We start from the raw sequence: 57,671 nt of genomic DNA, 5'->3' as shown, positions 1-57,671 counted from the left end.
AAATGATGAAATCTACAACCTAGCCTTTCATTTTTTAAAGAAAACCTATCTAAGTGCGCAAACAAAGCTAGAAGGCTCACCATCTCCCGCTGAATTTTTTCGCCTTATTACGGTTTATTTTGAAGCGTTCATAAAGGCAGTCGAGCAGATAGAGCGGCAGCCACATCACAAGCTAGTTAAAACCCATGAGATCGTGAGAGGTGATCGGATCAAATCTCTTGATGGAAAAGGCCGGAGCTATTTACGGAAGAACAGTCACCTTTTCCAAGAAGTAGATCAGGGCATACCAATTAGGGATAAGCAATATATGCCGAGCAAGGGGATAACCGCCAACAAGCAAATCACCTTTCACACCCATGAAAATCGTTTTGCTAAATGGATGATTACCCGTCTTGTTAGCAAGCTAGAAGATTTGCTTTCTAGGATTCAAAATAATCGCTGGTCAAAAGGCGATCGGGATGCAGAGCTGTTGCGCTCTATTGAAGGAATGAAACGCACGCTAACAAGAAAGCTTAATACTCCTTTCTGGAAAGAGCTTGCACTCCCTGATCGAACGGCCCAAAGTCTTGTCATGCAACTAGCACCGGGCTATCGCGATGCCTACCAAATCTACCTAACCGTCTCAAAAGGACTAGCCCTACAAAACAGCATGTACAAAATGTCGGTCAAGGACGTGGCAACCTTATACGAATACTGGACCTATTTGAAGCTCGGACAAATCCTAAACAAAAAGTACGATATGATTAGCCAGGACATTATTAAGGTTGATCGCAAGGGCTTGCACGTTAATATGGAAGCAAATCGCCGCGCAACCCGCGTATACAGGCATTCGGTTACAAAAGAGAAGATCACCCTAACGTATCAAAAATACGAAGGCAACCTCCCTACGATCGCACAAGTACCAGACACGATGCTAAGCATTGAGAAAAAAGGAGAAACCTACACCTTCAATTATGTCTTTGATGCCAAATACAGAATAGATTTCGCGCTCGAGGGTAGCTATTACGGCAACAAATATCACACTCCAGGCCCAATGGAAGAAGATATTAATACGATGCATCGTTATCGGGACTCCATTGTATCCGAACAAAATGGTCCCTACGAACGCACAGCATTTGGTGCCTATGTTCTTTTTCCATGGAACGAAGAACAGCTCTATCAGGACCACCACTTTTACAAAAGCATCGGTAAAGTAAATATCGGAGCACTTCCATTCCTACCAAATGCCACGGACCTTGTGGAGCGCTTTATCGAAAACCTCATCGACAAGAGCCCAGAGGAAATTCAAAGCGAAGGCCTCCTTCCTAGAGGCACTCTGCAAAAGTGGCAGGAGAGCGTGGAGGAGAAGGTACTGGTGGGAGTGGTCTCATCGGAGAGTCAATATCGAGAAAATATGAGATCAGCTCAATACCAGATTCCTGCTGCGGTACTAAAAAGAGGATGGCAGGAAGCGCAGTATGTGGCACTCTACCTTACAAAGGAAACTGGAATGGACAACGGGGTTGTTTGTTATGGAAGAGTGAATCATGTTGATGTTAGCGGAGACAGAGTAACATTCACAGTGGATCACTGGAAAAGGTTAAATAACTTAATTGTGCCTGTTGGCTATGGAATTGCTCAATACATGATAACCACCCTGAGAAACTTGGAAAACTCGACTGAGCTACCGGAGCTGTTTATGAAATCCGGGGAAGAGAAGGTTGTATGGCAGATGTTAAGGCGCTTGTCGGATCGGATAAAGGTAGATTTGGACAATGAGAGAATGGATGGGGCAGAGCGAGTTGTGAAGTATAACATTAAGGCTGCGACGGTTATTTTTGATCGGGAGTTAGAGGCTTTGGAGATTGTGAAGGAAAATGAGTTTCAGAGAGTAAGTTTTGCGGAGTTAAAAAACGATCGAGTGAAAGTGTTTAGGAATCTGCTTAACTGATTGCTAGGAGGAACAGATATGACAGTATACAACAAGGTAGTCCGAGACAATATCCCACAAATCATTGAAGCCACAGGGAAAAAATTCACCACAAGAATATTAAAAGACCAGGACTTCATTAAGCACCTTAAACAAAAATGCTACGAGGAATTAAATGAGTATTGTGCAGCAGATACAAATGAGGAAGCTATAGAAGAGCTTGCCGACCTTATGGAAATTATCCGTTCTCTAGCACAATACCACGGAACCTCAATGGAGGAAGTAGAAAAGCTTCGCCAGGGAAAAGCAGTGAAGCGAGGTGGGTTTGAGGAGAAGGTATTTTTGGTTGAGGTGGAGGATTAGTAGGTGGATCGTATATAGAACAGGTCTACATAATATTAGCCGCAATAAAAAATTGTAATTAATTTTTATTATTGATTTGCAAATTGAAAGTTAAACTAGAATGAATTTCTAAATTGTAGAAATTTAATGTTTGAATTTTTTATATTTGAAGGACAAAAATTCAGAGAGAGAGAATAAATTAATAGAAGGATGGTATGTAGTTTTGGTATCATCTTTATCTTCTTGTGGAGGATTATATTAGTTGACCTTTAATATAATAAATAGGGTGATAAAATTGGAATTATTGAATGAAATTGAAGTGAGAACGCTGTTATTAAATGAGTTAAATAAAATTTATGGAGATTGTAGTAATACAAGAATTATAAATGAATTAGGTCTTGAAAACGGTGCTTCGAGAGTTGATGTGGCTGTAGTAAATGGAATTATGCATGGATACGAAATTAAAAGTGATTTGGATAATTTATTTAGACTTCCGAGGCAAATGGAATATTACAATAGAGCTTTCGAAAGGATGACCGTTGTTGTTGGAAGAAAATACGTTAACGAAGTTAGGGATATCATTCCTGGATGGTGGGGAATAAAAGCAGTAAGTAAAGATCAAAGTAGGTTGATTGAAATTCGAAAGGGAAGAAAGGTGTCCAATCAAGACCCGATGTTACTAATAAAGCTGTTATGGAAAAAAGAGTTGGAGGGTTTTATTGATTATATAGGTTTACCGAAATCATATAAGAAGATGAGAAAAAACCAGCTCCTATCTTTATTAATGAAAGAAGCTGAAATTGATGTGTTAAAAACTTATGTCTACTCTGTTCTTAAAGAGCGTGAGAATTGGAGACCAAATTTAAACCCGAAAGCTGATTTATAGTTGTTTCAATATGGTGATTTACTCCAATTGCAATAGGTGCTTGATGTTCACTTATTGTCCATTCTTTTGCTGCGCATTTCATTATTTCAGAATCTCCAAAAGAGAAGTCTGGTCCTGGATAAAATTCTTGCTCAATTAGAATTTGACATATTTCGTGGAATGAATGCTCTCCACCATCTCTAATAAGTTTAGATTTAGCAATCCAATAGTCTGTCTCGGTTGTGTAAAATACTTTAAGATATGAGAGGTTCATATTAAATCCTGTCAGAACTTCACCCTTTAACCGGGTAGTATAGTCTCCGAATTGTACATCTTGGTTAGTTGCTCTTAACTCGAGAAAGTTATTTAGTTCCTTCCTTGAACCTATTAAAGATAAAGAATGGGCTTCGGCATCATTTGCATTTTCAGGGCAGGAAGTAGCAAGGTATACAATGTTAGAGTTTTTAATTTTCGAAAAAATTTCAATCGTATTCTGAATTCTTCTAAGTGTAGTTGGGGTATTGAAAAAGTCCAAAATGATTATGGGGTTGAAATCATCAGAGGAAATACTGCTTAAGTCATTTTGTAGTTTTTGAAAGACAAAGTGATTGAACGACTCTTGAAAATCATGACATCTAATTCTAATCGCAAATTCACTATATCCTGTACTGAGCACTGAGTCAATTAACCATGACGGAGAGTCATGTTGAAAGCAAGGTATTACGTTCAAACTTTCCTGTTCCATTTTATTTAAACAAAATTTTACTAGGTTTTCACCTGAAGATGATATTAGTTGATCTTCCTCTCCTAGTTCTTCTAGTGCACAATTGAAATCATATATAAATTTTGAATCTTTTACACGGGCCTTTAGGTAACGACCTAGAGTATTAAAAGAAGACTCCCAGTTTGGTAGATTTTCTCTTTTTACCCTTTTTGATTCAATAATTGGTGTAAGTTTTGAACGTGATTCATCTTTTAGTTCTCTTAAAGCTTTCATTTCATTGTTGGCGTTTTTTAACAATGGATAGTACATTTGAATCCTCCTGTCAATTTATTGTCACAATAACTCTATTCAACACTAAAATACAAATTCCTTCTTTTTAGTATTTTATTGGAAAATACAGTTAGAGAAATCCGCAAATATAATACCACTTCTTTCTTTTTAGAGAAAATCAAATATTAAATTTGCTGGCATGTGAAGGAAGTAAGGAAGTATTTAATGGGTCGTTTCCTTCAAAGTTCGAAGGAAGCAGAGCACCGTCCCCTGCTACCAATGGAAATTATCCGTTCTCTAGCAAAATACCACGGATCCTCAATTGAAGAAGTAGACAAGCTTCGCAAGGAAAAAGTGGTGAAGCGCAGTGGGTTTGAGGAGAAGGTTTTTGAAGATTAGTAAAAAGAGTTCTCTGAAAACTAAGGAAAGTAAAGAAGACATGTTAAAGCATGTCTTTTTATTGTGGAAAATAAAGGATAATGTAAGTTTTTGTAGAATCTTATTTAGGATCAATATTTTTAAAGTATTTTGGATGTGTCAAAGGTATACATAGAATTGTGTGATACTCAAGTGGGAAAAAATTAAAACCAAACTATTGACTAGGAGAAAATAGAAATGGCCTTAATTAAAGGAAATACCATGAAAAAAATCATAAAAGAAAGAAATACAATTCATAATGAAGTGGATAATACTTATACAAGCTTTTTAGATAAAGAAGGAAATCGAATCCTCCAAATAGACACCTATGGATCCAACCAAAGAGAATTTCGGGGCAAGGTAAGTCAATCTATTCAATTTGATAAAGATTCTGCTCAGGAATTTTTAAAAGTTATAAAGGAAGAGTTTAATATTTAGAATAATATTCAAGTGAAATGGCAAGCGGATTGAAGTAGAAAACATAAAGGAGAATAAGATGATAAAAGAAATTCTTTCACATTATCACACTCTGTCGCTGAATGATCCCCATCATCGATTCAAATCCTGGGAACACTGTCATACATTCTTTCAAGATAATTATAAAGAATTAAAAAATCCAAATGTCTTTGATCATGGTTGTTTGCATCTAGCTTTTTATCTCGCAAGTTGGGGAATGTTGCGGGGAAGTACCTTTCTTTTTCAGAAGGATTATAGGGTTCATCAATATTTACTTCAGAAGGTTTTGTTGAATCCACAAAATCATAGGTTCTTTGATCATACAGAACGGGATCTGATAGATATGGAAGCGGTAGATGGAATAAATCAACTTATCAAAGACACTAAAAGAGCTTACATTGATAATATTGCAGAAGTTAATGGAGAGAATGTTTCTGTGAATGTTACAGATACACTTGCTTCAAAGATTCTGTTGGGTATATTCGGCATTGCGCCAGCCTATGATAGGTATTTTATTGATGGGGCGAGGCTTTTTGGAATCAATACACAGTTCAATGAGGGATCAGTTATTGAACTGGCTCAATTCTATAACCATTATGTAGCCGGTTTTTCAAGCAGTAAAACTGAATTTAACCATGATGGGGTAAAGTATACCCCTATGAAATTGATTGATATGTTCTTTTGGCAGATTGGATTTATGATGGATAACGTGGCTATATATAGTGAAGAGTTAGGGAAGATTACTAGATTCGCTGGTGAGTATAAATCAACAAAATTTAGTAAACCTGCTGAAACCATAAAGCATTTTCGAAAGAAAACTATTAGCCGTGCTGGTCTGGGTGATCAAATTCGCAAATACATCATCATTAAGCTGAATGCTGCAAAAGAAGAAGGCAAGGAATATATGGATATCAGATCTGGGGACATTCAAAAAGAAATGGGCTTGCAAAATCGAATTCCGTCTGTATGTAATGCAATGGAATCACTAGGTGTATACTCTAACAACATGCTTGTTCTTTACGATACTCCAAGCGGCAAAAGTTCTACAAAAGTAATTAGGTATATGCTTCGCTAATTATAAATTCGCGGTGACGACTCAGGCACAGTTTAGTAGATACGGCTTTAATATCGGAGAATGTTTATGGATAGCTATATTTTATATATCCTTAAGGAGGCTTCCAATGGAGCTACTCAATAGCAAAGAGCTTTTAAAAGAGTTCGAAGTAAAAGCTAGTTTTTATAAATTACAAGTCGGAAAAGCATGCGTTAATTGCAGGAACCAAGCAAGATTGCTTAGAAAAGGGATGGCTTTAGATAGCGTTATTGACGCAGTTTTTATACTTGTAAATCCAGGCGCTTGTAGTGCAAAGGATCAAACTTATGATATTCCGGTTCTTGATCCAACGAAGGAAACGATTCCTTTTGTAAAGGCAAAATCAGACCAAACTCAATGGCAGTTGATGAGATTGATGAAATTAAGACAATGGAATCATACTGTGATAATTAATTTATCTGATATATGTTCGGGAAACATTAATGTATTCTTGGATTCTCTAAAGTTGTTCCAATCCAACAATAATGAGGACCATTCTATTCTTTCCGAAAGACGAAAAAATGAACTAACTAATCTGTTAATACAGAATAAAGGTCCAATTATTGCTGGATGGGGTTCTAATTCGGGTGTAAGAAAAATTGCTGAGAAAGCTTTGAAACATCACTTACTACAAAACATTACTGGATAAAAAATAAGCGAAGTCCTTACTTTTTACATCCCAAACCCGCATTAATGGAGAAACGGAGGGAATGGCTTCAAAGGATGACGAGTTTGATAGGAGGATGACATGAAAACCCAAGCTGAAGCTGTCTTAGAAGCATTTAAAGCACTTGGAAACGAAAGAAGCATTGCTGAAATAAGTGAATGGGTTACGAAGCAATACGGAGAGAAGTGGAAGGATTTTGGGACGATAATGGCAGATATGGTTCCACGGGAATTTGGAGGGAATAACAGCTCTACTGTCCCCACTAGATACAGACAATTAGGAAGAGTAAAGCCAGGTGTATATAGATTAATAGGGAAATAGGAGAATTAAAGATAATCAAAGTTTATGGTAAAAACTATGAAATAACATTCGATAATTGATTGTATCAACAGGGAATGGTTATTAGAATCATGTTGTGCTTTATCAGTATGGTCAGTGTGTGTAAAATCCTTTCAGCTGATGAACTAAAAAGTATCGCGAAGAAAGCTACCGATTCGTTAAATAGAAAAAAGGTGGTGTGGAACCGTGGAATTTCAGGCATATTTGCAGCAGAAGCACTTATTGAATAAAGGGGAGAGAAAATTGAAAGAGATATCGATAGACCAGTATGTCAACAGACTTGAAAACATGCGAAGGAATGGCATCTATAATGAAGAAAGCCAAATCGATGCCAGATTGGAACAGAAAGTACAAGAACACTATAAGGATTGGAAAACATATATAAAGACCATTGATCATTATTTGTCGTCTAGGAACTATTGAGACTGAAATTTCAAAAGAGTTGAGACTGAGAGTCCTGCTCTTATTGTTTCTACTATGCATTAGGGGCCTATCCTACCATAGAACTTTACAAACAAATGCTTGATTAAAAATACTCCAAATGCTGGTAAAATCCAGGATGCAACCGACTCAGTATCAACGAACTTTTAATATTGTTAATTTAACAGAACGAGGTGCAACCAATGCCAACAAAAGACCAATTACTCCAAATCAAACAACTCCAACACATATGTGAACAACAAGGAGGATTCGAACTCAAGCTAAATATTGATATGCTCGAAAACCGGGATGAAAACAGCAAGGAAGACTTCTTTCATTATGAAGATGGGCAGCTTGTCGGGTTTCTTGGAAGTTACGGATTCGGCAATAAAATAGAGCTGACCGGCATGGTCCACCCGGGCTACCGGAGAAAAGGGATTTTTTCTAAATTGTTTGCTATGGCTGTAGAAGAGGCAAGGCAACGAAATGCCAAGGTCATCTTGTTGAATGCGCCAAGCTCATCCGAAACAGCCAAGAAGTTTATAGCCAACATTCCTTGCACGTTTTCGATGACGGAATATCAAATGAAATGGCATCAGACTGACCTATATGAGGATCCTGCTGTGACCATAAGACCATCGGCTTCACAGGAGGATTGGGATGCGGAAATTCAGCTTGAAGTGGCCTGCTTTGGATTTAGTGAACAAGAAGCAAGTGAGTTTAACCAGCGGATGAGGGAACTAAACGGGGAAGATATGTTCATTATTGAAGCAGAAGGGGAAATTGCTGGGAAAATCCGTGTATCCGAAACGGAAGGTGAAGCGTGGATATATGGATTCGCAGTCTTTCCAAATCTCCAAGGAAAAGGAATCGGCAGAAAAGCATTATCCAAAGTCGTCAAAATGAAGAGTGATAAAGGCCTGCCTATCTTCCTGGAAGTAGAAGCTAAAAATGGAAATGCCCTCAAACTATATGAATCTTGTGGATTTCGGAATTACCATTCGCAGGATTATTATCTATATCAGGGTTAGGACGTGAGTCAATGAAGAAGCATCGGAAACCAACCCGATGCTTCAAAACTAGATCAAGCTCGGATATATGGAATCGTTTAAGTGGCCGGAGAGATACATAATTAACTGAATCAAAACCGCCTTGGCTATCCATCTATAATTCCACATAATGTTCTGGAGGAACTCATATGTGCAAATTTAAGGCTGCCCCTATTGTCTTTGCAGGCACTCTCCTGCTCCTATTATCATTCTGTTTTTTGCTACTTTATGACTTTCCCAAGAAAATTGATTTGGATTATCCTGCTTATGAGTATGTTTCAGGTCAATCCGGAGATGGGGAAGAGACAAGGATAAAGATCCAGGGGGTTTTGAAAAGGCCGATATTTAGGGATGAGGTATTAAGCGGAAAAATTATCATAGATAAGCACAAGGAAACTGCTGATTATGAGCTGATTGATGTGGGATTCCATAGCAAGAACGGAATGGGTTTATTGTCATATACCCGAACATGGGGAAGTGGATTTGAATTTATTAGGCGTGATCTGGATGGCTGAGGATTTCGGCAAGATCAATATAATGCTAAATACATCATCCTCTGAATCAGGTGGTGAGAAGCAAGTCCGAATCTCCGCTCCTGCCAGTGATTACATGGAAGCAGAGAGTATGGAAGAAGAATTGAAGGACTTGGAATGACTATCCATACCGGCCTAGGTTAGAGCTGCTGTTTCTGGCATTTAACTAATGTATGTTAGTTATGGCAGTATGATTATTAATATATTTGAATCATCTTACATAATCAAACTATATAAACCCTATATTAATACACATTTTTAAAGTTGTGCTTATTCAACATAAGGGCCAGATAATGGAATAACTTAACTGGACAATTAGACAGATTTATTAACCAAACCAATAACTAAAATACACTTTATCTTTAGAATTTCATAATATTACTATATGATTGTAATATTGATATTTGCTTTTTACAGGAGGTAAATTGTGCAAAAAACTACAACAGTTGATATTAATATTCAAGAAAAAGATTTCATTGAACTTATTAGCAATGTACCAGCGTTAAGATTAAAACAGTATAAATCGGCATTAATTATTATTATAATAAATACTATTCTGTGCTTTTTTCTTATACAGTATGGAAAATCCTTAAATTTCACATTAGAAGAGTATAATGCTGCTACTTTTTCTGCTATAGCACTTCATGTAATACTTACTATAATTTTTTTAACTCTTCTTAGAAAAAAAACAAAAAAAATGATTCGTGAAATTGCTAAAGAAAGATTCAAAGAACCAGGTCGAAGTAACGTAACGTTTAATATTGACAAAGACCTTAATGTTATTAAAATTAACAAGAGAAATATCAAATTAGGAAATGATGCTATTGTCATAATTTCTACACCTGAAAATTATTTGATTTATTTAGGAAAAAAAGTAGATGATGATAAAGTCTTAATCCCTAAAATTGGAGAAAGCAATTATATAAAGGATGTAAATGCTATTATTGATTATCTTTCTAAATTAGAGAATACAAAAATAATAGAAAAGAACAAATAAATATGGCCAACTGAGCATTTCAGACCGTAGACAAACCTCCACTTCAGCATCAGCAGAAATGGAGGTTTCGTTGATTTATGGTATTTTGCTTTAAAGGGAGGGTGATCACCAGGATCAACTAACCAGTTTTTTAAGATTCATGGCAGCGAAAGTTAGTATCTCCTGCATGGAAATCCACGCCCTTTTTATATTTTCAAGAGAGATTTTGTAGAAAAAAGGGAAATAGATGGTTCATCTTGAATTGGTAAGTTATGCCCCAGAAAAGGGCAGGATTTTTTTATAGTCATAATGATATTTTCTGTATTAACATATGCTGGATTATAAGGAGTGGGGTGAGCTAATGTATTCTTTTCTAATCTTTATTATTCTTATTCTTACAGTTGTTATCGACTACTATTGGCTGGATACAGACCGAAAAAGATGGGGTTGGATGGAAAATTGGTCTGCCAGAAATAAAGTATTATTTTTCAGTGGATTTATTGCAGTTTCAAGTTTGATTTATTTGGGATTAAGCTATAAATACTTTTGATGAAAGTTTTGCTTATGTAGCAATTTGGGAGCTATAGTTGAAGAAATGTATAGTATCTTGAAATCGAGTTTCCCGCAATCGGGCGCAATCCTTGAACAAGGATATGCGCTAATTTTCATTATTGGGCCAGATTGTTGGTGCGAAATGTTCCTGACTCAAATGAAATGTGGACACACAATTTCGGTAAAGGTCAGGCAGTTTTGGAGTTCTAAAACTGAAGGGTTATGTCGAGGAGTCGAATGAGGAGGTAACGCTCCAAAAGGCTCCCCCTGCGTCGAATAGCACGCTGTTTAGTAAGAAGAAGTGTGTTATAAGCTCGGCTAATAGGCGTGAGAATTTACCGTAACAGTAAGGCTGACGAAAGCCTACCCGATGGGGTGGTGTAAATCATGGTGCTTGGGTTGAACAGATATGGTGAGAATGCGACGAAATAAAATATGAAAGTATATTGCTGACGAACTTCTGAATGTACGGGTCTAGACTGGCATTATATAGAAATGTATTTACTACTAAATGTAGGGTTAGCTTTGGATGAGTAAGAATCAACAATATAAAAATCCATCTTGTGTTACAGGCACATGCGATGCTAACAGGCTCATAGGAAGCACCTAAGTTTGTTCCATAATAGACATAATTCAACGTTGTAAGCTGATAACGTGGAGAGCTTACTCTCTATGAAGCGTTGAAAAGGAAACTAGTCGTGAGATTAGCGACTATATAACTTTTCTTTATATCAGTGAAAGTAGTGGCACAGTACCATTGAAGCGTGTAATGAACGTGGAGGGATAGCCACCAGACTAATAAAAGATTCATTCAGCCATGCAAGGCAGTTCTTCAACGATTAATAAGGTTCTTGTAAGACTAATAGAGGTTCAGCTCCTAAAGGAGCCACCAACTTGTTAAAACGAAAGAAACTGAGACACAATGAGTATTATGATATGCAACATTATTTTGATTCTTTATATGCTCAAAGTGCTAATGGTCAGAATTTTTATGGATTACTAGACTTAATGCAATCCGATGAAAATATACGGTTAGCTTATCGGAATATTAAACGAAACACTGGCAGTAAAACTGCTGGAGATGACGGATTAACGATTGAAGATATAAACCGATTATCTGTATCAGAAGTTGTATCGAAGATACAACGAATGTTTGAACACTACACACCCCAAGCCGTCCGGAGAGTATTCATTCCTAAGGCAAATGGAAAAACTCGACCTTTAGGGATTCCGACTATCTGGGATAGATTGTTCCAACAGTGTATCTTGCAAGTACTTGAGCCGATTTGTGAAGCGAAATTCTATAAACATAGTTATGGTTTTAGGCCAAACCGCAATACACATCATGCGAAAGCTAGGTTTGAAACGCTCATTAATCGCGCATGCCTATATCACTGTGTTGACGTTGATATAAAAGGATTTTTTGACAATGTAAATCATGCCAAATTAATAAAACAAATGTGGTCTTTAGGCATTCGTGACAAGGCATTGCTTTCCATTATTTCACGTCTTTTAAAGGCTGAAATTATTGGGGAAGGTTTCCCAAAGAAAGGTACACCCCAAGGGGGGATCTTATCACCACTTTTATCTAATATCGTATTAAATGAACTAGACTGGTGGGTTAGTAATCAATGGGAAAGCTTTGAAACACATAAGGTATATAAATCAAATCTTGGCAGATATAATGCGTTGAAACAATCTAATTTAAAACATTGCTACATCGTGAGATATGCAGATGACTTTAAAATTCTTTGTCGCACTCGTTCACAAGCAATTAAAATGTACTATGCAGTGAATGATTTTCTTCATACAAGGCTTGGCCTTGAAATTAGCGAACAAAAATCAAAGGTGGTCAACCTAAAGAAAAACTCATCAGAGTTTTTAGGTTTTCGTTTTAAAGCCCATCTGAAAAAGACAAAGAAAAGGACTCTTTATGTAGCTCGCTCACACATGACAAAGAATGCGCTCAAAAATGCACAAATAAAAGTAAAACAAACAATCAAAGAGATTCAGAAACACCAATCGGTAGAGAATGTTTGGCGCTTTAATACAGTTATAATGGGAATCCAAAATTATTATTCAGCAGCTTCACACATCACAGATGATTTAACTGAGCTGAACTATCGTCTTCATAAAACATTGTTTAATCGTTTAAAAGAATTGAGAAAAGAAGCTACGTTTCAGGACTTTTCAAAATCCTTACAGAAACGGTACAAGGGATATGAGTGTAAGCTCTTCAAAATAAAAGAAATGGTACTTATCCCAATTCATGCCCAACGTTGTAAGATAAATCTGAACTTCTCTCAAACTATTTGTAACTACACTACCGTAGGTAGGGACAAAATTCATCAAAACTTGCAAGCAATCAATAAACAAACGCTTACTCGTGTGATGAAACAGTTCATACCGAGCCGTTCCATCGAATACAACGATAACCGGATTAGTAGATTTATTGCACAATATGGAAAATGTGCTGTTACAGGGGTTGAATTAGGACTGGATGAATGGCATTGTCACCATAAGACACCGTACCATCTCACCAAAGATGATTCATACGGAAACTTAATGATATTGCATAAATCTGTTCATCTCCTAATACATTTGAGAGATTTAGAGAAAATACAAGTGCTTTTAAACTCACTCAAGTTAAATGAAAAGCAACTTACAGAAGTCAATAAATTGCGTAAGCAATGTCTGAACGAAGCTATCTGATTCTCCTTTGCATAATCATAATAATCTTGAATGAATTGGATTAGTTGGAACGCCGTATGCTGGGAAACTCGCCTGTACGGTGTGAAGTGGGGGAAAAGCTGGAGATAACGTCAAAAGCTTACCTATCACTATAATAAGGAAGGGATTAAAAGAGTCCATCTCGAATTGTAAGTTATGCATAGTGATGCAACGTTGTGGAAGATGCGCTAGGTAATTACGGGGAGGTTTGACAATGAGAGTAGGAATAATTGGAGGGGGCTTTGGTTTAAAAGTTCAGGCTCCTATAATAAATACTCATCCTAAGTTGAAAGTTACTGCTGTTAGCACGGTGAAGCGTCATCAATTGCCAAAAGATTTATCGAATGAGGACAATACTCCAGTTCATTATACAAACTGGGCCAAAATGTTAGATTCAGAGGAGTTGGATCTTGTATTTGTTAGTTCTCTTCCAGTGCATCATTTCGAAATGGTTAAATATGCATTAAACAAAGGTCTAAATGTAGTTTGTGAGAAACCGTTTACAATGAATAGTAGAGAATCGGAAGAATTGTTAACACTTTTAAAAAAGAGTAACGACGCAAAGGTATTTATTGATTTTGAATGGAGATATCATCCTGCTCGTCAAAAAGTCAAAGAACTTTTAAGTGAAATTGGTGACATCCTTCATTTTGAATATCATATTTCCTCTCCTCAGTATCAACATCTTCAAAATAACAAAAGAGGTTGGATGGGACAAAAAGAACAGTTTGGTGGTATGTTAGGCGCTCTAGGAACACATATGATTGATTGCCTCAGATGGCTTACTAAGGACGAGGTTATAACTATTAATGGTTTAACACACACTCACGTCCCAGAAGGTCCAGGAGAACTTAGAGACTCTGATGATGCCTTTTTTATGCAGGGTAGGATGACGAGGAACTCTACCTTTTCCATTCAGCTTATTTCAGGGGTTCATCACGGGTTTGGTTCCAACTTAAAAATTTTTGGAAGACTTGGCACCATAAGTTTAACTAATGATAAAACCCTGGTACTTGGTAAAGAGAGTGAAAGCCTAGAAGAAATATTAATTAAAACGGATGACCAGACTATTCCATTTTTATCTTTAGAGGCAAAAGCTTATTATCAAGCATTTTATCCTTTTATAGATAAAGTTTACGAAAATATTACTTTTAACAAATTAGATGAAGATCTACCAACCATTGTGGATGGACACGAAAATCAAATGATAATTGATAGAGTACTGTTAAATTGAATGCACTCATTATTAAGCAAAAGGGCGCCATTCTGGAACAAGAATTGGGGCTCATTTTTTATTTTAGTGCCAGATAATGGAATAAGACTATGCAGTAAAATTGGATATTTATGTTAAGATAATTAGAGATTGTGAAGGATTGTACTTAAAGTAAAGGAGCAGAATAGTGAAAGAAGGGTTATACAATTGGAATGGAGAATATTCATTTATAAGTAGGTATTGGAGCAATTAACGCAGGGCAAAAAGAAAATAGCTAATTGAGATATACAATAGTGCAATTAAATTAGTATTCAATGAAAGTATGGTGTACTAATGGATATAAAATCATTATGGGGTTTAAGGGTTCAGGAATTTTATAGAAAAATGTTCAGATACTATTCAATAATTGGTGCGAATGTTGTTTATTTTTTGTTGATCATTAGTAGTATCTTTATATATTATTTTAATTTATTTCTTCAATGGATACCTCCTCAAATACCAGTAGAAGGAATCTTATCACTATTTGTAGCCTTCATTTTAATACAGACAAAAGTTCGTACATTTATTAAAAGAGCAGATATTGTCTTTTTGTTGCCATTAGAATCGAAATTAAAGCCGTATTTTATTAAATCACTTGTATATAGTTTTGTTATTGATGCAATTAAATTACTTAGTTTCATTGCTGTTTTCTTATCTCTATTTTTAAAAACAATTTATATAGATCTTCCCATCCTTTTTTTTATAGTTGGGATTATTGCTTATAACATTTTAATGAAGTGGGATGAACAATGGTTAGAGAACCATGTACAATTAGTGTTACATAGGATAAATAGGTTTTTTTCAATATATTTAATGAATTATTTTTTGTTTAAAAACGACTGGATTTTTGCGTTTCTTTTAATCAGTGTAAATTTCGTCTATTTAATTTATTTTATAGAAAGAAAAAGAATTTTGAATTGGCAGAGGCTAATAGAAGAAGAAGAAAGTGCCTTATTAAAGAATTTTAAATTCATTAATTACTTCATAGATGTACCTAATCTTAAACGCTCTTTTCGAAATAGACGTTTGCTCACTTTTATTCTGAAAAGGTGTATCCCATATGGTCAGAGTAGTACATTCGTATATTTATACTCACACTTGTTTGTAAGATATAATGATTATTTTTACCTTTATTTAAGGCTAACTGTAATTGGCATGTTTGTTAATTATGCTATGCCAACAAATGGTTGGATCTTTAATCTCCTCATTTTATTTATGACTGGATTTCAAGTAATTCCTTTACAACATGAAATGAAACAAAGTTTATTACTTTATCCTATTTCAAAATCTCAGATAAAAGATTCTTTCTTAAAGTTTGTCTTGGTCATACTATATGCCCAATTTATTATTCTATATTTCACAATGTTCATTAATGCTTCTACTGCTAAAATATACTTTCTTGTAATTGGTAGTTTATTTGTTTATGTATTCGTATATTACTTTGTATCAAAGAGAGTCAATATCTCAGGGAGTGCCTTAAAAGAATAGCATGTTATTTAACTAACGGTTGCATTACTTCATAACGTTCTTACGCAATCGGGCGCGATCTAGGAATGATATGCTCCCCTTACGGTAGACAGATTAAAAAATATAAAATCTGACTACGTTAAGGGGAGTATTTTTATGTCTACAAGTTCTTACTCTGCGGAGGATAAATACAAGATAGTTAAGATGTATGAGGAGGGGATATATTCATTAAAGGAAATTAAGTCTAAGTATAAGGTTGCCATTACTACTATTATGAAATGGAAGTATGATTTTGAAAAATATGGTGTAGAAGGTCTCAGGAAATCCTCGACTTGGAAAAGATACTCGAAGGAATTAAAACTGTCTGCCATAAGGGATTATCTGTCTGGTAGGTACTCCCTTAGAGAAGTTGCTAGAAAGTATGAAATACCGTCTGATACTACACTCAGAAGGTGGATTAAAAAGTATAATAGTCATAGAGAAATCAAGGATACTGCCAAGGGGATGAGCCAATCTATGACTAAAGGAAGATCTACGACCTGGGAAGAACGAATTCAAGTGGTTTTGTATTGTATAGAAAACGGTAAAGATTTTCAGAAAGCAGCTGAAAGTTATAAAGTCTCTTATCAACAAGTATATCTATGGGTTAAGAAGTATGAAAATGGTGGAGATGAAGCACTTAAAGATAAGCGCGGAAAAAGTAAAACAGAAATAGAACTTTCTCCGGAGGAGAAAGTTAAGCTTGAGATGAAGAGACTTGAAAGAGAAAATGAACGTTTACGTGCTGAGAACGCGTTCTTAAAAAAGTTAGAGGAGATCGAAAGGAGGCGAAGATAAGTCAAATACGATTTGAGGATAAGTATATGGCTATACAAGAAATGCACCAGAAAGATGGTTTCTCCATTACGATGCTTTGTTCAATTGCGGGGATTGTTCGTTCTGCTTATTATAAGTGGCTGAAGCGAACCCCATCATTGCGTGAACGTCAAAATGAGGCGATCATGAAAGAGATGATTGTTCTTCATGAAAAAGTTAACGGTATTTTTGGGTATCGTCGAATGACTTTAAATATAAATCGCAAATTGGAAAACGACTACAACCATAAGCGAATCTATAGGCTAATGAAGATAGCTGGAATCGAAAGTGTTATTCGAAAAAAGAAAAATCGTTATAAACAGTCGACTCCTCAGCACATCGCAGAAAATATATTGAACCGTGAATTCAATGCTGCCAAACCGAATGAGAAATGGGTTACAGATGTCACGGAACTTAAGTATTGCGGATCTAAAAAGGCTTATTTAAGTGCAATTCGTGATTTATATGATGGTTCCATAGTTAGCTATGTTTTAGGGCACTCAAACAATAATGAATTAGTATTTAAGACAATGGATCTGGCTATATCTTTTTTAGATACAGATCGTCCTTTAATTCATAGTGATCGTGGATTTCAATATACCCATCGAGGGTTTAAACGAAGAGTAGAGAAGGCAAAGATGACTCAAAGTATGTCCAGGGTTGGAAGATGCATAGACAATGGCCCAATGGAATCTTTTTGGGGAACGCTCAAAAGTGAAAAGTATAACTTAGAAAAATACAAAACATATGAAGAATTATCAAACGCGATAGATGAGTACATACGTTTCTATAATTATGACCGATATCAAGAAAGACTAAACGGCTTTAGCCCTATGGAATATAGAGCTAAAGCCGCTTAAGTCATTTTATTATTTCCACTGTCTACTTGACAGGGTGCAGTTCAGAAACAAGGATCAGCGCTCTTTTTATTTTGGCAAGGATGAAGAATAACATATTGTAGGAATATTTAAATTATGAAATAATTGGTATTAAGTTATCAGGTAGAATTGGTTAATTGAAGTTTAGATAAAAATTGGGTTCATTTGGATAAACACTACTATGTTACTTAAATATAAGGAGGTACAAAGGGATGGGGAATCTGCAATCATATTTCCTTGATTTTCATGATGCAATCAAATTGGAAATCGATGATAATCAAGTCCTTCGAGACAAGCGAGAGGAACTGCTTGATGTCCTAAAGGAAAACATCGACCTTGAAGAGGGCAAGTATGATATTTTTCATCAAGGCAGCTATACGATGCACACAGGCATTAAGCCTTTAGAAGGCGGTGACTATGATATTGATGTCGGCCTTTTGTTTAACATCTCCACCGAGGATTATCCTAATCCAGTTACAGCAAAGAAGTTAGTGTATAACGCATTGAAGGATGATTACGAGGACACAGAGATGAAGAACCCGTGTGTGTCGGTAAGGTTCGAAGGAGAAGTAGATAATGACGACCGTAATTACCATGTGGACTTCACGATATATTCGAATGAAAATGATGATGGCAAAACGTACCTTGCGAAAGGGAAGCTCGGCAGCGGGAGTGACAGCAGAACATGGGAGCATTCTGACCCCAAAGAGTTGGTGAGAACCATCAAAGAAAATCTGATGGATAAAGAAGACCGCAAGCAATTCAGAAGGGTCATCCGTTATTTGAAGCGCTGGAAAGATTTGAAGTTTAAGGGTGTCGTGAACCGTCCATCTGGGATTGGGTTAACAGTAGCTGGATTGACTCATTTTCATCCGAGTTATTCTTATAACGCCTTCACAAAGACATACGATGACTTGGGTGCATTGGAATCGTTTGTTCAAAATATGATTAACTCATTCAGCTATAAGTTCAATGATGACGGTGAATGGGAAGACCGGCTAGAGGTGAATCTGCCTACCCCTCCCTATAATGATATTTACGAGAAACTGACAGGCAGCCAAATGAAGAATTTCAAGTCTAAGCTAGAATCCATGCGTGACAGGTTGAAAGAAGCAAGAGTTGAAACGGACCCAGTAAAAGCATGTGAAATGCTGCAAAAAGAGTTCGGGGAAGACTTCCCTGTTCCGACCCAAAAGGAGTCCGCTCAGCAGAGGGGGCCTGCCATCATGGTAGACCATTCTTCAGCATGAGGTGTGTGTATGGCTGATGATTTTACGATAGATAGCCTGAACTTGGACGAGCTGTTTGCCGAAGTACAGGCAATCGATGTTCACCAAGTAAAAAGTGAGCGTAGTCAATTTCTTCATGCATTTGAGGGGAAGATGAGTGTGGCGTAAGAGCAATTCACGATCCAACTTGCTCTTCCTTCACTTTTTCCTTTGAAAAAACCGATGTACTTCCTGAAAAACCGTCAAGAAGCTGGGTTCATTCCTCACATAGAGCCTGACGGATTTATCTGCTACTCGCATGATGAAGGGGTACTGCTCGACAGGAACAACCCGAAGGGCATTATCCATGAATCGTTTCAACGCGCGAAAAGAACGCTTGAAGAGGGTGTGCTTAAGCTGAACTCAGAGGACTTCCTAGTGGAGTTTGAAGCTCTGTGGTCAAGGCAAGAAGGGATTACCCGAGTGGATGCTATCCTCACACCAGAAGACCGCTTCAAAGAGATAGTTGTTTTTCATGATGAGAATCGAAATAAATCCATATTGTTGGACAGTATTAATGAAAGCAAGGTTTATTATTTGAACCGTTTATATAGCAGCCGCAATGTGCTGGATGAGTTTGATAGGAGCAATGGAATTTATATCCCTTTGAGGAAGTCTTCTACTATTAAACCACCTGCATTTTGGGAGACATGGGATATCAGGAATTATCGACAGCTTATCAAGCACAACATTACGGCTTCAACCAAGAATAAACTGAATCAATATTTGAAGAGGAAGTTCATCCAAAAGGGGGATGAGGAGTATATCGTGCTTGGCATCCCTATCCCCATGGGGCAAAGAGCTCTTATAGGCTTAAAGCTTTCTGATTTCCGTGCAGAACAGGGAAAAGGAAAGCATTTTCCTTTTCTTCATCCTATAAGGAAAAACCAGGCTGCATTTGAAATGATGCCATTGGATATCAAACGGCATGATAAGGAGTATTTGCTGAATAGAACGCAGGGACATAACCGAATTGCAGATAAGAAAGTGACGGTCGTTGGACTGGGGTCACTGGGAAGCAGGATATGCTTTGAACTGGCACGTGCGGGAATTGAAAGGTTTACTTTGATTGATAACGATGCCTTGAATATCGATAACGTCTATCGGCATGAATTGGGAATCAGTGATGTTTATTTTAAAGATAGTGCTTGCTATTACCATTTTCCTAAGACAGAGGCGATGAAAAGAGCCATGGAGATAAAGTTTCCGTTCGTTGAGGTGGAATATGAAACCTCCGATATTTTGGACATCATCCAAGGAGAACCAGGGCTACTGCTTGAATCGGATTTAGTCATCATCGCTCTCGGATCCCCGACCGAAGAGCTGTACGTGAATGAAATGCTGCGCCAAATGGACGGGGCGCCGCCGATTCTTTTTACTTGGCTAGACCCCATTGGGTTAGGCGGGCATGCTTTATCAACGAAGAAAGGGACACCAGGCTGCTTTCAGTGCCTGTTCACTCAACCTGATGAACCGAAGCGCTTAATAGCCAACCAGGCCTCATTTGCAGCTCCTGGTCAAAATTTCCGAAAAACGTTGGCAGGCTGTCAATCTGTTTACACTCCGTACGGTTCAATCGATGCTCTTGAGACAGCGGTCATGGCCACTAGATTGTCTGTAAGGATTCTGTCAGGTGAGGAAAGGGATAGCCCGCTTATGTCCTGGAAGGGTGATTCCACGGCACTTCTCAGTCAAGGATATCAGTTAAGTCCGAGGTATGGATTTCCTTCCGACTTATTGTTTGATACCCGTTATTTATATAAGAACGAAAATTGTGTAATATGTCAGGCGGGTGAAACACCATGATTTTCTCGTTCGGTCCAACCTCGAAGTTGAAGATAAACGATGATGTCCTGGAAAAGTTCCGTACCTATCGTCAGTTAGAAAGCCGTGATACGGAAGCGGGCGGAGTTTTAATGGGAAGGTTCATAGAGGGCTCGGATGACATCATCCTTGATTTAATCACCGAACCAACGGAAAAAGACAGACGTGAAAGGTGCTTCTTTAAAAAGCACCTGGAAACTCATCAGGAACTCGTTGATAAGATTTGGGAAGAAAGTGAAGGTACCTGTAATTATGTGGGGGAGTGGCACACTCATCCAGAGAAACATCCTTCCCCTTCTTTTCACGATAGAAGAGAGTGGAAGAAAGTGTTGAAAAAGACGCAGTGTGAGTCATCCTTTCTTTTTTTCTTTATTATCGGCACCGAATCCATCGGAGCGTGGGTAGGAAATCGGAAGACTGTAAAAATAAATAAGTTAGAGGTGTGGAATCCATGAGCAGGGACCCTTTTAAATTATCTACGACTGAAGACCGTTCGTTATGGATTAGTTCAGGTGGATTGTGTGCTAGGTGTAAGACGCCATTAATCTTGGATGATGTTAATGCAAAAGTAAATATTGGAGAGAGAGCTCATATCATTGGGAAGGCAAAGGGAAAGAAGGGTGGACCGAGGCGAGAATTTGCTGACGATTTCGACATAACCGATGAGAATATCGATTCCCTTGAGAACTTGATGCTGATGTGCAGTCCGTGTCACCATACCATTGACACGAATCATAAGGAGCACCCTCCTCAAGATTTGTTTGACATGAAAGAAAAACATGAAAGCTGGGTCAGTGAACAGCTTTCTAAGAAAAATAAGGCAATCGTGGTGGTTCATAAGCGAAAAAACCTCATGCCTGTCGATTCCATCCTTTTATCTAAGGAAACCAACTGTTTATTGTTGGATGCTGTTTCTTTACAGGAGGAATTTACTGATTTCACAGAAGAAGGCTGGACTGCTGCCAAGAAAGAAAATGAGGATTTCTTCCGTAAAGTGGTGAATTCAAAGAAGGAACATGAGGGGACGTATCTTTTTGTTTTCCCGCTTTCTCCGATTCCGTTATTAATTCATTTGGGAAGTCTGATATCGGATACAACAGCCGCTGTTGTTCATCAATTTGATAGGGATACACAAATGTGGTGTCACGAAAATGTGAACCCTGATAAGAATGTGGGGCTGCCAGAAGTAAAGGTTTCAGAAGAAGTTCATAAAAAGCTTGTGGTCAGCTTACAAGTCAGCGGAACCATTCATGAACGGGATATAACAGATGCGGTAGAAGGTCCGTTCCAAAGGTTGAACATCAAAATTGACGAGCCAAAACTAAATGCCGTTTTATATGAGGATGATGTTGAAGTTCTGAAGAGTGTGTTCCGAAAAGAAATATACCGCTTACAAAGTGAAAATCAGTTTTCCGAAATTCACTTGTTCTATTTCGGTCCAGCAGGATTGGCTGTGGAACTTGGTCGCTGCATTAATCAAAACATGCTGCCGCCCGTTCATTTGTATGAATATAATATTCGTGCTACTAATGCAAAATATCAAAGAGCAATAACGATTTGAGAAGAATATAGAGTTCTTGGGAGCCATATCAAAAAACGAATATGGTTAAGAAAGGAGCTTAATCTGAATCAGCTCCTTTCTTTTGTACAATGTACAATCTCAGTTACTGGGTCAGATGGTTTTGTAGCACGTTATCAAAAGAGATTTCATACTTGATTTTTGTACTAGTGAAAAATTATCGGAAAAATAAGGAGATTTCTGTATAAATAAGGATATTCAATTAAAGGGCAGGATTGTTCAATAGTCATATACTAGAGATTGTAAGGAGTGGAGTGAGCTAATGAATTCTTTTCTAGTCTTTATTATTCTTATTTTTACAGTTGTCATCGACTACTATTGGCTGGACACAGACCGAAAAAGATGGGGCTGGATGAAAAATTGGTCTACCAGAAATAAAATATTATTTTTCAGTGGATTTATTGCAGTTTCAAGTTTGATTTATTTGGGATTAAGCTATAAATACTTTTGATGAAAGTTTGGGTTATGCAACAATCTAGGGCGATTGCAGCACAATGGATCGATCCTTATAATAACCTTAATGATTAAAGGCACTGCAAAATTTGCAATGCCTTTGAAATATGTGGATTAATCAGTACATTGTCTATTGCAACTTTGGGTGCATAGTTTAGTAACTTAATTATTTGTTAATTATATGAATCCTTAAAGAACTGCCTGTAATGAAATTGGAGTCGAACAATTTCTCCATCATCATTACGGATAAATCTGACTACTTTACTCTGATCTCTAATTAACGAATGATAGTTTGTGCTCAAATAGTAATGGACGCTGGAAATACAGGTCCCTCAAAACTTGTTAGTTCTATCACGTATATGAACAGTTCAAGAATAAATAATAAATAAAGTGAGTCTAGATAAAATTTTAGGTATCACATACCTAAACTTAATAAATTACTCTTCTATTTTATATCCATTGGAAATATATATAAAATAGAAGGAGGGGATTAAGATTAACTCTATTAAACATTCTTCCAAAAAGGTGATGGTTTATTATTTGGAGTGATTTCAAGACTATTTGTTTTGGGATTAATCTAAGAGTGTTTTTTTTCGAAATTCTTTTTTTACACACTATAGGCTGTGAGAAAATTGAGTGAAATATTGTTTAATAAAGAGTTGATGTTTTTTACACACTAAATAAGTAGGGAGAATGAATTAAGTTATTCTCGTTGGGCGATTGACAAAGGATCCGGAGCTGAGGTATACGAGTGACGGATGTGAGATATATCTAATATTGTCATAAATTATTATTAATATTGACATGTATTATAATATACGACATTATTTTTAGCTTTTTTAATAAAATAATGTTTAATCATAGGTATTCAAAGACAAGGGTTTGTTAATTTTTCTAGTGTGTTCCCTTAATACAACTTTATTTAATGCTCATTAGTCCTAAACTGGGCCTGGGACAAAACTGTTTTAGTCTAAGGAAAACCCGAACTAATTTTAATTCTGGAGTTCGGGTTTTTTGTTTTGTTTAAATAAATTATTATTTTAAAAAGTATTTTTAAAATTCCTTTAAAAAAATTTTGCATATTACTATTGAGTCAAAAAATCAAGATTAGTAAACAGTCTTCGAAAATCCCGAATTATTGGCTAATCCAGTCAATTCCAGCTTGTACTAACTATTTAGCCGAGATAAATTTCAAGATAATACCAATATTCCTATAAGAATATTGGTAATTTCGCGAAAATATATTTACATTTTCAGTAAATTAATTTACAGTTTATGGTGAATGAAAGGAGGGAAATTTAAAAAAATTTCTAATAAATATTAAAGGAGGTATTCGAATTATGAAGAAATTCTTATTGATCATTGTATCTGTCTTGTTATTGTTGCCAACAACTGGATTTAGTACTGGTGAGAAAAAGGATATGGAGAATATTTCATCATTGTATAGTAATAATTTTGGTATATACTATCATGAAGATAGTCATCAAAAGAATAATGCAATTGTAAAACTACACCATATTAATGGTTATATGGATGATAATAAAATTATTGATTTCAATACACATTTGATATTTGAAAGTGGTATTGATTTACAGGTAAAGACCAGTATTATAAAATATAACATTGAATCTGGCTTTTATGAAGCTTGGGTTGATATTGTTAGAAATTCAGAAAGTTTAAATTCTGATATTGGCTCGACAGGTAAAATCTTATTAAATCCTGAGAAAAATATACTTACGCTAATCATGTTAGATAGTGATCAGAAACCCTCTACAAAAGTAACAATAAACTCCCTAGAACCAAAAGAATCTTTAAATATATTAAATGAAGAAATTACTCGATCTGCAGCAGACAATAGTATTTCTAATAATGATATAGCATCTGATGCTAATATTAGAGTAAATTCTAATAAAAATTCTATTTATATGCAGTTCGTAGGTCAAAATGGAATGAGTAATGGAAACAAACGTAGATTTTCCTTTAGAACTGGTATCACTCAAGTACCTCTAAGAAGTCCAACAATGGCTACAATGAACTTTCTTCCTACAAAGTACTCCCATGGTGGCGGTTTAAGTATATATGATGTATATCCAAAAGGTGGCGGGGGTATCAATGTAGGTGTTTCATATAGTTTTGGGATAGTAAATGTAGGATATTCACTTGCTAGATCTATGTACAGTATTGGTGCAAATTCGGCAAATAGTAGAGTAACATTAGACATTACTAAAACAAGTGATGCTTATTGGACAGGTAGTAATTCATCAACTGGAGGTTTAGCAGGAGATTTTTATATCGAAATGCTAAGTGGTGGAACTAGTGGATGTAGAGGATTTAATGTGAATACATCCTTTGAAGTGGTTGATGGTGGAACCGGTCATACTTTTACACAGATAGGCCCATCTACAAATGGTTGTATTACACGTAATTAATAGAAGGTGATCTTATTAAAAAGAAATTTATTTTTGGGATCGTTATAATATTTATTTCTCTATTGAGTGTTTTTGCTTTTTCTTATAAAAACGATAAACCAGCTTATACTTTCGAAGTATTTCCAGAAATAAAAGTGGAGATCTACGAAGATACACAAAACACTTATTGGCCAAAATTAGTTGAAAATCGCTTTTTAGTAGATAAAGAAACTAGTTTTAGTGGTGTTATTCATGACACATCTGAAAAATATTTCGACTATTCAATATTGGAAATTAGCACTAACACAACTTTACTTGTAGGAATTGCAGATACTGAAAATGTGGAGAAAGTAATATTTAAATCGGATGAAAATGATGTTTATGTTGAAAAGGCTATAAATGGACAAATTTTTTTTATTTTCTTGCCTAACATAACTGGACACCCTGAGGTAATATTAAAAAATGATAAGTCAATTTCTTATCCGTATAGTAAATAGGAAAAGAAAATTCTTCTCAATAACGAATAAAACAGAATAAATTTTAAGAGGCTGGGACAAAATAAAATAAATTACCGCTAACAAAAGACGAATAATTTAAGTGGCGACTCTGAAAACCGCTATTGATTTCGGTTGTAAGACTCCGCTTTCCTGTGGTGACCCGTGAGCCTCCTCGACTTCGCCTGCGGGGTCTCACATTGTCCCCGTCTCCGGCATGACAAGGAAGGCAACTGCAGCGATACATCGCACGCAGAAAATGCTTGCATTTTTAAGGAGTCTTCGTCTTCCACTCCAATCAATAGCTAAAGTAACTTCAATACAAAACGAATATTATTACAAAGTAAAAAAAACGAACCAATTTGATATCCTTATTCAAATTGGTTCGTTTTTTTTCTTTCATTAAATACTTTTGTCCCAGCCTCTTTTTGTTTGATTATCCAATTCCCTATTACTAATGGCGGTTATTTAGTTTTGAGGCTTTTAAACATTTAAAACATTGATCTATTTTGCAAGTAATTTGCAAAGGGGGGATAATTTGTAGATATTTGCATCTAGTAGGAAGGAGAGTTCTTTTTTTGGTAATTATTCGAGGCAACTAAGAAATTTTATTTAATTAGCAAGGTTTTATTATATAGAACCTTGCTAATTAAACTATTTATCTAAGAAATTAATTTCCTACAACTCTAGAATACCCACTTATGTAAGCGGCTCCAGCTTCTCCGGACCATTCTCCCTTAGTATAATATTTCCCGCTTGATATCGAGTAACTATTATAAAAATCGGCATAGTCAGTCATGAGTTGTTTAGAAATTTCTCCATCAAATCCAAACTTTTCCTGCATTGCGTATGCATAAAAATTAATAGTTCCATTATTTTGAGCATCGTGGGTAAGTCTACTTGCTGCTGTTATAGTAGAACCTACAGGTTTAAGATTACCAGAATGTAACTGAACTGTTGAAGTTCCAGCTGCTTGAACTATATTAACCCCAAGAAAAGCTATAACTGCACATGATACGGCAAATTTTCCAATTTTTTTGGTTTTTGACATTAAAATCCACCCCCTTTAAATAGTATTATACAATATAAGAATAATTTGTAAATAAAAAAACTTTTTTTTCCTTTATTTCAAAATAGTTCATAATATACATTTACATGTAAAAAATCTTTTGGTAATATAACTTGAGTGAAAAAATGAGGTGGAAAATGTGATAATTACAAATACAATTGCTTTATATATCAAAATTTTTTTTAGAAGTATCTTCATCCCTATTGGGTATTTCCTCTTTATAGGTTTTATTTTTTATGGTTTTTATTATTATAAACATATTGATTACTCTCCTCCTTCAGCAATAACAACGTCTAGTTATGTAGTAATGATAGGAATTTTAATCTATTTATTTTTTGGAGTTTACTTAGTTAGGATAGATGACAAATATTATCTTACAGAAGTATTTCTGACGATACATAATGGCTATATAAAAAGGTTACTTTCAAAGCTTTTAATATCCTTCTTTTCAATAATAATTTTGTGTTTTTTTGTCCAATTCAGTTACATTTTAATATTCTATGATGAATATTTTACTGATTTTTACTACTTTTATGCAGTATTTAATTATATTGTAATATATTGGGGATTCTCATTTTTCATTTCATTTTTGATAGGGTTAATTTTTGCAACTTTAATAAAAGGAAAGATCCTTTATCCAGTAATCCTATTAATTTATACTTTCATAATCCCTTTAAATTATATCTTCTTAGAAGCTATATCAGAATTTTCCAATCTTCAAGTTGATAAATTATTAAATTTAGGAGAGCCAAACCCTTACATGCTTTATAACGCATTATATGGCTTTCCAATTGAAGCATTTCAATTTCACAAAAAAGTTGTATTCGTACTTATTGTTCTTTTCATACTATATTTATTATCTTTATACATAACCAAAAAATTAACCCGAAATAACGTAATAACATTGTCAGCATCTGTTATTTTAATAGTTGGATATGCCATATATTCTTTCTCAGGAAATCAACAAATTTTAAATTCAGATAGCACTTATTTGTTTGAATATTACAATAATAAAGAATCTAGAAGTAAAGAAAATTACGAAAATATAAAGTTTGATAATTATAATATTTTGTTAAAACCTGGAGAAAGCTTGAACGTAGAAGTTACATTAGATGTAACTAACATAAGCAACCAGCCAATAGCACAAATTAACTTAACCCTTTATCACGAGTTAAAAATTGATGAGATTCATATGGAAAATAGTTTGCTTTTTAAACAAACAGGGGATAATACAATCGTTTATCTAGAGAAAGATATTCAACCAAACGAAACCAATACCATAACATTTAAGTATAAAGGTCTTTATTCCAGTAACTTTTTTGGAAATGAACAAACTGTTTACCTTCCCAATCATTTACCATGGTTACCTAGTTCTTTAAATGAAGATGCTTTTAATGTTGCTACCAGTCAGAAAATTATTCATAGAGTCCCACACTATTATGAAAAATCCACTAATTATAAGTTGGACATTAAAGGCAGTAAAAAGTACTATACAAATTTAAATCATAAAGGGGATTATTGGGAAGGTGAAACCCGTTATGGTTTAACTGTAGTTTCAGGTATGTTAAAAGATCTTGATTATAATGGGACTAAAATTATATATCCTGTTACTTGGGAAATGGCCATCGGTCATTATTCAATATTACAAAATCATTTAAAGGGTATAATTGGTTTAATAGAAGAGAGTTTGGAGATTGATAAAATAACATATCCAAATCAAATTTATTTTATCCCTAATTTAAATAATTCTGATAGGCTAATAGGGGAGGGCGTATGGTACACTGAAGAAAGTTTAATATTGGGAATTAAAGGGTATCTCGAACCAGATCATGATTATTTTCAACAAAACAAAAGTTTATTAACTTATGAAATCGTACCAGCATTATTAACAAAAAATTTACCCTATAATGATGAGAATTTTGAATTTAATTTATTGTTTAGTGTTGTATTATCTCAAGCAATCAATGCAAACCTAGGGGTTAAAGATGACTGGAATACTTTAAGCTACGAAACACTGGACTATTTAATAGAAAGAGATGGCTATAAATTAGATGTTATCAATGAGGTAAAGAAATTATTGAAAACAAAGGAATTTAGAAATATACAAAGTGATTTATATAAGGAATGGTATTTACTAATAAAAGAAGAGAATAATTGGGAACAGTTATTGAATCTTTTAAGAGATACAAATGAAATTAGTGAAAGTAAGGAGTAGAAAATGGATACTATTAAGATAGAAAATGTGAGTAAAAAATTCGGGAGAAAACAAGCATTAAATAATATTAATTTAGATATAAATGGTGCATATGGTTTACTGGGACCTAACGGTGCAGGGAAAACTACCCTGATAAGAATACTTGCTACTTTAATAAAGCCTACAACAGGAAGAATTTATACTTCTTCTGTATGTTGGAAATCCCCTTCTCAAGTGCGAGATAATTTAGGGTATCTACCCCAATATTTTTCAATGTATAAAAATGTAACTGTTAGTGATGCTTTATACCATTTCGCAAACTTAAAAAACATAAAAAAAGATAAGCAGAATACCTCTATTAGTCAAATATTAAACGAAGTAAATCTATATATAGATAGAAACCAGAAGATTAAGAATCTGTCAGGGGGCATGATAAGGAGGTTAGGAATTGCTCAGGCATTGTTAGGGAATCCAAGCATTCTTATTGTAGATGAACCTACTACAGGTTTAGATATAGAAGAAAGAACTAGGTTTAGGGAGTTATTAAGAAATATTGGTGAAAATAGAACAATAGTTATTTCATCACATATAGTAGAAGATATTGAAGAGGTTTGTGATAGTATCTGCATAATAAAACATGGAGAGATATTATTGTCTGGAGAAATTTCAAAAATTAAAAGCTCCTTTCTTGGTAAAATTTACGAAAAAATTGAAACTAAAGAACATTTCCAAGAATCTCTAAGACTTGATGAAGACGTTATATCTGTTAAGTCACAAAAAAGCGGTATAAATGTTGTGAGGTATTTTTCAGAAAGTAAGAACAAAGAGGGATCAATAGTTGAACCCAGTATTGAAGATATTTATATATATACAACTAAAAGGAGAAAAAATTGAAAAAAATCGATATTTTCTTTGATATAAAATCTATGGGATTGTCATTTTTCTTCCCTTTTATCGTTATACTCTATATACATTTACTCTTATTTTTTAGAGAAGATGTTGAATCATTTATTGAAATTCTATCTATTTTGGAGTTTATTATTTGTCCACTTATAGCATGGTGGACAATCTATTTATATTTTGACTATTACGAAGGTTCCGCTCGAGAAATTTTGTTTTCATACCCAGTTTCCAAGGCTCACCATGGTATCTTGAGGGTCTGGACCTTTTTATTATTGTATTCCTCTTTAATCATATTGTTATTTATACACATTAACTTTCAATTCGAAACTTTTATGGTTAGTACATCTCTCGTACAATATTTGCCCCAAATTTTAATGTATTCTAGTATAAGTTTTTTATTAGTAATTATTTTTAAAAGTATAATTCCTCCAATTATTATTATTGTTGGATATGTAATTTCCAAATACTTTACTTATGGTTCTCCAGCATTACCGTTATATAATATAATGTATTTTAATAAAGAGGTATTGCAACTTGAAGATATCGTAGGAAAATCGTTGTTAAATGTTTTGCTTAGTTGTATTTTCTACTTTGTAGGGCATCTAATATTTTCTAATAATAGATATATGCTTAAGTAAGTGCTCGAACCCCTGACCGTAGAGTTAATTATAATCGTCCACGGATTTTGTCTTAAGGATAATAAGCTACTATTAGTGAATTCAAACCAGAGAGGAATGGGATTTCCCTGGAGGTCATATTGAAATTGAAGAAACGCCTGAAGAATGTTTAAAGCATGGAGCATATGAGGTTACGTTATATGAAGCTGCTATTTGTTAGGTCATTTTGTAGTTGATCACAATGAAAACCCGAATTGGAATGAAAGCAGTCCTTATCCTAAAGTCGGCTACCAAGTTTTTTATCGTATGGACATAGACCAGTTTTATGACTTTAAAGCCAACTATGAATCCGGAGAAAGAATTTTAATACATCCAAGCGAAGTATTAGAGTTTTATCATAATTGGAACGATCTATATCAAGAAATAAAATATTATGCTTTGGCTAATATTTTATCTTCAAGAAAAGGGAGCAATTCTGAAGTAAAGAATTGCACTCTATCTTTATATAAACGGTCAGATTGATGAAAACACACTCTTAGGAAATTGGATATCCTAAAAACTTTTTATATAGTTTAGAATAGGGATTAAATTCGTATACAGTTGAAAATTATGGGAGGGGTATAATCATGTTTGAAAAATTAAATTTAGATGACCTGATTTATAGTGAACGAGATGATTTTACCCCTTTAGTGGTAATGATGTGCGGTGTAGCAGGTTCAGGGAAAACTACATTTGCACAACAATTAGAAAAAGAAGGTTTTGTACGTCTTTCAATTGATGAAGAAATTTGGGCTAATAATGGTCGCTATGGAATTGATTTCCCGGTTGAAAAGTATGAGAAATACAAGGAAGATGCAGAAAGAAAATTACGTAATCAACTAATAAAGTTAATTCAGGATAAACAACAGGTGGTGGTTGACTTCAGTTTTTGGCAACGTTCAAGAAGGAATCAATATAAACAACTTATTGAAGAGGCTGGAGGTAAATGGAGTCTTATTTATTTGAAAGTTCATCCTAATGATTTGCGAAAACGACTCAAGGTACGGAGCCAACGTTTTGATGCCAATGCTGCCTTCACTATTACAGAAGAAATTTTAACTTCATACCTTAATGGTTTTGAAGCACCAACAGGTGAAGGAGAAATTATAATTGAACATTAGAGAAGATTCCTTTTTAATAAAACAGGGACATATTTAAATAGGGAAAAACCTTTATTCATCTTCAAGAAAAGGGCGCATTTGTTGAAAAAAATATAAGGTCATATAATATAGTTAGTGACTATATTATATGACCTTTATTTATTAACAAAGTAAAAATGAATGCAAGGAGGAGTGAAAATGGCAGAGCATCGTTTTCATTTAAAGGCGAATTGGCCTGGGCTACGAAATGATGTAGGGATTATCGAAGCCGATCATTTAGTGACAAAAATCTCTATACCAAAAGAAATGAATGGTCCCGGCATTGGTACAAATCCTGACGAAATGCTCCTTGGGGCAGCAGCAACATGTTATATTATTACACTAGCCGCGATGATGGAACGTAGTCAGATAGAGAAAGATGGATTAACGATGGAATCAGAAGCATTTGTTGATGTGACAGATGGTGTATTTACATATAAAAAAATTATCCATCGACCAGAAATAGTATTGAAACAAAATGCTTCCGATCGTGACAAAAAGGCGGCACAAAAGATTGCGGAAAAAGCTGAAAAATCTTGTATGATTAGCCGTGCAATTCAAGGCAATGTGGATATTCAATTAGAAGTAACTATTAAAACTGCCTAATTGAACATTCAAATGAACTTGTGGAAAGCCCTAACTTCATTGTGATTTTATTAAGGTTATCAGTTAATGAGAGCTACAAACAAGTTGAGTAGATCATCTCTGTTAAAATACAAATATAGTTAATTTGCTCTTGTTACGGATTGGAAGAATTATTAGTCAGGGGGTTTTATCTTGGGACTATTCCTAGCATTATTAGGTGTTTTGGCTTCCGCGGGAGTTATATTTTATATGGGGAAGTCGGGGTTCAAATGGGGGGAGAACATCGACGAAAGAGATAATGATGGCAAATAACAGTGGGGATGGATATCGGGTCATATCAAACCGGCCGATAGTCGCGATGGAGGATTGTGAAAGAAGAATAAGGCTTAAGGAGCGGGAATTTTGTTAACAAACCTGTACTTTGTAAGGCACGCTCATTCTATATATACACCAGAAGAACTTAGAAGGCCCTTGTCAAAAGAGGGTTTATCTGATGTGGAGAAAATTGATCGGCTGCTTAGCCAGGAAAGAATAGATTATGTCATTTCAAGTCCGTATTTACGAGCAGTTCAAACAGTGGAAGGTGTAGCAGGGCGTATTGGGAAAGAAGTCATTCTTGAGGATGGTTTCAGGGAGAGGCAATTGTCATCAAGCCCTGTTGAAGACTTTCAGCTGGCTATCACAAAGGTCTGGCAAGAGCCTTCATTCAGCTGGGAAGGCGGGGAATCAAATATAGCTGCCCAGAAACGGGGCGTTGAGTCCACTTTAAAGGTTATAGAAAAGTATGAAGGTAAAAACATTGTCATAGGAACACACGGTAATATAATGGTTCTCATTATGAATCATTTTGATGATAACTATGGCTTTGATTTTTGGAAAGAACTCAGCATGCCTGATATCTACAAACTTACTTTTGAAAAGGCAGACTTGATAGAAGTGAAGAGAATGTGGAGCAAGGGATGAATATACTAAACAATCAGGAGCATTTCCGCTCAATATGGAAATCAGGGTGGCGGGAAAACCGGGTAAAAAGTTAGGGGAAGTTCAACGGATGGAAGATAAAGGATTCTACGTGTATCACCTGGTAACAAGGAAAAAAATGCGTGTCGGTCAGGTGATAAACTTTGACAAGGATCAGAAAAACACATTATACAGCTTCTTCTTCGAGAGGGAGCATGTGAATTCAAATGGCGAAGATTTCTTTCAAATATTTTTCAGCAATTACACACAAGATGGAGTGAACTTGAATCCGGAAGATGCAGAGGTGTCGATGAAATATATTTCTCAGACCATACGGGCCATCAGAGAAGTAATAGTGGAAATGGTAAGGCAGCAATATCACCCCGAACTTCCTTCAAGACTGTCCTGCCTATACGCTTCAAAAAGCTATGAAGAGGCGCTGAAATGGAAAGAGCTCTTTGATTCCTACAATCGCAACGTCTTGCAGATAGTAAAGCTGCGAGTGGAGGGGAACTCCTTTGAGGGGGATGGCGGCCTATTGCCAAAGGAAGATGGCATTCCATTCTCTCAGAAAATTGAACAAGCAAAGCAATATTGGCAGGGTAACATACATAACGAACTTCCGGAGCTATTGATTGACGGGAAAATTGAGGTTGTGGAAATAATAGATGATTTTAGAGTATAGGAAGCAGGGGACAGTCTGCTTCCTATAAAGCGTCATCGAAAAATAAGCGTAGAATTTCCCCTTATTGAGGAAATAGCCATGAAGTTTGTTTGAATAGACGGAGAAATTCCGACTACTGCCTCGAAAAACGCGAAAACAGGTAATTTTGCCTTGCTTAAGCGGAAAACCTCCGCTTAAATCCGCCGGGCTGAGCAAGATACTGACCGCTAAGCGGAAAATATACGCTTAACCTCCACCGAACCAAGCTCAATCAGGACCACTAACCGAAATAGCTCCGCAAAACCGAACCGTCCCCCGCTTCCACTAACCCGCTACCTCCCGCAGGACAAGGAAGGCTTCGGCAGCGACTCATCGCACGAAGAAAAAGCTCGCATTTTTGAGGAGTCTTCGCCTATTGCTACAATCAACAACTAGTGAGCTGAAAAATCAACACAATTCTTTAACATAGCCTTGTAAAAAGTGCCAGATCAGTTGCGGAAATGATAGAATTGAATGGAGATCGGGAACGGTGCAGCTGCTTCGGAAGCAGAGAAGCATCCCCATATTCAAGGGAGGAAAAGGGATGAGCAGTCATGCAGAAATACCAAAGAATAAGGAGACCAGTATTGCCCCTTGGCTTTCGGTAAGGAATGCGGCGGAAGCAATACATTTTTATAAGAATGCGTTCGGTGTGAAAAAGTTGTATAGTTTACAGATGGATGATGGAAGGCCGATCATCGCTCAATTATCCATAGACGGAGCGGATTTCTGGATTCAAGAGGATCCGGAGACAAGCCCTGATTCAGATGGTCAAGGATCTGTACGAATGATTGTGACAGTCAACGATCCGGATTCCATGTTTATACAGGCCATCGAGGCTGGCGCAATCGAAGTCGTACCAATTAATGAAGACCATGGCTGGCGGATTGGGCGTTTGGTTGATCCTCTTGGCCATCATTGGGAGATTGGGAAGAGAGTAAACAGCTGATGAAGCAGTGGGGACGGTTCTCACTGCTTTCCCATCCATTATTGTAGAATGATCCAATTAATAAAGAATTGGGACAGCTTCCTGATCCCGTTTGTACGGGTCGATGGATCTGTCCCACAGTTCAACTTATTTCTTACCCCGATCGGTGGTTTTATGAATATCCCCTTTGCCATTGTAGGTGATCCATACACCAACCGGCTCCCCATTTTCAAAATACCCGGAACGTTTAATGGTCCCATCAATACGATACCATTCCCAATAGCCGTCGGGCTGATCTCCTATCATTTTCCCCTTGGACCAGATTGTTTTCCCATTGGCATGGTACTTAATCGTGTAACCATCAATCACTTCCAGTTCTTTTTCCTTCACTCCATTTGGGCGGGCCAAATCACATTTTTTATTTTCCATGCTAGTCCAGACCTGTGACATACTATCACTCCTCTTACTTCAAATTTACCAATATATAACCATCATACCATATGTAAAATAGTCACTATATACCGATATAAGAAGTGAACTGCTACTATAAAAAAGTTTGGAGATGATATGTATGAATATAACATCAATGAATCCTTACAAGTCAGTGACATATACAAAGAATGTGAATGTGAATACAAACAATAAAGAAATTGCATTTTCTATTAGTTCAGCAACGGATGATGTGCAAAAAGTAAAGGCTAATTCTCCTATTTGGGAAGAGATTTCAAAAAAATACGATGTCAGGAATGCTACCTTTAATGATATCACCGATATATCAAAAGCATTATATGATGCAGGTGAAATTTCCCTCAAGGAAGTTGCTTTTCTATCGTTTGATAATGAAAGAGCCTCAAGGAATTTAGTACGCAATGCCACACAGCAAGGGATTCAAATTTCACCTGATTTCAGCATGTATGAGACAAAGACAAATGAAAATGGGCAAAGAGATTGGATTGCAGAGTTTGAAGCAAGAGCATCGAAAGATTTGAAGTATGGTAATTTAATAGGCAATCAAAACAAAATAAAAGCTTTATCTATATTACAGAGACTAGATGCTCTAGTAAATTAGCATGCAAGTGAGGATATAGAATGAGATATACAAATAGTACTGATGAGATTACGGCAGATATGCTGAAGGGTTTTTTTGTGGGATGGCCGAAGCCCCCAAATACTGAAACTCACTTAAAGCTTTTGAAGAACAGCAGTAAAGTGGTGCTGGCCCTAGATGATGATGCAGATCAAGTCATTGGCTTTATAACGGCGATTAGCGATGGCGTTTTGTCTGCATATATTCCGTTCCTTGAAGTATTGCCGGAGTATAAAAATCAAGGCATCGGCCAGGAGCTGGTAAAGCGGATGCTAAAGGAGCTCGATCATATCTACATGATTGATCTATGTTGCGATGATGACGTAGTACCTTTTTATGATAAGTTCGGCATGATCAAATCAAACGGAATGCTTGTGAGGAATTATCAATGGCAGTCGGGTAAATTGAACGAATAGCTATTTGAATATGTTCGGAGCAGTGGGGAAGCAGAGAGCCGTCCCTTGCTTCCATGAATAATCCCTTCTCAAATAATGAGATGGGATTATTTTTTTATCTTGAAATGATTAATTGAAATACAGAATTGAATCGAAAGTCCTAGAGAATAGAAGCGATAAATCAGGATTATTGGAATATAATGATAGTTGATAGGAATCTACTTATCTGTAAAATAAAATAATCGAGATTTTTAGAATGAACAACATGAAATTACAATAGGGGAGTCCTAAATGAAAAAGAAAATGAACTATTTAGTGTTACTTTTAACGGCCATGTTGATGTTTGGTTGCACCAACGTAGAAGATGCATCCAATACAGATGGAGCAAAAGAAGTAGTAACCACAGTCAATACAAATAATAATAGTGAAAAAGAAGAAGCCGTCACGCCGGTTGTTGAGGAACCGGAAGTAGAGGATACACCAACTCAACCAAGTAATGATTTGTTCTCAGGATTCAAACTGATTGAAGTTGATGGTGGTGATTTGTCTGGGTATCGTGAAGCTAACGTCGTCGTTGACATTGGTTATGGGGAACGTGAATATTGGGCATTCACTAATGAATACGGGCAACTGGTACGTGTCATTGCTGACGAAATCATTCTACAAGATGACATTAACGAATCTGTATTATCGTCTGGCAGATACTATTCTGATGAGGCAAAGGTTCCTGGTGTCGAAAGTGACGTTTTAGATGAAGGACATATCATTGCTGATTCTCTCGGAGGGGTATCGAATGCTTATAATATTACCCCGCAAGATAGTGCGCTCAACCGACATGGTGATCAAGCTTATATGGAAGAAGTGATCCGCAAAGCAGGTGGGGCCACTAATTTTGAAGCAATTATCACATATCCGAATACGGAAACGCAGATTCCTTCAAGTTATCAGTATACCTACACATTAATGGGTAACAGGATCATTGATAGATTTGACAATGTGAACCCTGATGAAGTTAACGCATCACTCGGTACAACTGGCAGTGAGCCATCCAATTCAACCGGTTCGGATACAGACGGTGATGTTTCAAGTGTTGATACAAACGGTAATGGACAGGTGACGATTAAAGAAGCAAAAGAAGCAGGTTTCAGTATGCCAATTACGAGTGATCATTGGCTCTATAAATATATGGACGATCGAGATGGTGATGGTCTAGTAGGTGAGTAAGCCCCTGGAACTTTGAGGCAAAATAAATAAAATGAATAAGATTTTTCTCGTTGGACGATTGATAACCATTTGCGAATATAAAAAGATTCAAATTGAAAAGCCGCCTCCCATCTGGGAAAGCGGCTTTCCTCACTTCTTTAAACTACTATAAACCACCAACCGATCCGAATACTCCCGCACACTCCGATCAAACGTCCCAGTACACGTAATCAAATTCAAATTACTCTGAAACGAATAATCAAATATCGCATCAACCGGCGCTTCACCTTTTCCATAGGTTTCAATCCGATCCACTACATAAGTAAGCGATTCTTCTTCATTGTTGAACATTTGAATTTCATCACGAGACTTCAGGTTCTTAAGCACAAATAAGATAGCATGACAGTTTCTACTGTCGACGTTGCCACGATCTTCTGGCAAGTGGCCTTGGTTCTCACAGCCGACGGTTTCGAAGGATTCTGGGACGTCCAATTGGCCATTTTCCTGAAGGCTAATTCTTTCCAGTTTTTTATTTCTTAATGGTGTAGAGGTCTGTTTTAGTACAATATACTTTTATTCATTTTATATTTTGTAACGATAGTAAATCTCCGAGAATTTCGCGAGAAAATATATTCTTCTAGGAATAAGTATTGAAAAAAATTCCAATAAAACATACCATTGTATCTAGATCGCCGCGATGATAAGAGTAAAAAAGGAGGAGTTATTTTAAAATTAATACAGTTTATTGATACTAATTTACTTTTAAAGGATGTTAGAAATATTTGTTTTAATAATAGTTAAGGTGAATAGTTCTAAGGATCTATTGAATCGAAAGGGAATATGACAAATACTGTGAATTAGGAGATGTTTTATGAAGAAACTTTCAGTTAAACTATTTTTAATGTTTGTATTATTGGTAAGTATTGCTACACCGGGATTTGCTGAAGATAATAAATCAATTAATGAAGAATTAAGAGAAACTGAGATTAATAAACTATATGATGAAAGGGCAAAATTACTTTTAAACGAGGAACTAAGTGAAAAAGAATTAGATAAAGCTCTTGGGAAAATTGACAAAAAATTAGAAAAAATAGGTGTTGATTTTCTTACTTATGAAGAGGTTGAGGAACAATTTGATATAGAGAAACTTGCAGGTGATTCTGAATTTTCTACGATGATTGCTGTACCAGTACAATCTAATGTTAGTTGGTCTACGTATCGCTCAACAGTCTATCACTCTACTGGAACATATAACGTTCAGAGATTGGTTGCACAACCTAATTCAAAAAGTTCAAATTTGAAGTCAAGTGGGTTTAGATATATTAGCTCAACATATAATTGGAAAGCTGGTAGTATGAATGCTTTAAAAACAGTAGCATCCAGTGTTGCTGGTGAAATACCAGGAGCAAGTTTGGCATTAACAGTTTACGATACAGTTTCAGGCTTTGCATCTGGTATTAGTAGAGAAACTACTGTTACTGATGCTGAAATTTCGTACACATGGTCTCAAGCTACAACTGCAGTGTTTAGTTATGTTAGGAGAGACTCTCAGTCAGATTCTTACCAAGAATTAACATATATTTCCACTAAGGTGGCTGCCTCTATTGGGTACCAATATCCAACTTTAGTTTATTCGGGAGGATCTGTAAGTCCAAATGTAGTTCAAGGTAAACGAAATCTAAACTTAGTTCCTCCAGGATATGATAGTGGTCATAATGCAGTTAACGCATATGTAAACGTATATGCACCTAGGAGATCAACAATTGATAGAATTACACTAACTGGATTGGAAACAAAAGCTATTTCTAATATTTATCCTGTTAGTCCAATGTTCCCTGCGCAAATAAATTAAAATAATTTATATTCTGGAGGAAGTCATATGAATATCTTTAAAGGTGCACCTATTGTCTTTGCAGGAGTCTTACTCCTCTTACTATCATTTGTTTTTTTGGTATTTTATGACTTTCCAAAGAAAATTGATTTGGATTATCCAGCATATGAGTATAATTCAAATCAACCAGAATACGGAGAAGAAACCAGAATTAAGTTACAGGGTGTTCTAAAAAGACCAATTTTTAGTGACGAGGTATTTAGCGGGAAAATAATAATTGATAAGTACCAAGAAACAGCAGAGTATGAACTCATTGACGTAGGTTTCCATAGCGAAAATGGGATGGGTTCATTATCTTATACTAATACTAGTAACGGTGAGTTAGAATTAAATTTATTTGGGGTCATTTGGAAGTCGGATGATTTTGATATGGTAAATATTATGTTAAATAACCCAAATTCTCAATCAAGTGAAGAGATACACCTTCGTATCTCTGCTCCAGCAAATAATTACAATGAAGCCGAGAGAATTGAAGGTAATTTAATTGACTAGCTGTAAAAAATGACTTTAATAGTTATTTTAGAAGTCAAAATACAGACTACCTTTTGAAGTTAAAGTCAAAAGGTAGTCTGTATTTATTTGGTATAGTGGTATTCAATTTATATTTTCTTAATCTTTTCTCAATCCACTATAAACCACCAACCGATCTGAATACTCCCGCACACTCCGATCAAACGTCCCAGTACAAGTGATCAAATTCAAATTACTCTGAAACGAATAATCAAATATCGCATCAACCGGTGCTTCGCCTTCCCCATAGGTCTCAATCCGATCCACTACATAAGTAAGCGATTCTCCTTCTTTATCGATCACTTGAATTTCATCCCCAGGCTCAAGATTCTTTAGTTCAAAGAAAACAGCCGGGCCGTTTCTACTATCAACATGTCCGGAGATGACGGTGTTGCCGCGCTCTCCTGGCATGGGACCTTGGTTGTACCAGCCGACGGTTTCGAAGGATTCGGGTACGCCCATTTGGCCGTTCTCGATGACGCCGACTTGTTCGACGATTGCGTCGACTCCGATGGCTGGGATGACGATCCGGTGTGGTTCGATAGTGGTGCGTTCATCTTTGACTACTTTTCCGTTCTCATTGGTGGAGGGGGTGCGTGTGGGGATGGCTGTTTTTTCTTTTTCCGGTGCTGCCGCTTCTGTGGTGGCAGTTTCGGTTTTCTGGGTTTCTTTTTGACTCGCGTTGTTCGCAGTATCGTTTGCGGATGAGCATCCGGCAAGTTGTAGAAGCAAGGTGGATGCGATGATAAGGTGCTTCATGGTTAGCGACTCCTTTTTGGATAATAGAAAGAGAGGGAGGACCCTCTCTCGTCTATCACTCTATTATTATTGGTTACCGGCTTTTCTTCTAGCAATCACTGTCATGGCTACCAGAGCAGAGATGACTCCTGCAATGCTCCACATGATAGCGGGGTTCATGCCGGTTGTTGCTGTTCCACCCATACCGGCATTCGGCATGTCAGATGGCTTTTCTTCAGCGAATTTCTCAGGATGTTGGTCTACAATCGCACCTGCCATCATTTCGCCTACACCGAACATGTGCGCATACGCTTCACGGATGGTGTTGTAGGCAGTTTCATAATCGCCTTCGTTATAGCTGTTGAATGCATTCAGTAACTCATCGATATGCATCTGCAATCCAGCTTCAAGGTCTTCTGCTTTCAGTCTTCCTTCTGTTGCTGTTTCAAGGAATGCTGCTTGCTCCACTTTGTACGCTTCAAGCTCGGCCAATGCCATTTCTTTACCTTCTTCGTTCTCTTCAGCTGTTGCTACTACATAGTCTACGAAGTAACCGATATGGCTGCTCCAGATCTCTTCGAATTGTGCTCCGCCTTCTTCACCATAGACAGATGCTACTGCTGCAGAAAGGTCTGTCGTGTTTCCGCCTAATGCTGTTGCGGATGCATCAAAGTCGCCAGCTCCGTCAATTCCTTTTTGCATCGCAAGGATTGCCAGTGCAGCATGCTCGGAGAATAGGTGATTCAAGTCAGCGCGTAAGTCTGCTGCCGGGGTATCAACACTTGTGTTCTCGAACTTTTCCGGGAACTGATCCGTGATTGCCCAGGAAAGACCTTTACCAGGCGCATACATATGCACGATGGAATGTCTTAGGTTCTCATATGTTTTATCAAAATCGCCAGCTACGTAATTATCAAATGCCCATACAAGCTGCTCCACGTGCATTTTCAATCCTGCTTCAAGCTCTGCAGCCTTTAAGCGACTTTCAGTTGCCGTGTCAAGGAATGCTGCCTGTTCCACTGTATATTCATCGAGTTCGGCTAATGCCGCCTGTCTTCCTTCTTCATTGTCTTCAGCAGTTGCTGTTACATAGTCGACGAAGTAGCCGATATGGCTGCTCCAGATCTCCTTGAATGCAGCTCCGCCTTCCTCACCGTATACGGAAGCTACCGCTCCTGATAGGTCATCCGTGTTGGCATTCAATGCACCTGCTGCCTGTTCAAAATCCTCTGCTCCATCAATCCCTTTTTGCATTGCGACAACTGCCAGGAATGCATGTTCAGAAAGTAATGCATCCAGGGAAGCGCGAAGGTCAGATGCTGGTGTTGATACGGAAGTCATATGGTCACCATGCGATCCATGTTCCTCTGCATTCGCTACTCCATACGCTGGCAGTAATAACCCAACACTTAACGGTACGGCAATCAATGCTTTTTTCCAGTTCACATTTTTCTTCATCTACAAACACTCCTTTATGATTTGGTTTCAACTACCTAACGCACCGGATCAAAATCTGGATCACTTTTTTTGAAAAAAGTTTTAACATATTTTTTAATCCAATTTTCAAAGTAAATGAAAAGAGTAATAGGTAATTTATGCTAAAATACAAATATAGGGAAATTGCTCTTGTTTGGAAGATTAATAATATTAGTGGAGAGGTGAAGCAGTTGAATGGGGAGTTTAACAGCAAACACTTTAGTCTTGAAAAAGTTAGTGATGGTGTATATGCGGCTTTAGCAAAAGCTGGTGGTGGAGCTTTAGCGAATGCTGGATTTGTGGATTTAGGAGACCAAGTTATCGTTTTTGATACATTTAATACGCAACAAGCATCGCAAGATCTGAGGAATGCTGCTGATATGATAACAAATAAGAATATTACATTTGTTATTAATAGTCATTGGCATGGTGATCATATTCGAGGTAACCAAACTTTTAAAGATATTAACATCATTTCTAGTGAAACAACTTTATCAATGATAAAAGAGTTCCATCCCTTAAGAATTAGGAAGCAGAAAGATGACATACAAGGACTAACAAATTATATAGAATCTCTAAAAAATCAGTTAGATAAGTCCAGTGATTTAGAGTTGCAAAATCAAATTAGTTTTTTATGTGAACTAAAACTTTCTTTGTCAAACCTGGAATTAGTATTACCAAGCCAAACATTTATTGATGAACTGAGCATACAGGGAACAAAACGAAATGCAAAGATTTTCACTCTTGGTGGAGGGCATTCATACTGTGATGCAATGCTTTATATTTCTGATAGTAAAGCAATATTTATGGGAGACTTATTATTTGTTAATTGTCATCTAACATTTTTCGAAGAAACAAATCCTGAAAAATGGCTTGAAATCTTACAAAAAGTTAAAAACTTAGAAATAGAAGCTGTAATTCCAGGACACGGTTCTATTGGTACAAAAGAAGACATTACAAAAAATATAAACTATATAAGGTCTTTGATGTCCTTGGTTTTGGGAAAAAATGAAAACAACAAAACTGAAATTCCTGATTTATATAAAGATTGGACTTCTCCAGAGATTTATCACCAGAATATAAAAAGACTAGAAGAATCATTAACTACATAAAAGATTATCCACATTATTTTCTAAATGACAGTAACAATAACTATCTTGTTATTCGATTAAAGGAAGCGGTAGCTACATAAGGTAGTCGCTTCTTCATACTCAGGTTTAATAGAACAACCCAGAATGAATTAGATAAAATGAGAAAGGTGAATGCCTATGATACTTTGGTTTCGACACTTACCACAGAAAAGTATGGATTTGTCAGAATGGACTCCTTTCATACAAAATTATTGGTATCGAAAACATTATATGAAGTTTGTATACCTTCTTCAGATAATCATTTTATCGATACCATATTTCTTTAATTTAGGATTCACTGATATAAAAATATTTTTACTCATCATAATAGGTTTTCTTGTTTTCATCATTCACGAATGTCTACACCTTTTGGTCATAAACAAAAAAGGTGATATTAGCGTAACGTTTACCGGTATATTTTTTTGGATAAATACAAATGCAATCCTCTCTAAGGTTAGATTCTGGGTCTTTATGAGTTTGCCTTTTTTTGTATTATCGGTTGTGCCTGTCATTCTATCGTTCTATGTTTTAGGAAATATAAAATTAATCTTAATATATATAGGGTGGTTCAACACGTTGATTTCTTCCTCAGATATCATTAATTCATTTCTTATTTCAATTAAACCTAAGAACACAGTTTTTTGCAGAGGCTATTACCAAAAAAACAATAATGATAGGCAAATTAAATTTGTTTGAACTATAGTTAGAGCACAACGATAAACCTTAAACTAAAGCTAGCTTATCTGGAAAATTAAGTATCCTTTTTTATGAAATTTTTAATTGAGCTGATAAGAAATTTTTGAACCAATTGGTATTAAAAAATAGGGAAGAATAACGGATTAAGACGGTAAATCAATGTAAAGGGTGTTTATTATGAGCGAGCAAAGGTTTTTTCCTGAATTAGAGACTAACAGATTAAAATTAAGAAATGTAAACGATGCTGATACCGATTTTATCTTTAACCTTTTCAGTAATGATAAGATATGTGAATTTCTATATGATGAAGAGATATTTACGAAGAAAGAGGATGCAATAGAATTTGTAGAGTGGTATAAAGGTCCAGAAGGAAAAGGATATAATAGATGGATTATAGAGGGGAAAAACAGCAAAGAACAGATGGGTACCTGTGGTTTTCATTTATGGGACAGAACCAATAATATAGCAGAAATAGGGTATGATTTGTGGTATGAATTTTGGGGATGCGGATATATGAAAGAGGCATTGATTGTAGCAATAGAGAGTGGCTTTAGTAATATGAAACTAAATAGGATAAATGCATATGTAGCTTTGGAAAATAAAAAGTCTTCAAATACATTAGAAAGTTTAGGTTTCGTAAATGAAGGGATTTATCGAGACAAACATTTGTTTAAGGGCAAATACTATGATCATTATTTGTATTCCCTACTAAAGAGAGATTGGAACAAGCAATAGTTCTTCATTAAAGAGGAGCAGTGGGGACGGTTCTCGTGCTTTCTTTGAAGTTCGAAGGAAGCAGAGAACCGTCCCCTGCTTTCTCGTTCAAGTGTCTTGTTCTTAAAAAACGGGAGATGAAAGAAGTGCATCCACTGAACTATACATAAATAGTGGCTGTTTTTTAAAGGGCAGCATTAACGGAATATGTATGAATGAGTGCAAGAAAAGAAAACTAAGCAGGTGAAGTTATTTGAATAAAGTGATTGATAAACTTAAAGAAATAGATATCGGAGAAGTAGGAATAAATATATATTCCAGCAAAGAACAGAGAAATAATACTTCATTAAAGAGTGAACTAACAGTCCCTCTTGCATCAGCTGCAAAGGTAGCTATAGCATTTTGTGTAGCTAAATGGGTAGACGAGAATTTATTCAATTGGGATGACTTAGTTGAAGAAGTGTCATTTAATACAGAAGAAGATAGCAAAGAACTATATCCTCATCTACAGAAAAGAAAATCGCTTCCTTTAAGGGAGGCGGTTGAAGTAATGATTGCTTGTCATGATAGCAAAGTTGCTAAATGTATTGTGAATTTTTGTGGTGGATGGGAAAAGTTAAACAAGTCCATCCAGACTTATTATCCGTCAATAAGTATTACTGAAAACCCAAGAGATATTGAAAACAAGGCTCAGCTAAACCATATGCTTGAATTAATGATACATATATTTCAAGGGTACAAAACACTACCTATCCTTTGGACACCAATTATTAATGGTCTGGTTAGACAAAGGGGAGATATAAACAAAATTCCCTCACACCATCTAAACCATATGACAGGTGGCTTAGACAATGTTGTGATTGATATTGGAATAATCGGTGACTTCAATGATAATCCTTATATCTTTGCATTAGGGGCTATTAATTTACCTAATAGATTTAACAGTCAGGTTGCTGATAACAAGATTATAGAAGCTATGAATTTGCTTTATGCTGAATATTTAAAGCAGTAAGCAGCTTATTCAATTGTAGTGTTGCTCCTTACTAAAGAATTGAACAGTATATTTTAAAAACTAGAGGTGGAGATTCTGTTGCAAATAGAACTAAAAAATGAACACTTGCTTGAGGTTAGAAAATATAGATCCTCTAGGTCTTAATTTAAAGTTTGAGAGAGGAGAATTTTATGAATCCTATTTTAATAGATGTTCCGTTACAAATAGAAACAGACAGATTAATTCTTCGAGCACCACAAGAAGCTGGTGAAGGGAATGTAGTACACCAAGCTATTAAGGATTCAATTAATGAGTTAAAGCAATGGTTGGTTATATTCCAGGAAATTCCTACTGTTGAAGAAACAGAAATTCTCCTGAGAAACGCCTATATAGATTTTTTGAAAAGAGAAAGCTTTCGCTATCTTATCTTTCATAAAGGTACTAATGAATTTATTGGAACTGTTAGCCTTCATAGAATTAATTGGAAGATTTCTAAAGGTGAAATTGGATACTGGGTTAACTCGCAATTTAGTGGCAATGGATATATGACAGAAGCAGTAAGAGAGTTAACTAACCTTGGCTTTCAGCAACTCAAATTTAGAAGGATCGAAATAAGATGTGAATCAACAAACTATAAAAGCCGTTCGATACCAGTGAAACTAGGTTTTGAATTAGAAGGAACCTTAAGAAATGACGATTTATCTTCAGATGGTAGTAAGCTAACTGACACTTGTATTTATTCAAAAATAAAGTAAGTTTTGTGAATGAGCATTCCACTTAAAACAAATGAAGAATTTTTGGGTTTTGTTTTTGATTATGTATATGATCAAGAAAACTCAAAGACACTTAAGGTAATGCTGGAGTGATAATTAAGACAGGTAGTTTTATATAATACTTATTCATTCTAAGGGAAGCACTACTGTATATGTAGAGGGCGTTTCTTTAGAAAATGGTAGAGGTGAACAGAATGAAGAGGCCTGATCCAGTTGAAGCAGCGAAACAATTTATTGATAAGCACTTTTCAAATTGCCAAGGGGCTTTATTAGCAGGAAGCGTAGTTAGAGGAGAGGCAACAGAAACTTCCGATCTTGATATTGTCATTTTTGATAAAAGACTTCCTTCATCATATAGGGAGTCTATGTTTGACTTTGGATGGGCAATAGAGGTTTTTGTCCATAATTTAACTTCATACAAATATTTTATCGAAATGGACTGCAAAACTGCAACGCCTTCTATGCCAAGAATGATTTCTGAAGGCATTATTTTAAGAGATGAAGGAATATTAGAATCTATTAAAAATGAAGCGAAAGATATATTAGAGAAGGGACCTGAAATATGGTCTGAAGAAACTGTTAGAACAAAGCGATATTTTATCACTGATGCGCTTGATGATTTTTTAGGCAGTAAAAACAGAGCAGAAGAGATATTTATAGCTAATACATTAGCTGATCTTGTTCACGAATTTGTTTTAAGAACGAATCGACAGTGGGTTGGTTCATCGAAATGGATTATTCGTGCTTTGAATCGATATGATGAGAAATTTACCGTAGAGTTCGTAGAAGCTTTTGATGTTTTTTATAAATCAGGTGAGAAAAATAAGGTTGTTAAATTAGTAGATAAGGTGTTGGATCCTTATGGGGGGCGTTTATTTGAAGGGTTTTCTCTGGGAAAAGATAATCCATAAAACCTCTTTAAGCAATCGGGGAGAATAGTTGAAGGAGAAGGGGCATTTAAGAATTTATGAATAAGATAAGAAAAAGGTATATTATCGGTGCATTACTCGTCTTTTTTATTTTATCCATGGTGACAAATCCAACGAAACAAGACTATATCAATTATACAAATTTTAATGAAAAAAAGATGGAAGAATCACATGAACAACTTGATTTTGAAGTAGAAAGAATCAATTTCTTTTTATTTTCAACTTATGCTGTAAAAGAGTTGGCACTTGACCATTATGGTAATGTCCATTTGGGGTTTATGGGTAATTTTTTTCAAATATCTGAAGGGCAATACGATTACCCAGGGTGGTTAGAGTTTTTCAACTAATCGGTGCTATAGTTGCATAGTGTGCTCTCTTTTCTTTATAGAGGAAGGGTGTTGATAGATTTTGTAAAGGAGGGGGTTTGATAATATCACTTTTTACTATTGGACCTTTCGCACCACTAGTTGGAATGATAGTTGGTTTTTTTACTCACATCATTATAATACTTATAAGGATTTCAAAGAAATTAGATAAAATTGGGAATGGGGTAGAAGGTAATGAAAATAAAAATTTTGAAACACATCACTTAAATTAACTGGAGCTTTTCTTTGAGCAGAGAACCGCTTTACTTAAGAAGTGTGCAGGATTGTAAAATAAAAATGAACTTTATTGTTCTGGAGTGAGTTATATGGATAGATTTTTATTTATCTTCGGCATTATTGTATTTTTCCTTAGCTTTATATTTTTTGTAATGAATTTTATTTCAGATTATGAAAGTACTACTATGGTAGGCTCTGTATTAGTAATGCTTAATGCAAGTATAGCAATATGTGTTTCAGAGATATTAACAAGAACTAAAAACTTAAAATAATATTCAATCCATTATTAAGCAAACGGGAGCTAGTGAGGAGTACTTAATTTACTTCAGTACTTGCAATAATACTAAGTGATTTTTGTAAAGTGGGGTGATTTAATGTCTGAGTAGACAGACTGATTCAGTTTTTTTGTAAATGGTGAATTTTTTTGTTGGCATATTGTTGATTATGAGAGTTGGAAAAGAGAAAGAGTAAGAAAATTAACGTAGGAACAAATGCAAATGTCACCTTGGGGAACCTGGAATGATACTTTACTAAAAAAGATTGGCTGAAGCCTGGACATTAGATAAATGGATTTAGATCATTCAACTTAAGGACGTTTGATTAATACGGAGATAGCTTATCTTTCCAGCGAATTAATATATCTGAGGTGAATCCCTTGGCCAAAATTGCTCTAATAACAGTTACACACGATCCAACAGGGAGAAATATGAAGCTTTTTAAACAATTACAAGAAGAGATTGAAGGAATTTATTCAGAACTATTTATTACAATAAGTGATGCATCGTGTATTAATCTCTTGGAAGCAATGAAACAAAGCAAATTTAAAGTTAAAGTGATACCTAAAAATGGTGCTGCTGCGGCAAGAAGAGAAGTTTTGAGCTTTGGACTTTTGGGACAAAGTCAATATTATCATTATTGTGATTTTGATAGACTTCTAACTTGGTGTAAAAACCACATGAATGAACTGAAACAAGTAACATCAAATCCAGAGAATTACGACTATCTTATTTTAGGGCGTACAGAAAGAGCAATGAATACACACCCTGAGGAATGGATTGAGACGGAAAAGATAACAAACAAAATTTGTTCTCTGGAATTTGGAATGAACGTTGACATAACAGCTGGATCTTGTTTGTTTTCCAAGGTTAGTGCGGAATACATAAATAAATATTCAAAAGAAAAGATGACTGATGCTGAATGGCCAATGATAGTACATAGAATTGCGAAACTAGATATAGGTTTTTATCCTGTTGAAGGTTTAGAGTATCACGAAGAAACAAATGGCATAACTAGAAGCATTAGTGAAGCTGAAAAGTGGATGGGACGATTAAAACTTAGCTCAATTATTAGTGAAACAGCCATAACAACAGGGAAATAACTTATACCAACGGAAGCGATTGCTTCATAGTGTAATCACTCTTAATTGAAAATCTTTCGGCAGGTTGTTGAAAATAGACTACATCAAGGGGGATTGTTTTATGTTTGTGGTTAATGTAGAAGGTGCCATTCACCGAAACGGAAAATGGCTTTTAATCTTGAGAAGCGAAAAGGAAGAATACGCTGGAGGTACACTTTCTTTGGTCGGTGGAAAATGCGAACTAGAAGGCTATTCATCTGATATTTTAGAAAGAACTTTAATACGTGAAATCTTTGAGGAAGTAGGATGCGAAGTTACAGGTCTAAAATATGTAAATAGCTCTTCCTTTGTTACTGACTCAGGGATGAATGTGATTGATATTGTTTTTCTTTGCCATCATAAGTCAGGAGAACCTTTTTCCAAAAGCAGCGAAGAAGTGGATGATATAATTTGGATGACTACTTCAGAGATTCAAGGTAATACTGAACTGCCTGGATATTTAAAGAACAACATCAAACAAGCAGAGAAAATACTACTAGATAATTCGAATGATAAATATTAATAATACATATTCAATTAATGGGAGCATTTCTGGAAAAAGGTAGGCCTCTTTTTTGTGAAATTATTTTTTGAGTTAATGGTCTATATTTGAAAAAATTGATATTAGGTAATCGAGCAGTTTAATCGAAGAAATGTTAGCTTTTTGCGTAAATGCGTTATAGTGAAAAGGAGATGTTATGAATAGAAAAATCGGTGTTTTTTTATTGATTTTCTTTTGTTATTTAATATGGCTATATTTTGCAAGATATGAATCTTCAATAAATGACTGGTGGACAGTCAATGAGGTAAAACGGAGAACTGAAGATACTGTCGAAATAAGTGTATCATTGGTAAAGGTTTTAGTGGGTATGGTTATATTCACTTTTAGTGGAACTATTCTTTATTTGTTGATAGGAAAAAGGAATTAGACACTTCTATAGAAAGAAAGCTGAAAACCAAAAGTCTAAGCAGAATGTGTAAAAGTCTTGGGTATTCTGGAAAAGGGAGCATATCTTGAAAGAAAAGGTAGGCTTCTTTTTTTGTGAAAACAATTATTGAGTTAACGGCCTAAATTTGAAATAATTGGTATTAGGTAATCGAGCAGGTTTGTTCAATTAGAAATCACCAAGGGAAGAGCATTTACTGTAAAACAACATTAGACGTATTAATGTCTGAAAAAATGAGATGAAGCACATTATCATTATTGTACGGTATAAATAAAAATATATGGAGGAATAGTTATGTGGGTAATATTAGGGGTCATTGCAATAGTAGTAACTTTTATAAATCTTTATATGTATGCAGCAGGAAAGGATTATAAGCTCGCTATGGCGATGGGATTATCATTTACAGCATTAACACTTTGTGCAGAATACAGTCTTGTATCGGATTGGGTAGAAGTGGAAGATTGGGCAGCTTTATTGGATGTAGTACCTGGTATGGAGAGGGCATTATGGTTTTTGACAATGGTTTCTATCTTACTAAATATAACACCTATACTTTTAGAACTAAAAGGTAAGAAATAATGACTTATTGTTACATCACTTAATTAGCAATTATTGGGTAAGTCTTTATATATAACTCACGGGGGCGTTTGCTGAACAAGCAGCCGCCCCTCTTCAACTACGTCAGCAAGTTTTAGCATCTTCGGTTTTTTGGCAGGAATATTGAATAAGTCTATAAATAAGGATGCTTAACAAGGATGAGGTGCTTGATAATGAAAAGCAGGAAACTATTGTTTGTTACTTTCGGAATATTGGTTGTTGCAATTTTATCTTTTTATTTTAATGGTACCAAACAGTTTTATGGGAATGATGAAGCATCAATAGTTAAAGTAATTAATTCTATTGAGGGATATGAACATAAATCAATTGAAATCTTGGAGATAAAAGATTTTAATGATCTAAGGATTGTAGCGTTTTTAGCTAATAATAAACCAGGCTGCATAGAGTTTACTGAAAATAAGAAAGGTAACTATATATGGAGAAATATAGAAGTTAAAGAGAATGAGACATTTAGTTCTTTTCATATTTCTCCTCGTAAAATGATGTTTGTAACCAATAATGAAAATGAAATTGCTAAAATGCAAGTAGATATAAATGAGCAAAATTTTGAACGGGAATTTATCCCGAATAAAGCAACTGTAACTTGGGCTGATTTACCACAAACAGATAATAACGAATATACATTTCGGAACTATAAGTATTATGATAAAGATGGAATTATCATTAAGAAGTTTGACTAACCAGCTAGTAAACAATCGGGAGCTTTGTTGGAATATAGGATTGATGAGGTCATTGATATAACTGAAGGAGGAATGAAATTGAAAAAAGAATATTTTGTACAATATTCGGGCCAAAGCATAATTAATAGTGTTGACTTTCCAAAAGATGCTTTTGCATCTATATCTATTGGAATGACTGACATTACAAATGATTTAATAATTTCGTTAGTCCATAAAATGTTCGGTCTTCCTGTTTTCTTTGTATTAAACTCCATGATCTTTGGATACGAAAAAGAGACCTTAATATCAAATAATATTCCATTTTATGAATTTTCGTCAGATGGAGCTGTTATAAAAGTAGACTCAAAAGAAAAATTACTTCTTATAAGTAAGCTTGCAGAAGAGCTGGTTAACAATGGTCTGAGTGTGTTCATTTTTCACGGAAAAGATTTATCAGAGCAAGATTTAATTCCCCCAAAACATTGGGTGGATAAACCTTTAGTATTTAAAAACCTTGATGTTAATAAACTCGAAACCTTTCTGGATATCGAAGAGGTGGGTATTACCATATTTACTAGAAGTAGTTTATTTGACTCTCCTGAAAAAATCCCGACTTACATACCCAGTGATTACTTCCTAAATATTAATAGTAGTGATATATAACTTATCGGGTATGGCTTTGCTCCGCAATCGGGAGCAAATATGGAAGATGCATCCACTAGTCAAAGCAGGAATAGTGGCTGTGTTTGTTGAATTAAAGGGCAGCTGTTGAAGAACTGATTTTAAAAAGTATCTGATTAAAAACTAATAAAGGGGTGATTAGATGAAAAAGGTTGGATTTTTACTGGGTTTTGTAATAGCTATTATTTGTGTGTTCATATTTGTAAATAAACTATACTATCCCCCTCTTCCAATAGAAAATTTATCAGCAAAAGAAGCAATTGAAAAACTAAAAGAATCGGAGAGTAAAATAGCTGAAATTGCAGTAGAAGGGGATATTATTTGGTATATCACAAGTAGTCAGAATAAAGGTATATCCGATGCTGATGAAAATATTAAACAAATGGTTGTCTCAAATGGATGGGAATTTAAAGAAAAAGATGGTGCTGGTCTATTCTTTGAAAAAGGCGATAAAAGATTAATTGCGACCACTCAAATGTGGACTGAAAATTATGTTCTCGTTAAAATTCCTAGTAATTTTAAATAATCTTACGTTTGCTGAACAAGCAGCTGCTCTTTGTTCAAGTATAGGGAATGGCATTAAATCTAAAAAAAATCGGTAGAGGAGAACAGAATGAAGAGGATTGATCCAGTTAAAGCAGCGAGACAATTTATCGGTAAGCACTTTTCAAATTGCCAAGGGGCTTTATTAGCAGGAAGTGTAGTTAGAGGAGAGGCGACAGAAACTTCCGATCTTGATATTGTCATTTTTGATAAAAGACTTCCTTCATCATATAGGGATTCTATGTTTGAATTTGGATGGGCAATAGAGGTTTTTGTACATAATTTAACTTCATACAGATATTTTATCGAAATGGACTGCAAAGTGGCAAAGCCTTCTATGGCAAGAATGATTTCTGAAGGGATTATTTTAAGAGATGAAGGAATATTAGAATCTATTAAAAAAGAAGCAAAAGATATATTAGAGAAGGGACCTGAAATATGGTCTGAAGAAACTGTTAGAACAAAGCGATATTTTATAACCGATGCGCTTGATGATTTTTTAGGAAGTAAAAACAGAGCTGAATATATATTCATAGCTAATACATTAGCTGATCTTGTTCACGAATTTGTTTTAAGAACCAATCGTCAGTGGATTGGATCTTCGAAATGGATTATCCGTTCTTTGAATCGATATGATGAAAAATTTACCGTAGAGTTCGTGGAAGCCTTTGATGTTTTTTATAAAACAGGTGAGAAAAATAAGGTTGTTAAATTAGTAGATAAGGTGTTAGAACCTTATGGGGGACGTCTATTTGAAGAGTTTTCTTTGGGAAAAGGGGAAGATAATCCATAAAACCTTTATTTGGATCGGGTGTTGCCAGCTGGGATAGTTCCTTATATGATGCAATGTTAAGTAATGTGGGGAATACATTAAGCAATAATTGGTATTAAGAATCTTAAGAGGTGATGGGATGAGACAGATTATTGCAATGGGTGGAGGAGGTTTTTCTATGGAACCAGAAAACCTACTACTTGATAAATACTTTTTATCTCAAATAAAAAAAGACTTACCCAAGGTATGATTTGTTCCAACCGCTAGCGGAGACCAATCAAATTATATAGAAAGATTTTATAATGCATTTAAGCTTCTTCCTAGCCAACCTTCTCACATATCTTTATTCGAGCCAGAATTTGAAGACTTAGAAAAGTTTGTTCTTGAGCAAGATGTAATTTATGTTGGAGGGGGAAATACCAGGAATATGCTTCTTTTGTGGAAGGAATGGGGATTAGATCAAGTTTAAAAAAAGGCTTATGAAAAAGGAGTTATACTTGCTGGACTAAGTGCTGGTGCAATCTGTTGGTTTGAAGAAGGATTAACTGACCCATTAAATGCACCGTTGTATAAACTAGATTGTTTAGGCTTTTTGAAGGGAAGTAATTGTCCTCATTATGATGGAGAGAATAAAAGAAAGCCTTCCTATCACCAATTAATCCTAGAAGGAAAAATGAAAGAAGGATACGCAGTAGATGACGGTGCAGCTCTTCATTTTGTTAATGAAACACTATCTAAATCTGTTAGTTCTAGACCAAAAGCAAAGTCTTACTTTGTCAAATGTGTAAAAGGTGAAATTATCGAAAATGAGATTAATACAATTTACTTAGGCTGTTGATAGCGGACAACTTATTCAAGACTAGGGAGCGATTGCTGTATAGTGGATCGCTCCTTACTTAAGAATTGGGCAGGATTATGGAATAAGAAATACGTTATCTTGTTAAACATTTCAGGTGTGTGTATATTGAAATAAATGAGGTGTTTTAACTGTTTATTAAATGGTTTAGGATAACTGATGTTGGTGTAGTTTTCGGAATAATTATTTCGATATATCCAATCATAAAAGCAAACAACATAGTAAAAAAGGTTAAGACGAATTCTAATAGTGAAGAATTACCACAAAGAAATGATAAAAGGGCATTTTTGAAGTACATAAGGTTTTGTATCTTAGGAATATTTATTACAACAGTATCTTTTATCATAAGAGGATTGTTATAAACAGTTTTTACTAAAGGTTGCTATGCTTCAATGTGGGGGCAAGGAATCTTTCTTTAAGTAACTGAGCACGTTAGTTCAGAAACTATTGCTACATTACAAGAAAGATTCTGAATGTTTTGAGGATAAAAAAGCCATCTATATATTTATAAAATATAGATGGTTTATGTGAAAATATAATTTTTTAGGGTTGGCAACATAAATTTCCTTCGCCCTTTTGTAAAACAGATTTTAGACTATCAAGAACTCCTGACCATGCCATTTGGTGCCAGTTAATTGCTTCAGTCCAGTCCTTATTATCTTTAAATCCAATATGTTCAACAATCACTTTTGTAGAATTATCATTGATTGATTTGAAACTTACATTAACATTTGTTAATTCATTTTCATTGTTCATTAACGTCTTAAATTGGTCTGGACCTTTCCAAGTAAAATGTAGCTCTTTTTCATTAATAATCTTTGTGATTTTACAACCTTTAGTATTCATCCCTTCGCTATTCCCAGGTATAAAATAAAGTTCGTATGCACCACCCTCCTTAGGATCTACTACTGTTACAGGTGCAAACCATTCAGAAACTCTTTCAGAGATTGTCCAGGCTAACCATACTAAATTTAATGGTGCATTAATTGTTACCTCTTTAATAATAGCTTTATCATTTGTGGTAGTTGTCAAAGAAACCTCTCCTTTTATATATTGTAAAATTATTACACTTGAATTGTATCATTATTGAAATAATTTCAAAAGAATTTTTTTGAGCAATGCTTAATTACCTTATTCAACTAACTGGGAGCATTTCTTCAATTTTTTATGAAATTATTTATTGAGTTAATGGTCTGTATTTGAAATAATTGGTATTAAGCAATAGGGCAGGATTGTGGTGCGAGGCGTTTCTAACTCAAATTGAGAATGGCATACATTACTCAGATAAACGTTAGACAATTCCTTCTGGAATTGAAGGATTATATTGAAGAGTCAAATGATTGGGTAACGCCTTGAAGGGCTCTCTCTTAGTCGAATAGCATTTTATTTAGCAAGAATGAAAGTGTTATAAGCTCGGCAAATAGGCATGAGAATCTACCGTATCAGTGATAAACTGACGAAATTCTACCCGATGGGGTGAAGTGGATCATGGTGCTTGAGCTGGATGGACATGGTGAGAACGCTTTTAACCCTATGAGAACAGAAGGGTAAGCTGACAAATTTCCGAATGTACGGGTCTAAACCTGCAATGCATAGAAATGTGCATATCACCTATCGTGAGGTTAACTGTGGCTGAGTAAGAATCGCAATTATGAAAAACCATGTAATGTTATAGGCATTTCTAAGTTAACAGGCCTACAGGAAACACCTAAATTCGTCCTATAGTAGATATAATTCAACGTTGTAAGCTGGTAACGTGGAGGACTTGCTTCTTATGAAGCGTTGACAGGGAAAATCATAATGAGAGTAATTCTGATATAACCTCTCTTAATACCAGTGAAAGTGGTGGCACAGTACCAATGAAATGTCTAATCCACATGGAGGGATAGCCACTAGACTAATGAAGATGACTCAACCATGTAAGGCAATTCTTTATCGGTTAATAAGGTTCTTGTAAGAGTAAAAGAGGTTTAACTCCTAAGGGAGACACCGACTTGTTAAAACGGAAGAAATTGAGACATTCAGAGTATTATAGTATGCAGCATTGTTTAGACAATCTGTATGCTCAAAGTGTCAATGGTCAGAATTTCTATGACTTAATAAACATTATTAGTTCAAATGATAATATACGTCTTGCTTATCGTAATATAAAAAGAAACACTGGAAGTAAAACTGCAGGTGTAAACAAATTAACCATTCAAGATATTCAAACTTTATCTGTTGAAGAGGTCGTTGAGAAAGTTCAAGAAATGATTCGATTTTATCAACCTCAAATGGTAAGGCGTGTTTATATACCAAAAGCTAACGGTAAAGTTAGACCCTTAGGTATCCCGACTATTTGGGATAGAGTTCTTCAGCAGTGTATCTTACAAGTTTTAGAACCAATTTGTGAGGCTAAATTCTATAAACATAGTTATGGTTTTAGACCCAATAGGAGCACTCATCATGCAAAAGCAAGATTTGAATCTCTCATTAATTTAAGTGGACTTTATCACTGTGTGGATGTAGATATTAAAGGTTTCTTTGATAATGTAAACCATAGCAAATTACTCAAACAAATTTGGGCACTTGGCATAAAAGATAAGGCACTGCTTTCTATTATTTCTAGGTTGTTAAAAGCTGAGGTTGAAGGAGAGGGCGTAACGAAAAAGGGAACACCGCAAGGTGGTATCCTGTCTCCGTTATTATCTAACATCGTTCTGAATGAACTTGATTGGTGGATAAGCAACCAATGGGAAACGTTTAAAACTAAACATCCTTACAAATCTAATGGAAGCAAAGTGCAAGCGTTGAAGAAAACCAACTTAAAAGAGTGTTATATTGTCCGCTACGCGGACGACTTTAAAGTGCTTTGTCGTACTCGCTCTCAAGCGATTAGGATGAACCACGCCATAAAGGAATTTCTTAGTACGAGACTTCATCTTGAGACTAGTAAAGAAAAATCTAAGGTAGTAAATTTAAAGAAAAACTCTTCAGAGTTCCTAGGCTTTTCGTTTCGAGCAGTACAAAAGGGAAAAACCCGTAAAGGTTTTGTGGCACATTCTTGTATGACAAATAAAGCAAAAAACAATGTGAAAAATAAAATTAAGGAATCTATTAAAGCTATT

62 protein-coding genes and 1 pseudogene (1 of these 63 running past the window's edge) are annotated in these 57,671 nt (G+C 35.5%); 56 read left to right on the top strand and 7 right to left on the bottom strand.

Annotated features, from left to right (window positions below; translation table 11 throughout):
* The 3 genes from ACFVAD_RS07815 to ACFVAD_RS07805 all read left to right on the top strand — a co-directional run.
* A protein-coding gene (locus tag ACFVAD_RS07815; protein WP_386637812.1) for a DUF2357 domain-containing protein crosses the window boundary here: on the top strand, positions 1-1,930 show its 3' portion. It extends 518 nt beyond the left edge of the window; 1,930 of the gene's 2,448 nt are visible here — the last part of the coding sequence; its start codon lies off the left edge, out of view; it ends in the stop codon at positions 1,928-1,930.
* A gap of 18 nt (positions 1,931-1,948) precedes the next feature.
* Positions 1,949-2,272, top strand: coding sequence for a pyrophosphohydrolase domain-containing protein (locus tag ACFVAD_RS07810; protein WP_386637810.1), 324 nt, complete (start codon positions 1,949-1,951; stop codon positions 2,270-2,272).
* A 241-nt stretch (positions 2,273-2,513) separates the two neighbouring features.
* On the top strand, positions 2,514-3,137 hold the full coding sequence (locus tag ACFVAD_RS07805; RefSeq protein ID WP_386637808.1) for a sce7726 family protein: 624 nt from the start codon (positions 2,514-2,516) through the stop codon (positions 3,135-3,137).
* On the opposite strand, the gene ACFVAD_RS07800 is transcribed toward ACFVAD_RS07805, so the two are convergent.
* Entirely contained in the window at positions 3,085-4,149 is a 1,065-nt protein-coding gene (locus ACFVAD_RS07800) for a beta family protein (RefSeq protein WP_386637806.1), read from the bottom strand. The two genes, ACFVAD_RS07805 and ACFVAD_RS07800, sit on opposite strands and share 53 nt — an antisense overlap.
* Positions 4,150-4,335: 186 nt before the next feature.
* Here ACFVAD_RS07800 and ACFVAD_RS07795 point away from each other — a divergent pair, with 186 nt between their 5' ends.
* From ACFVAD_RS07795 to ACFVAD_RS07685, 23 genes are all read left to right on the top strand, one after another.
* The gene (locus ACFVAD_RS07795) at positions 4,336-4,509 is read left to right on the top strand and encodes a nucleoside triphosphate pyrophosphohydrolase family protein (protein ID WP_386637804.1); all 174 of its coding nucleotides are present in this window, start codon (positions 4,336-4,338) and stop codon (positions 4,507-4,509) included.
* A gap of 216 nt (positions 4,510-4,725) precedes the next feature.
* Positions 4,726-4,965 (top strand): hypothetical protein, encoded by a 240-nt coding sequence (locus tag ACFVAD_RS07790; RefSeq protein WP_386637802.1) that lies wholly within the window; start codon positions 4,726-4,728, stop codon positions 4,963-4,965.
* 58 nt (positions 4,966-5,023) lie between these two features.
* Positions 5,024-6,058 carry a hypothetical protein gene (locus tag ACFVAD_RS07785; protein WP_386637800.1) on the top strand — a complete coding sequence of 345 codons (1,035 nt, stop codon included), beginning with the start codon at positions 5,024-5,026 and terminating at the stop codon, positions 6,056-6,058.
* Positions 6,059-6,164: 106 nt separating this feature from the next.
* Positions 6,165-6,725: a hypothetical protein gene (locus ACFVAD_RS07780; protein WP_386637798.1), complete on the top strand. Its 561-nt coding sequence runs from the start codon at positions 6,165-6,167 to the stop codon at positions 6,723-6,725.
* Between the two features lie 99 nt (positions 6,726-6,824).
* On the top strand, positions 6,825-7,064 hold the full coding sequence (locus ACFVAD_RS07775) for a hypothetical protein (protein WP_386637796.1): 240 nt from the start codon (positions 6,825-6,827) through the stop codon (positions 7,062-7,064).
* 204 nt (positions 7,065-7,268) lie between these two features.
* The gene (locus ACFVAD_RS07770; protein WP_386637794.1) at positions 7,269-7,505 is read left to right on the top strand and encodes a hypothetical protein; all 237 of its coding nucleotides are present in this window, start codon (positions 7,269-7,271) and stop codon (positions 7,503-7,505) included.
* A gap of 200 nt (positions 7,506-7,705) precedes the next feature.
* A complete protein-coding gene (locus tag ACFVAD_RS07765) occupies positions 7,706-8,533 on the top strand; it encodes a GNAT family N-acetyltransferase (RefSeq protein ID WP_386637792.1) in 828 nt (275 codons plus the stop codon).
* A gap of 167 nt (positions 8,534-8,700) precedes the next feature.
* Positions 8,701-9,066 (top strand): hypothetical protein, encoded by a 366-nt coding sequence (locus tag ACFVAD_RS07760; RefSeq protein WP_386637790.1) that lies wholly within the window; start codon positions 8,701-8,703, stop codon positions 9,064-9,066.
* The gene (locus ACFVAD_RS07755; RefSeq protein ID WP_386637788.1) at positions 9,059-9,205 is read left to right on the top strand and encodes a hypothetical protein; all 147 of its coding nucleotides are present in this window, start codon (positions 9,059-9,061) and stop codon (positions 9,203-9,205) included. Before ACFVAD_RS07760 ends, ACFVAD_RS07755 begins: the two co-directional genes overlap by 8 nt.
* 306 nt (positions 9,206-9,511) lie before the next feature.
* Positions 9,512-10,081: a hypothetical protein gene (locus ACFVAD_RS07750; protein WP_386637786.1), complete on the top strand. Its 570-nt coding sequence runs from the start codon at positions 9,512-9,514 to the stop codon at positions 10,079-10,081.
* 340 nt (positions 10,082-10,421) lie between these two features.
* Positions 10,422-10,610, top strand: coding sequence for a hypothetical protein (locus ACFVAD_RS07745; protein WP_386637784.1), 189 nt, complete (start codon positions 10,422-10,424; stop codon positions 10,608-10,610).
* Between the two features lie 896 nt (positions 10,611-11,506).
* Entirely contained in the window at positions 11,507-13,324 is a 1,818-nt protein-coding gene (ltrA, locus tag ACFVAD_RS07740; protein WP_483887607.1) for a group II intron reverse transcriptase/maturase, read from the top strand.
* Positions 13,325-13,556: 232 nt separating this feature from the next.
* A complete protein-coding gene (locus ACFVAD_RS07735; protein ID WP_386637782.1) occupies positions 13,557-14,576 on the top strand; it encodes a Gfo/Idh/MocA family protein in 1,020 nt (339 codons plus the stop codon).
* 312 nt (positions 14,577-14,888) lie between these two features.
* Entirely contained in the window at positions 14,889-16,082 is a 1,194-nt protein-coding gene (locus ACFVAD_RS07730; protein ID WP_386637780.1) for an ABC transporter permease, read from the top strand.
* Positions 16,083-16,217: 135 nt separating this feature from the next.
* Positions 16,218-17,776 (top strand): IS3 family transposase gene (locus ACFVAD_RS07725; RefSeq protein WP_386637778.1). Its coding sequence is split into 2 segments (ribosomal slippage): positions 16,218-16,860 and positions 16,860-17,776, totalling 1,560 coding nucleotides; the frame shifts between segments, so codons are not numbered across the junction.
* 230 nt (positions 17,777-18,006) lie between these two features.
* On the top strand, positions 18,007-19,044 hold the full coding sequence (locus tag ACFVAD_RS07720; RefSeq protein WP_386637776.1) for a nucleotidyltransferase domain-containing protein: 1,038 nt from the start codon (positions 18,007-18,009) through the stop codon (positions 19,042-19,044).
* A 9-nt stretch (positions 19,045-19,053) separates the two neighbouring features.
* Entirely contained in the window at positions 19,054-19,191 is a 138-nt protein-coding gene (locus ACFVAD_RS07715) for a hypothetical protein (protein WP_386637774.1), read from the top strand.
* Between the two features lie 12 nt (positions 19,192-19,203).
* Entirely contained in the window at positions 19,204-20,868 is a 1,665-nt protein-coding gene (locus ACFVAD_RS07710) for a ThiF family adenylyltransferase (RefSeq protein ID WP_386638314.1), read from the top strand.
* Positions 20,865-21,341: a Mov34/MPN/PAD-1 family protein gene (locus tag ACFVAD_RS07705; RefSeq protein WP_386637772.1), complete on the top strand. Its 477-nt coding sequence runs from the start codon at positions 20,865-20,867 to the stop codon at positions 21,339-21,341. The genes ACFVAD_RS07710 and ACFVAD_RS07705 overlap by 4 nt, the downstream gene beginning before the upstream one ends.
* Complete coding sequence (locus ACFVAD_RS07700; RefSeq protein ID WP_386637770.1) at positions 21,338-22,447, top strand: SAVED domain-containing protein; 1,110 nt, start codon at positions 21,338-21,340, stop codon at positions 22,445-22,447. Before ACFVAD_RS07705 ends, ACFVAD_RS07700 begins: the two co-directional genes overlap by 4 nt.
* A gap of 280 nt (positions 22,448-22,727) precedes the next feature.
* The gene (locus tag ACFVAD_RS07695; RefSeq protein WP_226681559.1) at positions 22,728-22,916 is read left to right on the top strand and encodes a hypothetical protein; all 189 of its coding nucleotides are present in this window, start codon (positions 22,728-22,730) and stop codon (positions 22,914-22,916) included.
* A gap of 1,342 nt (positions 22,917-24,258) precedes the next feature.
* Positions 24,259-25,347, top strand: a complete 1,089-nt coding sequence (locus ACFVAD_RS07690; protein WP_386637767.1) for a hypothetical protein — start codon at positions 24,259-24,261, stop codon at positions 25,345-25,347.
* Between the two features lie 62 nt (positions 25,348-25,409).
* Positions 25,410-25,823: a hypothetical protein gene (locus tag ACFVAD_RS07685; RefSeq protein ID WP_386637765.1), complete on the top strand. Its 414-nt coding sequence runs from the start codon at positions 25,410-25,412 to the stop codon at positions 25,821-25,823.
* A 667-nt stretch (positions 25,824-26,490) separates the two neighbouring features.
* Here ACFVAD_RS07685 and ACFVAD_RS07680 read toward each other — a convergent pair.
* Positions 26,491-26,871, bottom strand: coding sequence for a hypothetical protein (locus tag ACFVAD_RS07680; RefSeq protein ID WP_386637763.1), 381 nt, complete (start codon positions 26,869-26,871; stop codon positions 26,491-26,493).
* 157 nt (positions 26,872-27,028) lie between these two features.
* Here ACFVAD_RS07680 and ACFVAD_RS07675 point away from each other — a divergent pair, with 157 nt between their 5' ends.
* The 9 genes from ACFVAD_RS07675 (at position 27,029) to ACFVAD_RS07630 (ending at position 34,978) form a co-directional block, all read left to right on the top strand.
* A complete protein-coding gene (locus tag ACFVAD_RS07675) occupies positions 27,029-29,104 on the top strand; it encodes a hypothetical protein (RefSeq protein WP_386637761.1) in 2,076 nt (691 codons plus the stop codon).
* Between the two features lie 3 nt (positions 29,105-29,107).
* Positions 29,108-29,977 (top strand): ATP-binding cassette domain-containing protein, encoded by an 870-nt coding sequence (locus tag ACFVAD_RS07670; protein ID WP_386637759.1) that lies wholly within the window; start codon positions 29,108-29,110, stop codon positions 29,975-29,977.
* The gene (locus tag ACFVAD_RS07665; RefSeq protein ID WP_386637757.1) at positions 29,974-30,624 is read left to right on the top strand and encodes a hypothetical protein; all 651 of its coding nucleotides are present in this window, start codon (positions 29,974-29,976) and stop codon (positions 30,622-30,624) included. Before ACFVAD_RS07670 ends, ACFVAD_RS07665 begins: the two co-directional genes overlap by 4 nt.
* Before the next feature lie 192 nt (positions 30,625-30,816).
* The gene (locus ACFVAD_RS07655) at positions 30,817-31,125 is read left to right on the top strand and encodes a hypothetical protein (protein ID WP_386637755.1); all 309 of its coding nucleotides are present in this window, start codon (positions 30,817-30,819) and stop codon (positions 31,123-31,125) included.
* A gap of 104 nt (positions 31,126-31,229) precedes the next feature.
* The gene (locus tag ACFVAD_RS07650) at positions 31,230-31,763 is read left to right on the top strand and encodes a P-loop nucleotide/nucleoside kinase family protein (RefSeq protein WP_386637753.1); all 534 of its coding nucleotides are present in this window, start codon (positions 31,230-31,232) and stop codon (positions 31,761-31,763) included.
* 177 nt (positions 31,764-31,940) lie between these two features.
* On the top strand, positions 31,941-32,387 hold the full coding sequence (locus ACFVAD_RS07645) for an OsmC family protein (RefSeq protein ID WP_386637751.1): 447 nt from the start codon (positions 31,941-31,943) through the stop codon (positions 32,385-32,387).
* A gap of 381 nt (positions 32,388-32,768) precedes the next feature.
* On the top strand, positions 32,769-33,329 hold the full coding sequence (locus ACFVAD_RS07640; protein ID WP_386637749.1) for a histidine phosphatase family protein: 561 nt from the start codon (positions 32,769-32,771) through the stop codon (positions 33,327-33,329).
* Between the two features lie 88 nt (positions 33,330-33,417).
* The gene (locus tag ACFVAD_RS07635; protein ID WP_386638310.1) at positions 33,418-34,011 is read left to right on the top strand and encodes a DUF2441 domain-containing protein; all 594 of its coding nucleotides are present in this window, start codon (positions 33,418-33,420) and stop codon (positions 34,009-34,011) included.
* Between the two features lie 562 nt (positions 34,012-34,573).
* Complete coding sequence (locus ACFVAD_RS07630) at positions 34,574-34,978, top strand: VOC family protein (protein ID WP_386637747.1); 405 nt, start codon at positions 34,574-34,576, stop codon at positions 34,976-34,978.
* 126 nt (positions 34,979-35,104) lie between these two features.
* Here ACFVAD_RS07630 and ACFVAD_RS07625 read toward each other — a convergent pair whose 3' ends face one another.
* Complete coding sequence (locus ACFVAD_RS07625; protein WP_386637745.1) at positions 35,105-35,407, bottom strand: toxin-antitoxin system YwqK family antitoxin; 303 nt, start codon at positions 35,405-35,407, stop codon at positions 35,105-35,107.
* A 121-nt stretch (positions 35,408-35,528) separates the two neighbouring features.
* Between ACFVAD_RS07625 and ACFVAD_RS07620 the strand changes: the two genes are divergently transcribed.
* The 3 genes from ACFVAD_RS07620 (at position 35,529) to ACFVAD_RS07610 (ending at position 37,663) form a co-directional block, all read left to right on the top strand.
* Positions 35,529-36,026 carry a hypothetical protein gene (locus ACFVAD_RS07620; RefSeq protein ID WP_386637742.1) on the top strand — a complete coding sequence of 166 codons (498 nt, stop codon included), beginning with the start codon at positions 35,529-35,531 and terminating at the stop codon, positions 36,024-36,026.
* A gap of 20 nt (positions 36,027-36,046) precedes the next feature.
* Positions 36,047-36,460, top strand: a complete 414-nt coding sequence (locus ACFVAD_RS07615; protein WP_386637740.1) for a GNAT family N-acetyltransferase — start codon at positions 36,047-36,049, stop codon at positions 36,458-36,460.
* A gap of 270 nt (positions 36,461-36,730) precedes the next feature.
* Positions 36,731-37,663: a DNA/RNA non-specific endonuclease gene (locus ACFVAD_RS07610; RefSeq protein WP_386637738.1), complete on the top strand. Its 933-nt coding sequence runs from the start codon at positions 36,731-36,733 to the stop codon at positions 37,661-37,663.
* Between the two features lie 129 nt (positions 37,664-37,792).
* Here the strand turns inward: ACFVAD_RS07610 and ACFVAD_RS07605 are convergent, their stop codons facing one another.
* Positions 37,793-38,083: a class F sortase gene (locus ACFVAD_RS07605; protein WP_386637736.1), complete on the bottom strand. Its 291-nt coding sequence runs from the start codon at positions 38,081-38,083 to the stop codon at positions 37,793-37,795.
* Positions 38,084-38,513: 430 nt separating this feature from the next.
* On the opposite strand from ACFVAD_RS07605, the gene ACFVAD_RS07600 reads away from it, so the two are divergent.
* On the top strand, positions 38,514-39,494 hold the full coding sequence (locus tag ACFVAD_RS07600; RefSeq protein ID WP_386637734.1) for a hypothetical protein: 981 nt from the start codon (positions 38,514-38,516) through the stop codon (positions 39,492-39,494).
* Positions 39,495-39,521: 27 nt separating this feature from the next.
* A complete protein-coding gene (locus ACFVAD_RS07595; protein ID WP_386637732.1) occupies positions 39,522-40,025 on the top strand; it encodes a hypothetical protein in 504 nt (167 codons plus the stop codon).
* A 117-nt stretch (positions 40,026-40,142) separates the two neighbouring features.
* On the opposite strand, the gene ACFVAD_RS07590 is transcribed toward ACFVAD_RS07595, so the two are convergent.
* On the bottom strand, positions 40,143-40,802 hold the full coding sequence (locus tag ACFVAD_RS07590; protein ID WP_386637730.1) for a class F sortase: 660 nt from the start codon (positions 40,800-40,802) through the stop codon (positions 40,143-40,145).
* Between the two features lie 66 nt (positions 40,803-40,868).
* Positions 40,869-42,227 carry a copper amine oxidase gene (locus tag ACFVAD_RS07585; protein WP_386638307.1) on the bottom strand — a complete coding sequence of 453 codons (1,359 nt, stop codon included), beginning with the start codon at positions 42,225-42,227 and terminating at the stop codon, positions 40,869-40,871.
* 149 nt (positions 42,228-42,376) lie between these two features.
* Between ACFVAD_RS07585 and ACFVAD_RS07580 the strand changes: the two genes are divergently transcribed.
* The 15 genes and pseudogenes from ACFVAD_RS07580 (at position 42,377) to ACFVAD_RS07510 (ending at position 54,546) form a co-directional block, all read left to right on the top strand.
* Positions 42,377-43,369: an MBL fold metallo-hydrolase gene (locus ACFVAD_RS07580; protein ID WP_386637728.1), complete on the top strand. Its 993-nt coding sequence runs from the start codon at positions 42,377-42,379 to the stop codon at positions 43,367-43,369.
* 150 nt (positions 43,370-43,519) lie between these two features.
* Positions 43,520-44,083: a DUF3267 domain-containing protein gene (locus ACFVAD_RS07575; protein ID WP_386637726.1), complete on the top strand. Its 564-nt coding sequence runs from the start codon at positions 43,520-43,522 to the stop codon at positions 44,081-44,083.
* A gap of 177 nt (positions 44,084-44,260) precedes the next feature.
* Entirely contained in the window at positions 44,261-44,818 is a 558-nt protein-coding gene (locus ACFVAD_RS07570; RefSeq protein WP_386637724.1) for a GNAT family N-acetyltransferase, read from the top strand.
* Between the two features lie 232 nt (positions 44,819-45,050).
* Positions 45,051-45,809, top strand: a complete 759-nt coding sequence (locus ACFVAD_RS07565) for a serine hydrolase (RefSeq protein WP_386637722.1) — start codon at positions 45,051-45,053, stop codon at positions 45,807-45,809.
* Positions 45,810-45,979: 170 nt separating this feature from the next.
* Positions 45,980-46,543, top strand: a complete 564-nt coding sequence (locus ACFVAD_RS07560; RefSeq protein WP_386637720.1) for a GNAT family N-acetyltransferase — start codon at positions 45,980-45,982, stop codon at positions 46,541-46,543.
* A gap of 212 nt (positions 46,544-46,755) precedes the next feature.
* Complete coding sequence (locus ACFVAD_RS07555) at positions 46,756-47,472, top strand: nucleotidyltransferase domain-containing protein (RefSeq protein WP_386637718.1); 717 nt, start codon at positions 46,756-46,758, stop codon at positions 47,470-47,472.
* 56 nt (positions 47,473-47,528) lie between these two features.
* A complete protein-coding gene (locus tag ACFVAD_RS07550) occupies positions 47,529-47,837 on the top strand; it encodes a hypothetical protein (protein WP_386637716.1) in 309 nt (102 codons plus the stop codon).
* 910 nt (positions 47,838-48,747) lie between these two features.
* Positions 48,748-49,470: a hypothetical protein gene (locus tag ACFVAD_RS07545; RefSeq protein WP_386637714.1), complete on the top strand. Its 723-nt coding sequence runs from the start codon at positions 48,748-48,750 to the stop codon at positions 49,468-49,470.
* Between the two features lie 100 nt (positions 49,471-49,570).
* Positions 49,571-50,011: an NUDIX hydrolase gene (locus ACFVAD_RS07540; protein ID WP_386637712.1), complete on the top strand. Its 441-nt coding sequence runs from the start codon at positions 49,571-49,573 to the stop codon at positions 50,009-50,011.
* Positions 50,012-50,729: 718 nt separating this feature from the next.
* Positions 50,730-51,014 carry a hypothetical protein gene (locus tag ACFVAD_RS07535; protein WP_386637710.1) on the top strand — a complete coding sequence of 95 codons (285 nt, stop codon included), beginning with the start codon at positions 50,730-50,732 and terminating at the stop codon, positions 51,012-51,014.
* 191 nt (positions 51,015-51,205) lie between these two features.
* A complete protein-coding gene (locus tag ACFVAD_RS07530) occupies positions 51,206-51,733 on the top strand; it encodes a hypothetical protein (RefSeq protein ID WP_386637708.1) in 528 nt (175 codons plus the stop codon).
* 78 nt (positions 51,734-51,811) lie between these two features.
* Positions 51,812-52,375, top strand: a complete 564-nt coding sequence (locus tag ACFVAD_RS07525; RefSeq protein ID WP_386637706.1) for a hypothetical protein — start codon at positions 51,812-51,814, stop codon at positions 52,373-52,375.
* A gap of 160 nt (positions 52,376-52,535) precedes the next feature.
* The gene (locus ACFVAD_RS07520; RefSeq protein WP_386637704.1) at positions 52,536-52,919 is read left to right on the top strand and encodes a hypothetical protein; all 384 of its coding nucleotides are present in this window, start codon (positions 52,536-52,538) and stop codon (positions 52,917-52,919) included.
* A gap of 87 nt (positions 52,920-53,006) precedes the next feature.
* The gene (locus tag ACFVAD_RS07515; RefSeq protein ID WP_386637702.1) at positions 53,007-53,729 is read left to right on the top strand and encodes a nucleotidyltransferase domain-containing protein; all 723 of its coding nucleotides are present in this window, start codon (positions 53,007-53,009) and stop codon (positions 53,727-53,729) included.
* Between the two features lie 118 nt (positions 53,730-53,847).
* Positions 53,848-54,546 (top strand): annotated as a pseudogene (locus ACFVAD_RS07510) (Type 1 glutamine amidotransferase-like domain-containing protein).
* A 561-nt stretch (positions 54,547-55,107) separates the two neighbouring features.
* Here ACFVAD_RS07510 and ACFVAD_RS07505 read toward each other — a convergent pair.
* Positions 55,108-55,596 carry an SRPBCC family protein gene (locus ACFVAD_RS07505; RefSeq protein WP_386637700.1) on the bottom strand — a complete coding sequence of 163 codons (489 nt, stop codon included), beginning with the start codon at positions 55,594-55,596 and terminating at the stop codon, positions 55,108-55,110.
* A 1,004-nt stretch (positions 55,597-56,600) separates the two neighbouring features.
* On the opposite strand from ACFVAD_RS07505, the gene ltrA (ACFVAD_RS07500) reads away from it, so the two are divergent.
* Positions 56,601-57,671, top strand: a 1,071-nt coding sequence (gene ltrA, locus ACFVAD_RS07500) for a group II intron reverse transcriptase/maturase (protein ID WP_483887608.1), incomplete at its 3' end; no start/stop codon positions are given.

This window comes from Sutcliffiella sp. NPDC057660 (assembly GCF_042800035.1).
Classification (GTDB): Bacteria; Bacillota; Bacilli; order Bacillales; family Bacillaceae_I; genus Sutcliffiella_A.
Note: the sequence above shows the minus strand (reverse complement) of the source record. Positions and strands in the feature narration are given on the sequence as shown.

Coding starts and splice junctions, on each gene's coding strand:
- ACFVAD_RS07810 (WP_386637810.1), top strand. CDS start 1,949: ATGACAGTATACAACAAGGTAGTCCGAGACAATATCCCACAAATCATT.
- ACFVAD_RS07800 (WP_386637806.1), bottom strand. CDS start 4,149: ATGTACTATCCATTGTTAAAAAACGCCAACAATGAAATGAAAGCTTTA.
- ACFVAD_RS07795 (WP_386637804.1), top strand. CDS start 4,336: ATGGGTCGTTTCCTTCAAAGTTCGAAGGAAGCAGAGCACCGTCCCCTG.
- ACFVAD_RS07790 (WP_386637802.1), top strand. CDS start 4,726: ATGGCCTTAATTAAAGGAAATACCATGAAAAAAATCATAAAAGAAAGA.
- ACFVAD_RS07785 (WP_386637800.1), top strand. CDS start 5,024: ATGATAAAAGAAATTCTTTCACATTATCACACTCTGTCGCTGAATGAT.
- ACFVAD_RS07780 (WP_386637798.1), top strand. CDS start 6,165: ATGGAGCTACTCAATAGCAAAGAGCTTTTAAAAGAGTTCGAAGTAAAA.
- ACFVAD_RS07775 (WP_386637796.1), top strand. CDS start 6,825: ATGAAAACCCAAGCTGAAGCTGTCTTAGAAGCATTTAAAGCACTTGGA.
- ACFVAD_RS07765 (WP_386637792.1), top strand. CDS start 7,706: ATGCCAACAAAAGACCAATTACTCCAAATCAAACAACTCCAACACATA.
- ACFVAD_RS07760 (WP_386637790.1), top strand. CDS start 8,701: ATGTGCAAATTTAAGGCTGCCCCTATTGTCTTTGCAGGCACTCTCCTG.
- ACFVAD_RS07755 (WP_386637788.1), top strand. CDS start 9,059: ATGGCTGAGGATTTCGGCAAGATCAATATAATGCTAAATACATCATCC.
- ACFVAD_RS07745 (WP_386637784.1), top strand. CDS start 10,422: ATGTATTCTTTTCTAATCTTTATTATTCTTATTCTTACAGTTGTTATC.
- ACFVAD_RS07735 (WP_386637782.1), top strand. CDS start 13,557: ATGAGAGTAGGAATAATTGGAGGGGGCTTTGGTTTAAAAGTTCAGGCT.
- ACFVAD_RS07730 (WP_386637780.1), top strand. CDS start 14,889: ATGGATATAAAATCATTATGGGGTTTAAGGGTTCAGGAATTTTATAGA.
- ACFVAD_RS07720 (WP_386637776.1), top strand. CDS start 18,007: ATGGGGAATCTGCAATCATATTTCCTTGATTTTCATGATGCAATCAAA.
- ACFVAD_RS07715 (WP_386637774.1), top strand. CDS start 19,054: ATGGCTGATGATTTTACGATAGATAGCCTGAACTTGGACGAGCTGTTT.
- ACFVAD_RS07705 (WP_386637772.1), top strand. CDS start 20,865: ATGATTTTCTCGTTCGGTCCAACCTCGAAGTTGAAGATAAACGATGAT.
- ACFVAD_RS07700 (WP_386637770.1), top strand. CDS start 21,338: ATGAGCAGGGACCCTTTTAAATTATCTACGACTGAAGACCGTTCGTTA.
- ACFVAD_RS07695 (WP_226681559.1), top strand. CDS start 22,728: ATGAATTCTTTTCTAGTCTTTATTATTCTTATTTTTACAGTTGTCATC.
- ACFVAD_RS07690 (WP_386637767.1), top strand. CDS start 24,259: ATGAAGAAATTCTTATTGATCATTGTATCTGTCTTGTTATTGTTGCCA.
- ACFVAD_RS07680 (WP_386637763.1), bottom strand. CDS start 26,871: ATGTCAAAAACCAAAAAAATTGGAAAATTTGCCGTATCATGTGCAGTT.
- ACFVAD_RS07670 (WP_386637759.1), top strand. CDS start 29,108: ATGGATACTATTAAGATAGAAAATGTGAGTAAAAAATTCGGGAGAAAA.
- ACFVAD_RS07650 (WP_386637753.1), top strand. CDS start 31,230: ATGTTTGAAAAATTAAATTTAGATGACCTGATTTATAGTGAACGAGAT.
- ACFVAD_RS07645 (WP_386637751.1), top strand. CDS start 31,941: ATGGCAGAGCATCGTTTTCATTTAAAGGCGAATTGGCCTGGGCTACGA.
- ACFVAD_RS07635 (WP_386638310.1), top strand. CDS start 33,418: ATGGAAGATAAAGGATTCTACGTGTATCACCTGGTAACAAGGAAAAAA.
- ACFVAD_RS07630 (WP_386637747.1), top strand. CDS start 34,574: ATGAGCAGTCATGCAGAAATACCAAAGAATAAGGAGACCAGTATTGCC.
- ACFVAD_RS07625 (WP_386637745.1), bottom strand. CDS start 35,407: ATGTCACAGGTCTGGACTAGCATGGAAAATAAAAAATGTGATTTGGCC.
- ACFVAD_RS07620 (WP_386637742.1), top strand. CDS start 35,529: ATGAATATAACATCAATGAATCCTTACAAGTCAGTGACATATACAAAG.
- ACFVAD_RS07615 (WP_386637740.1), top strand. CDS start 36,047: ATGAGATATACAAATAGTACTGATGAGATTACGGCAGATATGCTGAAG.
- ACFVAD_RS07610 (WP_386637738.1), top strand. CDS start 36,731: ATGAAAAAGAAAATGAACTATTTAGTGTTACTTTTAACGGCCATGTTG.
- ACFVAD_RS07600 (WP_386637734.1), top strand. CDS start 38,514: ATGAAGAAACTTTCAGTTAAACTATTTTTAATGTTTGTATTATTGGTA.
- ACFVAD_RS07595 (WP_386637732.1), top strand. CDS start 39,522: ATGAATATCTTTAAAGGTGCACCTATTGTCTTTGCAGGAGTCTTACTC.
- ACFVAD_RS07590 (WP_386637730.1), bottom strand. CDS start 40,802: ATGAAGCACCTTATCATCGCATCCACCTTGCTTCTACAACTTGCCGGA.
- ACFVAD_RS07580 (WP_386637728.1), top strand. CDS start 42,377: ATGCTAAAATACAAATATAGGGAAATTGCTCTTGTTTGGAAGATTAAT.
- ACFVAD_RS07575 (WP_386637726.1), top strand. CDS start 43,520: ATGCCTATGATACTTTGGTTTCGACACTTACCACAGAAAAGTATGGAT.
- ACFVAD_RS07570 (WP_386637724.1), top strand. CDS start 44,261: ATGAGCGAGCAAAGGTTTTTTCCTGAATTAGAGACTAACAGATTAAAA.
- ACFVAD_RS07560 (WP_386637720.1), top strand. CDS start 45,980: ATGAATCCTATTTTAATAGATGTTCCGTTACAAATAGAAACAGACAGA.
- ACFVAD_RS07555 (WP_386637718.1), top strand. CDS start 46,756: ATGAAGAGGCCTGATCCAGTTGAAGCAGCGAAACAATTTATTGATAAG.
- ACFVAD_RS07550 (WP_386637716.1), top strand. CDS start 47,529: ATGAATAAGATAAGAAAAAGGTATATTATCGGTGCATTACTCGTCTTT.
- ACFVAD_RS07540 (WP_386637712.1), top strand. CDS start 49,571: ATGTTTGTGGTTAATGTAGAAGGTGCCATTCACCGAAACGGAAAATGG.
- ACFVAD_RS07535 (WP_386637710.1), top strand. CDS start 50,730: ATGTGGGTAATATTAGGGGTCATTGCAATAGTAGTAACTTTTATAAAT.
- ACFVAD_RS07530 (WP_386637708.1), top strand. CDS start 51,206: ATGAAAAGCAGGAAACTATTGTTTGTTACTTTCGGAATATTGGTTGTT.
- ACFVAD_RS07520 (WP_386637704.1), top strand. CDS start 52,536: ATGAAAAAGGTTGGATTTTTACTGGGTTTTGTAATAGCTATTATTTGT.
- ACFVAD_RS07515 (WP_386637702.1), top strand. CDS start 53,007: ATGAAGAGGATTGATCCAGTTAAAGCAGCGAGACAATTTATCGGTAAG.